The organism is Streptomyces sp. NPDC006711 (assembly GCF_042869775.1).
Lineage (GTDB): Bacteria > Actinomycetota > Actinomycetes > Streptomycetales > Streptomycetaceae > Streptomyces.
In genome coordinates this window covers 1-55,714 of the sequence record NZ_JBIAGO010000022.1, presented here as the reverse complement: position 1 = coordinate 55,714, position 55,714 = coordinate 1, and the positions used below count along the sequence as shown (strand labels likewise).

Here is a 55,714-nt window from a genome sequence, read left to right as displayed (position 1 = left end):
CCCCTGAGCCTGTGTACCGACGGTAATCCTACGATCACGCGTCCTGCCACGGTGATTCCACAAACGCCACCATTCGCCACCCCTTCGAATGAACTCCCCTGCGGGCGGGCGGTATTCACTTGACACGTGGCGATCAGCGTCGGATGGAGCGGAGTGAGCCGGGGCGCACGGCGCACAGCGCACCACCCCTTTCACGACCGTGTCCGACCTGGCGGAAACGGAAAGTGACGGGAAGACTCCGGATCGTCACGACGGCGTCACTGGCGTCGTAACCACGGACACGGCACACCCGTTGGAGGGGGCATGGGCTTCACGATCGGCGGCAGCCGGGGCATCAGGGAGACCGGGCCCGGCTCCTGGCGCCGCGGCCGCTCCGCGCGCACGACCCGCACGAGCGAGGTCACCGCCGTGGCCGAGTACACCGGCCTGTGGGGCTGGGACGTCGCCTTCGGCGCCCGGGCCCTGAACGGCGAGTGCTCCTGCGGCAGTTCCTCCTGTACGGCGCCGGGCGCGCACCCGCTCGACTTCGCGCCCGAGCTCCCGGCGGGCGCCACCCTGGACGAGGTGAGTGAGGCATGGGCGGGCTGTCCTGGCGCGGCGGTGCTGCTGCCGGTCGGCCGGACCTTCGACGTCCTGGACGTGGCGGCGCCGGCGGGGCGGCGGGCCCTGGTGCGCCTGGAGCGGATGGGGCTGCCGCTGGGCCCGGTCTCCACGACGCCGCAGGGCCGCACCCACTTCTACGTCGCGCCGGGCGCGTCGGTGGAACTGCCCCGTCTGCTCTACCGGATGGGCTGGGACGACGCGGTGCTCGACCTGCGCTGCCCGCCGCGCGGCGGCTTCGTGGCGGCGCCGCCGTCGGGCGAGGTCCGCTGGCTGCGCCCGCCGTCCCTGGACACGGCGACCCGGCCGCCCGAGGCCCGGCTGCTGCTCGGCACGCTGGCATACATCTGCCACCGCTCGGCCGCCTAGGGGGTGTCTGGTGGGCCATGGCCCAGGGCGCGGCGTCTGGCACGGCACCTCGCGGCGTTGCCGAATCGCCCCGATAGCTCCGCTATCGAGACGCTCCGGCGCCTTGCGATGCACCGCACCAGACGCCGCGCCCTGACCGACCCTGATCCACCAGACACCCCCTAGACCGCGCGCCCGCGGCCCTGCCGGCACGCGCGAACGCCCCGCCGCGTCCTTCCGGTGCGGCGGGGCGTCTCGGGCGTACAGGGTGGCGCTACTCGCCGATCAGCGCGTCGACGAACGCCTCCGGCTCGAACGGGGCCAGGTCGTCCGCGCCCTCGCCGAGTCCCACGAGCTTGACGGGGACGCCCAGTTCGCGCTGGACGGCGATGACGATGCCGCCCTTGGCGGTGCCGTCGAGCTTGGTCAAAACGATGCCGGTGATGTCGACGACCTCGGCGAACACCCGGGCCTGGACCAGGCCGTTCTGTCCGGTCGTGGCGTCGAGCACGAGCAGCACCTCGTCCAGCGGGCCGTGCTTCTCCACGACGCGCTTGACCTTGCCGAGCTCGTCCATGAGGCCGGTCTTGGTGTGCAGCCGCCCGGCGGTGTCGATGAGGACGACATCGGCGCCCTCGGCGATGCCTTCCTTGACGGCGTCGAACGCGATCGACGCGGGGTCGCCGCCCTCGGGGCCGCGCACGGTGCGGGCGCCCACGCGCTCGCCCCAGGTCTGGAGCTGGTCGGCGGCGGCGGCGCGGAAGGTGTCGGCGGCGCCGAGCACGACGGACTTGCCGTCGGCGACCAGGACGCGGGCGAGCTTGCCGGTGGTGGTGGTCTTGCCGGTGCCGTTGACGCCGACGACCATCACGACGCCGGGGACGCTCTCGTCGCCCTCGGTTTTGACCTCGCGGTCGAAGTCGGTGCCGAGCAGGCTCAGCAGTTCCTCGCGCAGCAGGGTGCGCAGCTCGTCGGGGGTGCGGGTGCCGAGCACCTTGACGCGCTCGCGGAGCCGGTCCACCAGTTCCTGGGTGGGCGCGACGCCGACGTCGGCGGTCAGCAGGGTGTCCTCGATCTCCTCCCAGGTGTCGTCGTCGAGGTGCTCGCGGGAGAGCAGGGTGAGCAGCCCCTTGCCGAGGGAGTTCTGCGAGCGGGCCAGGCGGGCCCGCAGGCGGACGAGCCGGCCGGCGGTCGGCTCGGGCACATCGAGCGCGGGCGCCTCGGCGACCGGCTCCTCGACGGCCACCGGGGTGGCGGGCGCCTCGGGAAGGCCGACCTCCTCGATGGTGCGGCGCGGTTCCTCCGCCGTCTCCGCGGCGTCCTCACCGACCTGTGGTTCGGCGGGCGGGGCTGTGATGGTCGGCGTGCTCGGCGGCGCGGTGGGCGGCAGCTGCTTCTTCTTGCGGCTGCTGACCACGAGCCCGCTGATCGCGCCGACCGCGACCAGGGCGATGACTACAGCAAGGATGACGAATTCCATAACCGTCCCAGTATCGGGTATGGGCGGGGCCGGGACCCAGTTTGTGGGTTCGTCCGAGCACGGAAGGGAATTATGGGGCAGGTGTCGGATTAAAGTACGATAGAGGTGGGCGCATCAACGCGCGTAGAGTCCCCTTCGACCACCCCCACCGGCTCAGCGTCGAGCCGAGCGAGAGGCACGGAACTCCTCCCCCATGAACACTGGCACCACCGACGAACCGCAGAGCGCCCTGGAAACACGCGGCCTTGAGCCCGTGCCGGACGCGGAGCGCACGGCGAAAACCCGCGAACTGTTTCCCACCTGGGTCGCGGCGAACATCAGTGTGCTGCTGCTCACCATGGGCGCCAGCCTGGTCGTCGCGTACAAGCTCAACTTCTGGCAGGCGATCGTGGTCGCCGTGGCCGCGCCCATTGTCTCCTACGGCCTGGTCGGGCTCATCGGGATCGCGGGCAAGCGCGGCGGCGCCCCCGGCATGGCGCTGTCGCGCGCGGTGTTCGGCCAGCGCGGCAATCTGCTGCCCGGATCGCTGATCTGGGTGGCGCGCTGGGGCTGGGAGACCATCAACGCGGTGACCGGCGCCTACGCGGTGCTGACCGTGCTGGACATCCTCTTCGGGATCAAGAGCAACACGTTCCTGATCATCGTCACGCTCGCCGTCTTCGTGGTCATCACGTTCGCGATCTCGGGCCTTGGCATCCACGTCGTGCAGAAGTGCAACAAGTACGCGACGTTCCTGTTCGGCGCGTTCTCGGTCCTGGTGCTCGTCTACCTGATCCTCAACACCCACTGGTCCGCCGTCTTCCACCAGCCGGCCGGCAAGACCTCGCTGATGGTCGCGGGCACCGGCATGATCGCAGCCGGCGGCGTCAGCTGGATCCCCTCCGCGCCCGACTTCGCCCGCTACCTGCCGCGTACCGCCTCCGCCAAGGCGATCGTCGGCAACTCGATCGGCGGCGCCGGCATCGTGGTGCTCCCGATGGTCCTGATGGGCGCGGTCATGGCCGTCTCCACCCCGGACCTCGCCTCGGCCGCCGACCCGGTGTCCTTCCTCGGCGAGATCCTGCCGATGTGGATCGCGGTGCCCTATCTGCTCATCGCCCTGGTCGGCATGCTGCTGATCAACTCGATGTCGATGTACTCGGCGGGCTTCACCGCGCAGACCCTCGGCTTCAAGATCCCCCGGCACTGGGCGGTCTCCGTCAACGCGGTCATCTCGCTGGTCTTCGGCGGCATCCTGATGCTGGTCGCCACCAGCTTCATGGGCTCCTTCATCGCCTTCCTCTCGCTGCTGGCCGTCGCCTTCTCCGCCTGGGTCGGCGTGTTCGGCGCGGACATGCTGCGGCGCACGGAGTACGACGCGAAGGCGCTCCTGGACACCACCCGTACCAGCGCCTACTGGTACAAGGCAGGCTTCTCCCCCGCCGCCGTCGCCGCCTGGGCGCTGGGTCTGCTCGGCGGCCTGATGTTCACCAAGTCCGACTGGTTCACCGGCCCGCTCTCGGCGAACAACCCCATCGGTGAGTACGGCCTCGGCTGGGTCGCCACGATCGTGATCTCGGGGCTGCTCTACCTCGCGCTGCCCAAGCCGGCCGTGGTGCCCGCGGGTCCGGCCGAGGAAACCAAGTCCGCCGAAACCCTGGCTGTCTGACGCCTCGTCAGTTACCGTCCCCCTTCGCCCGGGGTTCCTCGGAACCCGCCCGGTGGAGGGGGACTTTCCATGCCGTTCACGGTCGTACGCATGAACCTGGTGGACCCGGACGCCACCGCCGCCTCGCTCTCCGCGCGCTACCGGGCCGCCCTGGAGATGGCCGTCTACGCCGACGAGCAGGGCGTGGACACCATCCAGACCGAGGAGCACCACGGCACGGACAACAACTGGCTGCCCTCCCCGTTCGCCTTCGCCGCCGCCGTCTTCGGCGCCACCCAGGCGAACGCGGTGGCGCGCGGCGCCTCGGCGCAGGAGCGGGGCGACGGGCGGGCGACGGCGGGGCGCATCGCGGTCACGGTCTCGGCGATCATCGGTCCGCTGTACGACCCGCTGCGGCTGGCCGAGGACATCGCGGTGCTGGACCTGATGAGCGGCGGGCGCCTGGTGACGGTCGCGGGGATCGGCTACCGGCCCCTGGAGTACGAGCGGCAGGGGGTGGAGTGGGGGCGGCGCGGCCGGCTCCAGGACGAGCTCCTGGACACCCTGCTCGCGGCGTGGAGCGGCGAGGAGTTCACCTACCGGGGGCGCCGGGTGCGGGTCACGCCCCGCCCGTTCACCCAGCCGCACCCGATGCTGCTGGTCGGCGGCTCCTCCCGGGCGGCCGCGGCCCGCGCGGCCCGGCTCGGGCTGCCGTTCTTCCCGAGCGCGCATCTGCCGGAACTCGAGGCGTACTACCACCGGAAGCTGGCCGAGTACGGGAGGGAGGGGTTCTGCATGATGCCGGCGGCCGTGACGCCGCTGCTGCACATCAGCGAGGATCCGGACCGGACGTGGGCGCTGTACGGCGAGCACTTCCTGCACGAGGCGCGAATGTACGCGTCCTGGCAGTCCAAGGACATCCGCTCGGCGGTGAAGTCCGGGGCGAACTCGGTGGAGGAGCTGCGCGCGGAGGGGGTGTACCGCGTGGTGACCCCGCAGGAGTGCGCCTCACTGGAGGCCGACAGCCTGGTCCTGCACCCGCTGTGCGGGGGGATGCCGGTGGAGGAGGGGTGGCGCAGCCTGCGGTTGTTCTGCGAGCGGGTGGTGGGGAGGGAGGGCTGACGACTTCGGCTGCGGCCCGCGCGGGGCCGCCCGGCGCTTTCGGGTGCGGGGGATTCAGGCGGGCTCCCCGGATTCCTCGCGGGGCTTGAGCACCAGGAGCGCCAGGGTCACCGTCCGGACGATGACGCCGCCCAGCAGCGCCGCGCCGAACCCGTCGACCTCGAAGCCGTCCATCAGGCCGCCCACCCACTCCGCGAGCAGCCACAGCAGGGTGTCCTGGAGGATGCCGGCGGCGCCGAGGACCAGGAGCTTGACCGGCGGGCAGCTTCTGATGTCGTGCGGGTAGCACGAGATCAGCTGGTTGAGGACGACGAACACGATGCCGGTGAGGACGAACCCGAGGACCGGTGAGGACTGTTCACGCAGCGATATCCCGGGGAGCAGCGTGGCCGCTCCGACACCCAGAAAGATGAAGATGGCCAGCGGGTTGGTCTTCTTTTCCATGATCCGGATGGTGGCACGGACCGCCCGGAAGCTGGAATTCCGTACCAAACCGCCCCGGCTCGACGGGCGGGCCGGGGCGGTTTGGTGAGAGGAGCGGGGCAGCGGGGGTTAGCCCATCTCCTCCAACGCCTTGCCCTTGGTCTCCTTGACGTACCGGAGCACGAAGGGGATCGAGAGCGCGGCGAAGATCGCGTAGATGATGTACGTGCCGGACAGGTTCCAGTCCGACAGGCTCGGGAAGCTCGCGGTGATGGCCCAGTTGGCGATCCACTGCGCGGCGGCGGCCACACCGAGGGCGGCGGCGCGGATCCGGTTGGGGAACATCTCGCCGAGGAAGACCCAGACCACCACGCCCCACGACAGGGCGAAGAAGAGCACGAAGACGTGGGCGGCGATCAGGGCCACCACACCCTGGGTGTTGGGCAGCTTGCCGTCGACCAGGTGGGCGGAGAAGGCCCAGGCCTCGACGGCCAGCGCGACCGCCATGCCGATGGAGCCGATGAGCGCGAGCGGCTTGCGGCCGACCCGGTCGACGAGCACCATCGCGATCACCGTGCCGATGATGTTGATGATCGACGTGGTGAACGAGTAGAAGAACGAGCTCGACGGGTCGATGCCGACGGACTGCCACAGCGTCGAGGAGTAGTAGAACGCGACGTTGATGCCGACGAGTTGCTGGAAGACCGAGAGGCCGATGCCGACCCAGACGATGGGCAAGAAGCCCATCCTGGAGCCCAGCAGGTCCTTGAAGCTCGACTTGTGCTCGGACTTCATCGCGTGCTCGATCTCGGCGACGCGGTCGTCGAGATCGACGTCCTTGCCCTCGACGTCGGCGAGGACCTTCTTGGCGTCGGCGTGCCGGCCCACCGAGATGAGGAAGCGCGGGGACTCGGGGATGGCGAAGGAGAGCAGCCCGTACAGGACGGCCGGGACGACCATCACGCCGAGCATGACCTGCCAGGCCTCAAGCCCGATGATCTTGCCGCGCTGGTCGCCGCCCGCGGCGTTGAGGATCCCCCAGTTGACGAGCTGGGAGATCGCGATGCCGATGACGATGGCGGCCTGCTGGAAGGAGCCGAGCCGGCCGCGGTAGGCGGGCGGGGCGACTTCGGCGATGTAGGCCGGGCCGATGACCGAGGCCATGCCGATGGCGAAGCCGCCGATGATGCGCCACAGGGCGAGGTCCCACAGCGCGAAGGGCAGCGCGGAACCGATGGCGCTGATGGTGAAGAGGGCCGCCGCGATCTGCATGCAGCGGATGCGGCCGATGCGGTCGGCGATGCGGCCCGCGGTCGCGGCGCCGATCGCACAGCCGATCAGGGCGATGGCGATGACCTGGGCGAGCGTCCCGGAGCCGATGGAGTACCGGTCGCGGATCGCCTCTACGGCGCCGTTGATCACGGAACTGTCGTAGCCGAAGAGGAAGCCGCCCATCGCGGCCGCCGCCGTGATGAAGATGACATGGCCGAGGTGGTCCGGGGCGGTGTGGCCGCCTCCGGACGCCTTCGCCTGCGCGGTACTGGTCACGTGTACTCCTGGGGCCGCCCGGCAGCGTCGCCGGGGGTGAGGGGACTCTTCCAAGTGGCGCACAACTTTCCGTCACCCACCACTTGAAGGTAAAAGCAACGTTGCAGAGACTATGCCTTCAAGTTTCGAAGTCAATACCTGTTCGGTTGAGAATCTTCCGGTAGGACTCGCCGGGTGATCTTCAAGACTTGAACACGCGGTAGGCGACCGGGCAGGAGTCGGCCCGGCGCGGGTCAGCGCAGCCGCTGGCTGATGACCTTCGAGACGCCGTCGCCCTGCATCGAGACGCCGTACAGCGCGTCGGCGACCTCCATCGTCCGCTTCTGGTGGGTGATCACGATCAGCTGCGAGGACTCCTGGAGCTCCTGCATGATCCGGATCAGCCGTTGCAGATTGGTGTCGTCGAGCGCGGCCTCGACCTCGTCCATCACGTAGAACGGGCTGGGCCTGGCCTTGAAGATGGAGACGAGCAGGGCCACCGCCGTCAGCGAGCGCTCGCCGCCCGAGAGCAGCGAGAGCCGCTTGACCTTCTTGCCCGGCGGCCGCGCCTCGACGTCGATCCCCGTGGTGAGCATGTTGCCGGGGTCGGTCAGAATCAGCCGGCCCTCGCCGCCGGGGAAGAGCCGCGAGAAGACGCCCTCGAACTCCCTGGCCGTGTCCCGGTAGGCCTCCGTGAAGACCTGCTCCACCCGCTCGTCGACCTCCTTCACGACTTGAAGGAGGTCGGCCCGGGTCTTCTTGAGGTCTTCCAGCTGCTCGGAAAGGAACTGGTGGCGCTCCTCCAGGGCCGCGAACTCCTCAAGGGCGAGCGGATTGACCTTTCCGAGCTGCTGGTACGCCCGTTCGGCTGCCTTGAGCCGCTGCTCCTGCTCGGTCCGCACATAGGGAACCGGCTGGTTGCGCGGGTGGGCGGGGTCATCGGGCAGCTCCTCTCCCTCGGCGGGCGGTGAGGGGGCCACCGGTTGGTCGGGCCCGTACTCGGCCACGAGCCCGGCCGGCTCGACCCCCAGCTCCTCCAGCGCCTTGGTCTCCAGCTGCTCGATCCGCAGCCGCTTCTCTGCTCCTAGTACCTCGCCCCGGTGAACTGAATCAGTGAGTTTGTCGAGCTCCGCCTTGAGATCGCGGCCGGCCGCCCGCGCGGCGGTCAGCTCCTGCTCGCGGGCCGCCTTGGCGGATTCGGCCCCGGTACGCTCCCGCTCGGCTCGCACCAGCGACACCTCGACGTGGGCGAGCAGGGTGCGGGCGCCGGACGCGACGGCCTCGGCGACGGCCGCCTCGTGCCGCAGCCGGGCGCGCCGCTGCTCGGCTCTGGCCCGCGCCTCCCGTTCGGCGCGCGCTCCCCGGTCGAGCGCTTCGGCCCGCCCGGCGAGCGCCTTGACCCGCTCCTCGTGGGTACGGGCCTGGAGGCGGGCCTCCATCTCGGTCTGGCGGGCGTTGGCGCCGTCGGCCGCGAGCCGGTCACGTACCGAGGTGTCGGGCTCCTCCTCGACGGGCGACTCCTCGGCGACCAGGAGCCGTTCGGTCAGCTCCTCGGCCTCCTCGGTCGCTTTTTCCAGCGCTTCCTGGGCCCGGGCGGCCGCGGTGGCGGTCCGCTCGGCCTCGCCGGCCGCGCCCCTCGCCTGCCCGGCAAGCCGCCCGAGCCGCTGGGCGACCAAGGACCGGTCCTTCTCGCCGGCCCGCCTGCGCTCCCCCAACTCCTCCACGTGTTCGGCCAGTTGACGACGGCGCTCCTGCGCCTCCCGCTGGGCCCCGGCCAGCTCCTCGCACCGTACGGCCAGGGTGGCGAGCTCGGCGGCGGCCTCCTCCACGGAGGCCTGGACCTCTAGGAGGCTGGGTGCGCCGGGCGAGCCGCCGTGCGCGAAGTGGGCGCCGAGCACATCGCCCTCGGCGGTGACGGCGATCAGCTCGGGCCGCGCGTGCAGGAGGTCTTCGGCGTCCTCCAGGGTGGCCACCACCACGACGTCGCGCAGCAGGCGCCGCACGGCGGGCATCAGCTCGGCGGGGCCGCGCACCAGATCGGCGGCGCGGGGCGGGCCTTCACCGCGGGCCGGCCGCTCCTCGTGGCCCTCGGGGGCGCGGCCGACCAGCAGGGCCGCGCGGCCCGCGTCCTGCTTGCGCAGCATCCGGATGGCCTCGGCGGCCGATGCGGGCCCGCTGACCGCGACGGCGTCGGCCGCGACCCCCAGCGCCGCGGCGACGGGCACCTCGTAGCCCGGGGCCACGGTGAGCAGTTCGGCTGCGGGGCCGAGCAGCCCGCTCAGCGTCTCGCGTGCGCCGAGCAGCGCGCCCGTGCCGTCCTTGCGGCGCAGGCCCAGCGCGAGGGTGTCGTGCCGGGCCGCGACGGCGGCGCGGGTGCGCTCGGCGGCGGTGGCCTCCTCGCGCGCGGCGCCGAGCGCGGCCTCGGCCGCGGCGAGCTCCCGCTTGGCGGCGTCGTGGGCCTCGGCGAGCTCGGTGTCTCCGGCGTCCAGGCCGTCCACCTCGGCCTTGAGCTGTTCGTACTCCTCCTGCGCGAGGGCCGCCCGCTCGCCCGCCTCGTCGCGCGCGGCGGCCAGACGGTCGATCTCGGCCTGCGCGGAACTCACCCGGCCGCGCGCGGCGTTGACCTGGCCGTGCAGCCGCGCAAGACCTTCGCGCCGGTCGGCGATGGCGCGGGCCACATCCTTCAAACGCCGTTCCTCGGCGGCGAGTTCCCGCTCCAGGTCGGCCCGGTGGGCGGTGGTGTCCTCCAGGGCGTGCTCGGCCGCTTCGAGCGCTGCTTCGAGTTCGGCCTCCTGCTCGCGGATGCGGGCGGCCTCGCGCTCCATGTCCTCGGGCTCGCGCCCGCGCCGCTCCTCGGGGGGCTGGGCGCTCGCGCTCTTGATCCGGGCGTCGGCGAGCGAGATGGTGCCGCGCACCCGCTCCGCCAGCCGGGACAGTTCGTACCAGGTCTGCTGGGCGCGCTGGAGGCGGGGCGACAACTGCCGTACGTGCTCTTCCAGTTGGGCCTCGTGCGCGAGCGCCGCCTTGAGTTCGGCCGCCGCGCTCTCCTTGCGGCGCAGCAGCTCGGCCTCGTCGGCGATCTCGGCGCTGAGCGCCTGGCGCATCCTCACGAGGTCGTCGGCGAGCAGGCGAAGGCGCGCGTCGCGCAGGTCGGCCTGGATGACGGCGGCGCGGCGGGCCACGGCGGCCTGCCGGCCGAGCGGTTTGAGCTGGCGGCGCAGTTCGTCGGTGAGGTCCTGGACGCGGGCGAGGTTCGCCTTCATCGCGTCCAGCTTGCGCAGCGCCTTCTCCTTGCGCTTGCGGTGCTTGAGGACGCCCGCTGCCTCCTCGATGAAGGCGCGGCGGCCCATCGGGTCGGCGTGCAGGACGGAGTCGAGCTGGCCCTGGCCGACGATGACGTGCATTTCGCGGCCGATACCGGAGTCGGAGAGCAGTTCCTGGATGTCCAGGAGCCGGCAGGTGTCGCCATTGATCTGGTATTCGCTGCCGCCGTTGCGGAACATGATCCGCGTGATGGTGACTTCGGCGTATTCGATGGGCAGCGCGCCGTCGGAATTGTCGATGGTGAGGGAGACTTCGGCGCGCCCGAGCGGCGGTCGGCCGGTCGTCCCGGCGAAGATGACGTCCTCCATCTTTCCGCCGCGCAGCGTCTTGGCGCCCTGCTCGCCCATCACCCAGCTCAGCGCGTCCACGACATTGGACTTGCCCGATCCGTTGGGCCCCACCACGCAGGTGATGCCCGGCTCGAACTTCAGCGTGGTCGCGGAGGCGAAGGATTTGAATCCGCGCAGGGTGAGGGCCTTGAGGTGCACGCCGCCGGACTCTACCTTTCACCGGCGGTTTCGCGCAGGAAGGTCCCGGGCAGATCGGAGCGGACGAGAATGGCCGCCGGTCCGCCGGGGGCAGCCGGAAAGAAAGAAGGGACGCCGAAGCGTCCCTTGCAATACATTGCAGGTGTTGCGGATCTCTCGATCTCGACGAGAGGGACGGAATCCTCTCTCACCCCAGGATCAGGTGAGTGCGGGCTCCGCCTGCGGGACGTCGATGTCGATGCCTTCGAGCAGCGAATCTCCGCGGTGCGAAGCGGCGGCAGCCGACAGCGCGTCGTTCTCGGACTGAATCCGGTTCAGCTCGGACTCTAGGTCCTGGACGCGCTGCTGGAGCCGTCGCATCTCGGCGAGGAGTCGCGGGTCGGAACCGCCGACGTAACCGAGAAGCGCCTTTGCCATGATGGATGGTCCTCCACACTGAGTGACCGACCGATGCGGTGTGGGTCGTGAGGGAATCGCACCCGCGGTGCTTGGACTTGACTGCGGTTCTTCATGCCAAACAGCTAAGGTGCGCGGGGCTTCCAGAGTCTCACCAAAAAGTTTGACGGTCAACACGATCACGCCCCGTATCCACGGGCAATCCGGGGGCACGCGGCCGCTCAGCACGCGGCGCTGCCTCTTCTCGGAGCTCGTCGGGGACCTGGGGGCACTGAGATCTTCCTTGACTCCGCAGCTTTCCACGCCGGGCTCCCGTTGGCAACAGGCAGATCGTTCGAGGTCAGCGCGGGGTTGCGAGCCGAATGCGGGCGGTCACCACGAGCGGGGCCGCGCGGGACGGCCCACGGCGCTCAGCGGATGGCGAAGCCGTCGTAGCCGCCGCGCACTGTGTCCCAGATCTCGGTCACACCGTCGACCCGGCCCGGTGTGTCGTCGGACCGCAGCCACTCCAGGAGACGGTGGCAATTCTCACGCGGCCCCTCGGCGACGACCTGGACGCGCCCGTCCTCCAGATTGAGGGCGAACCCGTTGAGCTCCCCGATCTCCAGCGCGTTCGCCCTGGTGAACCAGCGGAAACCGACTTGCTGTACTCGCCCGCGCACCCAGGCCGTAAGTCGAACTTCGTCGTGCGCATCTTCGTTCATACGTGCACGCTAACGGGCCAATTGCGCACGCGGCACTTCGCCCCCATGCGTCATGGCGTACAGTCGCGACGCAATGAGGCTCACCCGTATGGGTTAGTGCCCATTTGATCATTTCGGGCCGGTCGCGGCTCCTGTGCCCTGCGGCCAGGTATTGCGCACGGCACACGGAAACGGCATTGAGGAAGGCACAGCAGATGGGACGCCATCGTCGCTCCGCCGCCGCTCCCGCGCCCGCCGACGGCGCGGCGGGCACGGACGGCAGGCCCACGGGCGGATCGCGCCGGAAGAAGCGGATGATCACGCCCGTGCGCACCGGGCTGCTCGGCGTCTCCGCCGCGGTGGCCGTGGGCGCCGTGGCCGTCAGCTCGGGGCTGCTGCCCGGCGGCGGTACGTACCGGGTGAGCGGCGACATCGCCTCCGGCGGCCAGGTCAGCGTGAGCGCCACACCCAATGTGCGCCCTCAGGGCGGTGAGTCGGACAAGCCCACCGGCGCCGCCCCCACGCCGACGGGGCCGGCCACGCCCGCGCCGTCGTCCTCTGCCGCCACTCCCTCTGCCCCCGCACCCCCTTCCGCCCCCTCCCCCAGTTCTTCCAGCGCCTCGGCCGCGCCGTCGACTCCGGCGTCGAAGCCCGCCTCGGCGCCCGCCTCCGCGCCCGCGCCGCGCGAGAAGGCCCCGGCGCCCGCCGCCCCGAAGCCGGCCGCCCCCTCGGCCCCCGAGCGGGGCGCCGTCCCCTCGGGGCGTGCCCAGACGCCGAGTGTCCAGGTGCCCAGCGCCGAAGTGTCGGCCGCGGCGTCCGTGATGTCGCTGGTCAATCAGCAGCGCACGATGGCGGGTTGCGGCCCCGTGTCGGCGGATCCCGCCCTTGGCGCGCTGGCCACCGCCTTCAGCGCCGACATGGCCGCGCGCGGTTTCTTCGACCACACCGACCCGGACGGCAGGTCGCCCTGGGACCGCGCCGCCAAGGCCGGCGTCCGGAGTCTGGGCGGCGAGAACATAGCCCGTGGCCAGGCGGACGCCAGGGCCGTCATGGACGCCTGGATGAACAGCCCGGACCACCGCGCGAACATTCTCAACTGCTCGTACAAGTCCCTCGGCGTCGGAGTGCACTTCGGCCCCGGCGGCCCTTGGTGGACCCAGGACTTCGGTTTTTGATCGAGTGCCGGGACATGTGCGGGACAGCCGTCCGCGCGTTCTGTTCTTCGCATGGCGCATTCGTGAGCGTGTGAACAGAATTCGTTCGTAAACGCACGAAAGGGCTCTCTCCGTTTCGAACGGAGAGAGCCCTTTCGTATGTGCCGATGCGCGACATTCGATCTCGCGCCGGGGCGCGTCAGGCGCCGACGGCCGCCTTGCCCGCCAGGAAGACGCGAGCGGTCTCGGTGACGCGGCGGCCCAGGTGCTCGGCGGTCGCCACATCGGCCTTGTGCACGGCTTCGGGGCCCTGGTCGGAGTTGGTCTGGGCGCCGGCCCCGGCGAAGAAGCCGAGCCGGTTGAGGTCGTACTCGGAGCCGGCGGAGGAGTTCCAGCCGGGCTTGAGGCCCAGGTTCACCCAGTGCATGCCGTGCTGGCCTGCGAGGGTCTGGAAGAACTGAAGGGTGTGGCCCTTGTCGCCGCTCTTGGAGCCGGAGTTGGTGAAGCCCGCGGCGAGCTTGTCCTGCCAGGCGTCGGTGAACCAGCGCTTGGAGGTGGCCTCGGCGAACTGGTGGAACGCGCCGGACGCGGTGCCCATGTAGGTGGGCGAGCCGAAGATGATCGCGTCGGAGGCGTCGAGCAGGGCCCACTCGGCATCGGTGAGCGTGTCGACCTTGATGACGTGGACGGTGGCGCCCGCCTCGGCGGCGGCGCTGCCGACGGCTTCGGCGAGGACGGCGGTGTGGCCGTATCCGGAGTGGTAGGCGATCGAGACGACAGGAGTGATCACGACGAAATCCCCTCAAGGGCGTGGAAAGGCGGCGGGACGGGCGCGACGGCCGGGGCCGGTTCCGCTGCGGCTGCCCGCTGCGGCGCTGCACTCAGGTAAGCACTAACTTTCAGTTAGCGCAACCTGGGCGCAGGCGCTGTGGGGGCGTATCGTGGGGGTATGGATGAGACTTCCGCGGGCGTCCTGGACGCCGCAGGGCCGTGCGCAGAGGCCGGGGCCGACGCCGATCTGCCCTTCAACGTGTTCGCCAAGTCCTGCCCGTCCCGGCGCACCCTGGAGAACGTCACGGGGCGCTGGGGCAGCCTCACTCTGGGCGCGCTGTACGAGGGCGGCGCCCGCTTCAACGAGCTGCGCCGCAGGATCGACGGGGTGAGCGAGAAGATGCTCTCGCAGACGCTGCACTCCCTGGAGCGCGACGGGCTCGTCCTGCGCGAGGCGCAGCCCACCAATCCGCCCCGGGTCGACTACGAGCTGAGCGAGCTGGGCCGTGAGGTGGCCGAGCGGCTGCTCTCCCTCATCCACTTCGTGGAGGACCGGATGCCGGCGGTGCTCAAGGCGCAGGAGAGTTACGACGCGGCGCGCGGGGCGCGCTGACACTTGGGGCAGTAGTAGCTCGACCGGTTCATCCAGGCCCGCCTGCGCATCGCCGTTCCGCAGCGCCTGCACGGCTCGCCCTCACGTCCGTAGGCGTCAAGGGAGCGGTCGAAGTAGCCCGACTCGCCGTTGACGTTGACGTAGAGGCTGTCGAAGCTGGTGCCGCCCACGGCGAGCGCCGCGTTCATCACCTCACGTGCGTGGCCCAGGAGTTCGGCCGCCTTGGGCCTGTTGAGGGTCGCGGTCGGACGGTCGTAGTGCAGCCTGGTGCGCCAGAGCGCTTCGTCGGCGTAGATGTTGCCGACGCCGCTGATGAGCGTCTGATCGAGCAGTGCGCGTTTGACCGTGGTGCGCTTCAGGCGCAGGGCCACGAAGAACGCCTCGTCGTCGAACTCGGGGTCCAGCGGGTCGCGGGCGATGTGCGCGATGACGTCGGGAAGCCCGTCCGAGCTGTTGGCGGCGGTGTCGTGCAGCGAGAGCCCGCCGAAGGTGCGCTGGTCGACGAAGCGCAGTTCGGTGCCCAGCTCGTCCTGGAACCTGATCCGGATCCGCAGGTGCTTCTCGTCGGGGGCGCCCTGCGGCTGCACGAGCAGTTGCCCGCTCATCCCGAGGTGTCCGAGCACGGACGCGTCGGTGTCCGCGAGCGGCAGCCACAGGTACTTGCCGCGTCGGCGCGCGACGCCGATCCGGTAGCCCTTCAGGCGCGCCGCGAAGTCGTCGCCCCCGGCGGGGTGGCGGCGTACGGCGCGCGGGTGCAGCACCTCGACGTCCGCCACGGTGCGCCCCGCCACCCACCGCTCGAGTCCGCGCCGGACCACTTCGACTTCAGGCAGCTCAGGCATGCGCGCAGATTACCCCCGGGGGCGCGCGCCAAGTCGCGGGGGCCCCGGTCGGCCTGGCCTGGCCCGGCCCAGTCCGGCTCGGTCGGGGGCGGACACACGAAACCCCCGCCGCGCACCGAGGTACGCAGGACGGGGGCCTGGAAGGAAGGGGCTCAGAGGGCCGGACCCTTGGCGGCGGGAGCCGTCGCCCCGCCGTCGGCCGCGGCGACGGGGGCCTCGGCCACCGCCTTGGCCCGCTCGTCGGCGTCGGCCCTGATGGACCGCCAGGCCGACTCGGCGGCCTGCTGCTCCGCTTCCTTCTTGCTGCGGCCGGTGCCGGTGCCGTACGAGACACCACCGACGCGGGCGGCAGCAGTGAAGGTCTTCTCGTGGTCAGGACCGGTTTCGGAGACCAGGTACTCGGGAACGCCGAGCCCTTCGGCCGCCGTCAGCTCCTGGAGACTGGTCTTCCAGTCCAGGCCGGCCCCGAGGTTCGAGGACTTCTCGATCAGGGGGTCGAACAGCTTGTGGACGAGCGCGGACGCCGCCTCAAGACCCTGGTCGAGATAGACCGCGCCGATCACCGCTTCCAGGGTGTCGGCGAGGATGGATGCCTTGTCCCGGCCCCCCGTGCCCTCTTCGCCCCGGCCGAGCCGGATGAAGGAGCCCAGTTCGAGCCCTCGGCCCACCTCCGCGAGCGCACGAGAGTTGACCACCGCGGCCCGGAGTTTGGCCAGCTGGCCTTCCGGAAGGTCGGGGTGGGTGCGGTACAGCGTGTCGGTGACGACCAGACCGAGCACCGAGTCCCCAAGGAACTCGAGCCGCTCGTTGGTCGGCAGACCGCCGTTCTCGTACGCGTACGAACGGTGGGTGAGCGCACGCACCAGAAGGGCGGACTCGAGCTGATACCCGAGCCGCCCTTCCAGAAGCGTGTGGGACGAGGCCGTGTTGTTGTCCGCCTTTTTGGCGTTGGACTCAGACATCGGGCCTCTCACCAGCCGCTCAGACCTCGAGGACCTGGCGCTTGTTGTAGGTGCCGCAGCTCGGGCACGCGATGTGCTGGAGCTTCGGCTCATGGCAGCGCTCGCACGCAACCAGGGTGGGGACCGCAGCCTTCCACTGCGACCGGCGGTGGCGCGTGTTGCTGCGCGACATCTTCCGCTTCGGAACAGCCACGGCTACTTCTCCTGCTTCTCGGCGGCATCCTGCACGTCAGACGCAGTGCCGCTCATGTTGTCCTTCTCGCCGTCCTGGATGGTCCCGGCGAGTCCCTGCAATGCCGCCCAACGAATGTCGACGGCGTCATGGTGGTGGTCCGGGTCGTCCGCCAGGCTCGCTCCGCAAGTGGAACAGAGCCCCGGGCAGTCCTCCCGGCACACCGGCTGCATCGGCAGTGCGAGCACCACCGCGTCACGCAGCAAGGGCTCGAGGTCGAACATGCCGTCCTCGAGCGGAATCATGTCCTCGTCGTCCTCGGCATCGTCGTCCGCGGCTGCCTTGCGGCGGCCCCGGTCGTCGGTGTCGGGGTACGAGAACATTTCCTGGAAGTCCACTTCAACGTCCTGCTGAAGCGGCTCCAGACACCTTACGCACTCCCCCTCGGCCGACGCACGGGCGGTGCCTGTGACAAGCACCCCTTCCATGACCGACTCGAGACGGAGCTCGATGTCCACGGGCCGGCCCTGCGGCACGTGGATGACCTCGGGGATGCCGAGGTCCTGGGGGGCCTCCACGGTGCGGGAGAGCCGCTGGAGCGCACCGGGACGCCGTCCCAGCTCGTGTGTGTCGAACACGAGGGGATTGCGGTGGTCGAGGCGCGTGCTCAGGGCTCTTCCTGCTTTCGAGATCGTGGAGTGGCTGCCACCGGCTTCGCTGGGCGAATCGGGCAGCTTGGATCGCGGACGTACGCGCGACCGAACAGCCAGGATACTGGACCGGCCGCCATAGACCCAATCCGGCCCTCTTCGCCCCCTGGCCCGGCGGGATACGGACGCGCGACCCTAGGGGCGGTGCTGCCCGTGGCCCTGTTCGTAGGCCCGCAGCTGGTCCAGATCGATCATGCCGGTGTCGAAGAGACTGGTCTCGTCGAGCGCGGCCTGCTGGGGCTGGTGGTGCGGCTGATGCTGGGGCTGGGGCGGCGCGTAGTGCTGCTGGCCCTGGTCGTAGGCGTACGGGTCCTGCTGGACGTATCCGTACTGCGCGTACTGATCCTGCTGGCCCTGGTGCTGATAGCCGTAGGGGTCCTGCTGGGGCTGCTGGTAACCGTAGGGGTCGTACACCGGCTGCTGCTGCGCGGGGATGTGCGCGTGCGTCTCGGCGGCGTGCGCCTCGGCCAGGTGTGGTTCGGCCGGGTGCGGTTCGGGCCGGTGGGCCGTCGCGGCCGGCTCGGGCTCGGCCAGTTCGGCCAGGCCCGCCAGATAGTCGGCGTCGCTGGTGTGCAGGCGCGGGTCCCCTGCCGCGTCCTGGGCGGCCATGTGGTCGGCGAGGTCGTCGGACGCCGTCCTGCCGTGCAGCTTGAGACGGCCCCGGCCGACCGCTTCGAGGGTCTTGGCGAGCACCGCCTCGAAGGCGCCGAGCTTGGCGTCGACATACGCGTCGGCCCGGTGGATGAGCGTCTGGGGGTCGGCGCTGTACTCGGGGGCGTCCTCGTCGGGGTGGCCCTGGTCGTCGAGGCCGGGGCCCCGGCCGAGCAGCTTCTCGCGGCCCCGGTCGACCGAGCCGATGGTCTTGGTGAGGACGACCTCGAAGTTGGCGAGCTTGGAGTCCACGTAGTCGTCGGCCTCGGCGCGGATCTCCTCGGCCTCCCTGCGGGCCTCGTTCAGGATCCGGTCCGCCTCGTCCTGGGACTGGCGGGCCACGGCGGTGTCGGAGATCAGGGTGCCGCGCTGGGCGTGCGCGGACTCGATGATCCGCTCGGCCTCCTGGCGCGCCTGCTCGACCATCTGCTCGCGGCCGCCGATCAGCTCCTGGGCCTGGGCGAGCGAGCCGGGCAGGGCCTGGCGCACCTCCTCCAGCATCGCAAGGAGCTCGGCACGGTTGACCACGCACGAGGCCGACATGGGCATGGAACGGGCGCTGCCGACCACCCCGACGATCTCGTCGAGCTTCTTCTGCACGTCCACCGGTGATCGCCACTCTTCTAACGGTTTGGAGACGGACGGGACGACTGTAAGGCCAGTCGGCGCCCGTCCGACACCGGGTGACGCACTGTCAGCGGAGCGGCGCCCGGCTCACTTTTCGCCGAGCCGCGCCACCAGGGCCGCGTGGACGGTGGCCGGCAGCAGGTGGGAGACGTCTCCGCCCCAGGTGGCGACCTCCTTGACCAAGGAGGACGACAGGAAGCTGTAGGTCGGGTTGGTCGGCACGAACAGCGTCTCGACGCCGGAGAGCCCGTTGTTCATCTGGGCCATCTGCAACTCGTAGTCGAAGTCGCTGACGGCGCGCAGACCCTTCACGATCGCGGGGATGTCCCGCTGCTTGCAGAAGTCGACGAGCAGGCCGTGGAAGGACTCGACCTGCACGTTGCCGAGGTCGGACGTCACCTCGCGGATCATCTCGATCCGCTCCTCCACGGTGAACAGGCCCTGCTTCGACTGATTGATCATCACCGCGACATGTACGACGTCGTACAGGCGGGAGGCGCGGGCGATGATGTCGAGGTGTCCGTTGGTGATGGGGTCAAAGGACCCGGGACAGACGGCGCGGCGCATCTGGTGTCCCTCGCTCTCCGGTCCGGTCATGGGGTGTGCCTCGGTGCGTTTTCGCACGTGGAGGCGGCGCGACCGTACCAAAGCGTGCCTTCGCCGTAACGACGGGCCCGCAGCGCTTCGAATCCTTCGGGCCAGCCGAATTCCCCGCCTCTGGTGCTGCGCTCCACGGTGACGAGACAGTCCTCCGCGAGCCAGCCCCCTCGGCGGAGTGTGAGCAGGATCTCCCGAAGATCGTCATCGGTGACCGCGTACGGAGGGTCGAGGAAGACCACGTCGTAGGGGTCGACGGGCGCCGGGCCTGTGATGATCTGTTCCGCTTTGCCGGTACGCACCTCGGCGCCGGGGAGGCCCAGGGCGGCCACATTGTCACGGACGGTGCGCGCGGCGCGGCCGTCGGCCTCGACCAGCAGGGCGTGGGCGGCGCCCCGCGAAAGCGCCTCCAGGCCCACGGCGCCCGAGCCCGCGTACAGATCGGCGATCCGGATGCCGTCGAGCGTGCCGAGCAGCGCCTCCCAGGTGGAGAAGAGGCCTTCGCGCGCCCGGTCGGATGTGGGGCGGGTGCCGGTGCCCGGCGGTACGGCCAGGCGGCGGCCTCCGGCCTGGCCGGCGATCACGCGGGTCATCTCAGTCCTTGTCGGTGTGCGGGGGGGTGCAGGGCGTGCAGGGGCATGCATGGCATTCGGAGCGTTCATGACTGTTCATGACTGTTCATGCGCCGGATGTGCGCCCTCAGTCTCTCAGCCCTTGTCGAGATACTGCTCGCGGTCCTTGTCCAGGAGCGCGTCCAGGGCCGTGCGCAGCGCCGGGAGCCCGGCAAGCGCGGGGTCGGCGGCGACCACCGTGACGGCCTCTTCGCGGGCGGCGGCGATGATCTCCTCGTCCTCGATGACGGTGAGCATCCGCAGCGAGGAGCGCACACCGGACTGGGCCTGGCCGAGCACATCGCCCTCGCGGCGCTGTTCGAGGTCGATGCGGGACAGCTCGAAGCCGTCGAGTGTGGAGGCCACGGCGCCCAGCCTGGCCCGGGCCGGGCTCGCCTCCGGCATGTCGGTGACCAGCAGGCACAGGCCCGGCGCTGAGCCACGGCCCACACGGCCGCGCAGCTGGTGCAGCTGGGAGACGCCGAAGCGGTCGGCGTCCATGATCACCATCGCGGTGGCGTTCGGCACGTTCACCCCGACCTCGATGACGGTGGTGGCGACCAGGACGTCCACCTCGCCCGCGCTGAAGCGGCGCATCACGTCGTCCTTGTCGTCCGGCTGCATCCGGCCGTGCAGGATCTCCGTCCGCAGCCCCTTGAGCGGGCCGTTGGCCAACTGCTCGGCGATCTCGATCACGGCCAGCGGCGGCCGCTTGTCGGCGGTCTCGGCCTCCTCCGCGTTCTTCTTGCCCTTGGCGGACTTGGCGTCCTCCTCGTCGGCCACGTCACCGATGCGCGGGCACACCACGTACGCCTGGTGGCCCTTGTCGACCTCCTCGCGCACCCGCTCCCAGGCGCGGGCCAGGAAGTGCGGCTTGTCCTGGGCGGGGACGACATGGCTCGCGATGGGCGAGCGGCCCGCGGGCAGCTGGTCGAGGACGGAGGTCTCCAGGTCGCCGAAGACCGTCATGGCGACCGTGCGCGGGATGGGAGTGGCGGTCATGACGAGCAGGTGCGGGGGCTGCTTGCCCTTGGTGCGCAGGGCGTCGCGCTGCTCGACGCCGAAGCGGTGCTGCTCGTCGACGACGACCAGGCCCAGATCGTGGAACTGCACCTTGTCCTCGATCAGGGCGTGGGTGCCGATCACCAGGCCGGCCTCGCCGGTGACCAGGTCGAGCAGGGCCTGGCGCCGCGCGGGCATCCCCATGGATCCGGTGAGCAGCACCACCTTGGTGCCGCGTTCGGCGCCGCCGAGCATTCCGCCCTCGGCGAGCTCGCCCATCATCTCGGTGATGGAGCGGTGATGCTGCTGGGCCAGGACCTCGGTGGGCGCCAGCATCGCGGCCTGCCCGCCCGCGTCGACGACGGCCAGCATGGCGCGCAGCGCGACCATCGTCTTTCCGCTGCCGACCTCTCCCTGGAGCAGCCGGTGCATGGGGTGCTCGGTCGCCAGGTCGTCGAAGATCTCCCGGGAGACCTTCTCCTGGCCCTCGGTGAGGGTGAAGGGCAGCTTGGCGTCGAAGGCGTCGAGCAGGCCGCCGGGGACCGGCCGCCGCGCCGCCGCGGGGAGCTGCCCCTCCGCGTGGCGGCGGCGGGCGAGCGCCACTTGGAGGACGAAGGCCTCGTCCCACTTCAGGCGCTCACGCGCGTCCTCGATGTCGGCCTTGGTGTGCGGGCGGTGGACCTTGAGCAGGGCCTCCGGGAGCGACACGAAGCCGCGCCCTTCGCGCAGGGACTCGGGCAGCGGGTCCACGGCCTCCTGGGCGCTGGGCAGGACCGCGTCGACGGCCTTGGCGATCTTCCAGGACTCCAGACCCTTGCAGGCCGGGTAGATCGGGATGAGGGCGCCGGCCCAGGAGGCGATGTCCACCCCGTCGTCCGCCCCATCGGCCGCGTCCGCGGCCAGCTTCGCGTAGGTGGGGTGGGCGAGCTGCATGCGCCGGTTGAACATCGACACCTTGCCGGCGAACATCGCCCGGCTGCCGGGCAGCAGTTCCTTGTGGGGTTTGTGGATGCCGCGCCCGAAGAACACCAGTTGGAGGCGGCCGCTGCCGTCGGTGATGGTGATCTCCAGGCGCTGGCCGCGCCCGTGGTTGAAGGTGTGCACCCGGGCGTCGGCGACCTGGGCCACGACCGTGACGTCCTCGTCGAGGGGCAGCTCGGCCAGCTTGGTGAGCTGTCCCCGCTCCTCGTACCGCCGCGGGTAGTGGTGCAGCAGATCGCCGACCGTGTGCAGGTCGAGGTGCTCGGCCATCACCTTCGCGGTGGGTCCGCCGAGCAGCTTCTTCAGGGGTTCTTCGAGCGCGGGCACGCGTTCCATTGCACACCACGGCACTGACAGCCGGTACCTACTCCACGCCGATCAGCAGCGGCACCCCTTGGCGGCCGCCCTCGTAGACGACGGTGTCGACCGCCAAGTGGGCCTTGCCGACGTGGGTTTCGAGCTGGTCGGCGAGGCCGGCCGGCGCGTCGGCGGACACGACCAGGGTGACCAGTTCGCCGCCCGCCGCCAGCATCCGGTCGAGGACGGTGCGGGCGGTGGCGCACAGGTCCTGGCCGATGACCACCACGTCCCCGTCGATGAGGCCGAGCACGTCGCCGGCCTGGCAGACGCCGGCCATCGTCCACGACTGCCGTTCGGCGACGGCCAGTTCGGCGTGGCGGGTGGCGCCTGCGGCGGACGTCATCGCGACCACGTCCTCGTCGAAGCGCCGCTCGGGCGCGTGCACGGCGAGCGCCGCGATGCCCTGGACGGCGGCCCGGGTCGGGATGAGCGCGACCCGGATGCCCTCGGCCCTGGCCTGTTCGACGGCGGCCGCCGCGGTGTGGCGCAGTTCGGCGTCGTTGGGCAGCAGTACGACCTCGCGGGCGTGCGCGCGGCGGATCGCCTCGACGAGTTCCCCGCTGGCCGGTGGCTCACCTGGCCGGGCGAGCACGGCCGTGGCGCCCGCCTGCGCGCAGAGCCCGGCAAGGCCCTCGCCGGGCACGACCGCGACCACGGCCCGCTGGACCTGTTCCCTGGGCGGTTCGGGAAGCGCCCGCTGCTCGAAGTGCGTGATCCGGATCCGGTGCGGCCGACCGGCCTCGACCCCGGCCTCCACGGCGGCGCCCGCGTCGTCGACGTGCACATGGACGTTCCACAGTCCGTCGCCGCCGACCACGACCAGGGATTCCCCGAGCCGGTCGAGCCGGGCGCGCAGCCGGTCGACGGCCGCGTCGTCGGCCTCCAGGAGATAGATCACCTCGAAGGCGGGGCCCGCCGCCTGCGCCTGGGCGGGACAGTCGTCCATCGGCACCGGCACGGGCGCCTCCCGGCGGGCCGCGGGCACCTCGCCGGACAGCGCCTGGACGAGGGCCCCGAGCACCGTGACCAGACCGCGCCCGCCCGCGTCCACGACACCCGCGCGCCCGAGGGCGGCGAGCTGGGAGGGCGTGGCGTCCAGGGCGTCGCGGGCGCCCGCGTAGGCGGCCTGGGCCACCTCTTCCGGGGCGGTGCCCGCGCTCCTCGCCGCCTCGGCTGCGGCTGCTGCGACCGTCAGGACGGTCCCCTCGACGGGGTGGGCGACCGCCAGATAGGCGGCGGAGGCCGCCCTGGCGAGCGCCGAGGCCAGGTCCCCGCCGTTCTGGAGCACGTCGGCCATGCCGCGCAGGAGCTGGGCGAGGATGGTTCCGGAGTTGCCCCGGGCGCCGATCAGCGCGCCGTGCGCCATGGCCCGTACGACATCGGCGAGGTCCGGGACCCCGGCGTACACGGGCGGCTCGGGGTAGGCGGCGAAGACGGCCTCGACGGCCTGCGCCGCGGACTCCATCGTCAGATAGAGGTTGGTGCCGGTGTCCCCGTCCGCGACCGGATACACGTTGATCGCGTCGATCGCCTCGCGGTCCCGGCCCAGCGCGTCCAGGCAGAGCGCGCACCAGCCGCGTACCGCGACGGCATCGAGGGTCTGCGGCACCTGGTGGTCCTCCTTGGCGGGCGGCGGCGGAACGCGACCGGGGCGCCCGGATGTGCGGGACTCGGCCGAACCCGCAGGGTAGACCCGGTGCGGGCCGGGGGCCGGGCCGGGGGCGGCCGCGATCGTGGTAGTTTCGTATCTCGGGAGCAGGCGTTGTATGCTGCTTCGGTTGCCCGGCGAGAGTCGGGCCGATTCCCCCCGGCAAGCCACTTCAGATCTCTGATTCCGGTGCGCCGGTTTTCACTGTAAGTGCATTTAGATGCATCTGAAGCTTTTGGAGTGACCCGTGGCTGCCAACTGCGACGTCTGCGGCAAGGGGCCGAGCTTCGGCAACAACATTTCGCACTCGCACCGCCGTACGTCTCGTCGCTGGAACCCGAACATCCAGCGCGTGCGTGCCGTGGTCGGTCGGACGCCGAAGCGGCTCAACGTCTGCACCTCGTGCATCAAGGCCGGCAAGGTCTCGCGCTAATTGCGACGTCTGTCGTAGCGCAGCCCTGCGGTTGCCTTGAAAAGCCGGTCCACCTCGGTGGGCCGGCTTTTTGCCGTGCCCGTTCGCGGGCGGCGGACCGCGCCCCGGGCCCGGGGCGCGGCGCGCGCGTCACTTGAGGCGCCACCCGTGGTCGACCGGGCCGATCCCGGCGCCGAGCGCGAAGCCCGCGCGGATCGCGCCCGTCACGTACTCCTTGGCCGCGTTCACCGCCTCCGGGACCGCGAGCCCTTGGGCGAGGCCGCAGGCGATGGCGGAGGCGAGCGTGCAACCCGTGCCGTGCGTGTGCCGGTTGTCCAGGCGCGGTGCGCGCAGCCAGTGTTCCTCGTGGCCGTCGCTCAGCAGGTCGAGCGCGTCACCGGGGAAGTGCCCGCCCTTGATCAGCGCCCAGCGCGGCCCGAACTCCAGGACCGCCCCGGCCGCCCGCCGCATCCCGTCCTCGTCCTCGACGCGTACGCCTGTGAGCTGCGCCACCTCGTCCAGGTTGGGCGTGGCGACCGTCGCCGCCGGCAGGAGGCGGGTGCGTACGGAGTCGAGGGCTTCGGCGGCGAGCAGCGGATCGCCGTGTTTGGAGACGCCCACCGGGTCCACGACGACCGGCGCCTCGGTGGTGGCGAGCAGGTCGGCGACGGTCTCGACGAGCGCGGCCGAGGAGAGCATGCCGGTCTTCACGGCCTGGACGCCGATGTCGTCGACGACGGCCCGGTACTGTGCCCGCACCGCCTGGACCGGAAGCTCCCAGGTACCCTTGACGCCCAGCGAGTTCTGCGCGGTGACGGCGGTGATCACGCTCATGCCGTGGGCGCCGAGCGCCAGCATCGTCTTGAGGTCGGCCTGGATGCCGGCGCCGCCGCCGGAGTCGGATCCGGCGACGGTCAGCACACGGGGGATCACGCGGGATCGTCCCCGAAGTGGTCCCAGCCGCCCTTGCTGGTCCAGGGCGCGCCGTCCACGGTGACGGTGGGCAGCGCGGACGGGTTCAGGACCTCGCCGATCACCTTCCAGCGGGCCGGCAGCTTCACGTCCGGCGGGAAGGTCGCCACGATCGCGTGGTCCTCGCCGCCGGTCAGCACCCACTGGAGCGGGTCGACGCCGACGGCCTGGCCGATGTCGCTCATCTGTGTCGGGATGTCGATGAGGCCGGAGCGCAGGTCGATGCGGACCTTGCTGGACTCGGCGATGTGGCCGAGGTCGGCGACCAGGCCGTCGCTGACGTCGGTCATGGCGGTGGCGCCGAGACCGGCCGCCGCGGGGCCCGCGTGGTAGGGGGGCTCGGGGCGGCGATGGGCCTCGACGAAGGCGCGCGGCGAGCGGAAGCCGCGCGAGAGCACGGCGTAGCCGGCGGCCGACCAGCCGAGCCAGCCCGTCACGGCGACGACGTCGCCGGGCTGCGCGCCGGCCCGGGTCACCGGTTCGTGGTTGCGCAGGTCACCGAGCGCGGTGATGGCGACGGTGATGGTGTCCCCGCGCACCACGTCACCGCCGACCACGGCCGCCCCCGCGACCTGGCACTCGTCGCGGATGCCGTCCATCAGCTCGGTGGGCCAGGTGACCGGCAGTTCGGCCGGCACGACGAGCCCGAGCAGCACCGCCGTGGGCACCGCGCCCATCGCGGCGATGTCGGCCAGGTTCTGCGCGGCGGCCTTGCGCCCGACGTCGTACGCCGTCGACCAGTCGCGCCGGAAGTGGCGTCCCTCGAGCAGGATGTCCGTGCTGGCGACCACTCTGCGGTCCGGCGCGGTCACGACCGCGGCGTCGTCGCCGGGCCCCAGCCTGACCGCGGGGGTGGAGGTGAGCCGGGAGGTCAGCTCCCTGATGAGCCCGAACTCCCCCAACTCGCCCACAGTGCCTTTCACCGTGTCCCACCTCTCATCGTCGTACCCCGTCGGCCCCGTGCGCGCGCGGTCGCGAGCGGTCTCGGGGGTGGGTACCGTCAACACATACGTCAACTTCATGGCCGCCCTCGCCTCTCGGCGCGAGCAGCCGGTCGCGCGGGTCTCCCCGTCGCGCGGGGCGACGCGGTACCGTGGCGTCTCTTTCTCTCCCCCACATGATCCTCGTGGCCGCCCTGGAGGTTCCGTGGTACAGGCGTACATCCTCATTCAGACCGAAGTGGGCAAGGCGTCGACAGTCGCCGAGGCCATCGCACAGCTCGCGGGAGTGATCCAGGCCGAAGACGTGACCGGTCCCTACGACGTGATCGTGCGGGCGCAGGCCGATACGGTCGACGAACTCGGCCGCATGGTGGTCGCCAAGGTCCAGCAGGTGGACGGCATCACCCGAACCCTGACCTGCCCGGTCGTCCATCTGTAGCCCCCGCTTACCCTGGGCCGGTGACTTCCTCTCGCCGCCGGCCGCTGCTCGTCCTGCCCGTGGCCGCCGTCCTGGCGGTCGCGGGCTGTTCTTCGTCCGACGCCACCGCGAGGGTGGCGCTTCCCTCCCCTTCGGCGAAGGAGGCGGCCGCCTGCGCGGCCCTCGACAAGCTCCTGCCCGACACCGTGGCCGGGCAGAAGCGGCACGATCCCACCCCGGACTCGCCGCTGACGGCCCGGTGGGGGAACGGGGACGCCGCGATCGTACTGCGCTGCGGGATCCCCCGGCCCGATGAGGTGGCGGATCCGAAGTATCCGGGGGTCGAGGTGGAGGGGGTCTCGTGGACCGTGCAGTCCCGCTCCCAGGGGCCGCGCTTCATCACGCAGTACCGCGAGCCCTATGTCGAGCTGCTGGCCGGGACGCGCTACGAGCACGACGCCTCGGTCCTCCAGCCGTTCGGCGCCCCGGTCACCAAGGCGATCCCCAGGACGCTCGTCGTCCCCTAGGCCGTGTCTTCCGCGCGGCGGCTAACGCAGGCCGGTGGAGCGGCGCAGCGCGGCCTGGATGAGCATGTCGACCAGGTCGGCGTACTCCACACCGCTCTCCTGCCACATCCGCGGGTACATCGAGATCGGGGTGAAGCCCGGCATCGTGTTGATCTCGTTGATGACGAACTCGCCGTTGTCCTGGAGGAAGAAGTCCGCGCGGACCAGGCCCTCGCAGGACGCGGCCTCGAACGCCTCGACGGCCAGGCGCCGCACCTCGGCGGTGGCCTCCTCGCCGATCGGCGCGGGCACGATGCCGGCCGCCGAGTCGATGTACTTGGCCTCGAAGTCGTAGAAGTCGTGGGCGGTCACCGGCGGGATCTCGGCCGGCACGCTCGCCCGGGGCCCGTCCTCGAACTCAAGGACGCCGCACTCGATCTCGCGGCCGCGCAGCAGCGACTCCACGAGGAACTTGGGGTCGTGGCGGCGGGCTTCGGCGATGGCTTCGTCCAGGCCCTCGAAGGAGTCCACCTTGGTGATGCCGAACGAGGACCCGGCCCGCGCCGGCTTGATGAACAGCGGCCAGCCGTGCTCGCCGGCGAAGTCGGCGATGCGCTTGCGGGCGCCCTTCTCGTCCTGCTCCCACTCGCGCGGCCGCACCACCAGATAGGGCCCCACGGGCAGCCCGAAGGAGGTGAAGACACGCTTCATGTACTCCTTGTCCTGGCCGACGGCAGAGGCGAGCACGCCCGCGCCGACATAGGGGATGCCGGAGAGCTCCAGGAGGCCCTGGAGGGTGCCGTCCTCGCCGTAGGGGCCGTGCAGCATCGGGAAGACGACGTCGACGTCGCCCAGGGCCTTGGGCACCATGCCGGGCTCGGTGTAGACGACTTCGCGGCTGGAGGGGTCCACGGGGAGCACCACGGCGCCCTCGGGCGACTCGGCGAGCTCCTCGACGCTGGGGGTGCGCCGGTCGCTGATCGCCATCCGCTCCGGTTCGTCGGCGGTCAGCGCCCAGCGGCCGTCCGTGGTGATGCCGATGGGCAGCACGTCGTACTTCGTACGGTCGATGGCACGCAGCACCGCGCCGGCGGTGACGACCGAGATGCCGTGTTCCGAACTGCGGCCGCCGAACACCACGGCCACCCGCGGCTTGCGGAGCTGCTTGTCAGGGCTCTGGGGGAGGTTCTCGCTGCTCATATCGCGTTGAGGGTACCCGTTCGACGGCCCGCGGCCACTGCCGCGGGCCCGGCGCGCTCAGCGCCGTTCGGCCTTGGCGCTGCGTGACATGAGCTCCTTGAGGGCGACGACCGGCGGCTTGCCCTCGTGGACGATGCCGACGACGGTCTCCGTGATGGGCATGTCCACCGCGTGCCTGCGGGCCAGATCCAGCACGGATTCACAGGACTTGACGCCTTCGGCGGTCTGCCGGGTGACCGCGATGGTCTCCTGGAGCGTCATGCCCTTGCCGAGGTTGGTGCCGAAGGTGTGGTTGCGCGAGAGCGGTGAGGAGCAGGTCGCCACCAGGTCGCCGAGGCCCGCGAGCCCGGAGAACGTCAGCGGGTCGGCGCCCATCGCCAGGCCCAGGCGCGTGGTCTCGGCGAGACCGCGCGTGATGAGCGAGCCCTTGGCGTTGTCGCCGAGCCCCATGCCGTCGGCGATGCCGACCGCGAGACCGATGACGTTCTTGACGGCGCCGCCCAGTTCGCAGCCGACGACGTCGGTGTTGGTGTACGGACGGAAGTACGGGGTGTGGCAGGCGGCCTGGAGGCGCTGGGCGACGGCCTCCTCGCGGCAGGCCACGACGGCCGCGGCCGGCATCCGTCCCGCGATCTCCTTGGCCAGGTTGGGTCCTGTGACCACCGCGACGCGGTCGTCGGCGACCTTGGCGACCTCGGCGATGACCTCGCTCATGCGCTTGGCGGTGCCGAGTTCGACGCCCTTCATCAGGGAGACGAGGACGGTGTCGGGCGCCAGCAGGGGCGCCCACGCGGCGAGGTTGTCGCGCAGCGTCTGCGAGGGGATGGCCAGGACCGTGAAGTCGGCGCCGGCCGCGGCCTCGGCGGGGTCGGTGGTGGCCCGCACCGACGCGGGAAGTTCGATGCCGGGCAGGTAGTCGGGGTTGACGCGGGTGGAGTTGACCGCTTCGACGATGTCGGGGCGGCGGGCCCACAGCGTCACGTCGCAGCCCGCGTCGGCCAGGACCATGGCGAACGCCGTGCCCCACGAACCCGTTCCGTACACCGCTGCCTTGGGGGTGCCGTGCCTCACTTGGTGTCCTCCCGGGCGGCCTCGCGGCGCTGGCGCGCGCGGACTTCGCGCAGATCGTAGGGCTTGTCCGGGGCCTTCTCGCCCCGCAGTTCCTCCAGGATCGAGGTGATCGCGGCCATGATGGTCTCGGTCATCTCTCTCAGGACCTCCGGCGTCGGCTCCTTGTCGTAGAACCGGTCGAGGTCGACCGGCGGACCGGCCTTCACCTGGAGCGTCTTGCGCGGGAAGAAGCGGACCTTCTTCTCCTTGGCGTACGGCGGCATCGCCAAGTTGGCGCCCCACTGGGCGACGGGGATGACGGGTGCCCGCGTCATCAGGGCGGCGCGCGCCACCCCGGTCTTCGCGGTCATCGGCCACTGGCCCGGGTCGCGGGTGAGGGTGCCTTCGGGGTAGAAGGCCACGCATTCACCGCGCTCCACCGCGTCCACGGCGGCGCGGAAGGCTCCGACGGCGGTGGTGGACTCGCGGTAGACGGGAATCTGGCCCGTGCCGCGCAGCAGGATCCCGACGCCGGGGGCCTTGAAAAGCGCGGCCTTCGCCAGGAATCGGGGCACACGGCCCGTGTTGTATTGGAAATGCCCGTAGGAGAACATGTCCAGATACGAGTTGTGATTGATGGCGGTGATGAATCCGCCGTCGGAAGGAATGTTCTCCATTCCCCGCCAGTCCCGCTTGAACAGAACGACCAGCGGCGGTTTTGCGATGACCGCCGCCAGGCGGTACCAGAAGCCGATTCTGCGGCGGGACACTCGGACACCTTCCTCTGTGGGCCCTGCCAGGCCTTTGTGAGCCCTGGGGGAACGGACCCTGCTTGGCTGCCGGGGCAAGTGTCGCCCCAGGCCCCTGGTCTGTCGAGAACACCGTACGCCCCGGTACGGACAGCGACCCGCCGGGCGGGTGACAATGAGGCCCGCCGCCGTCCGGACGGGCCGGGACGGGGCCCGCAGGGAGGGGACGCCACGAACACCGCCTCAGCCGCGCGCTGGTCCCTCGTCGTTCCGCTGAAGCCCTTGGCGCTGGCCAAGAGCAGGCTGACGGCGGCCGTCGGCGACGAGCTGCGGCCGCGGTTCGCCCTGGCGTTCGCCCTGGACACCGTGGCCGCCGCCCTGGACTGCCCGGCCGTACGCGATGTGGCGGTCGTCACGGATGATCCGCTGGCCGGCGCGGAGCTGGCCGCGCTCGGCGCCCGCGTCGTGCCCGACTCCCCCGCCGCCGGCCTCAACGCGGCGCTCGCGCACGGGGCGTGCCGGGTGCGCTCGTGCCAGGCGCTCGCGGTAGCCGCCCTCAACGCGGACCTGCCCGCGCTGCGCCCCGCCGAACTGGGCCGGGTGCTGGCCGCTGCGGCCGCGTTTCCGCGCGCTTTTCTCGCCGACGCGGCAGGGATCGGGACGACTTTCCTTTCCGCTCTTCCGGGCACCGATTTGAATCCGGTATTCGGCGGCCGCTCACGGGCCGCGCACGCCGCCTCGGGAGCCGTGGAAATCCTGCTCGACGGCGTGGATTCGGTGCGCAGGGACGTGGATACGGGAGCGGATCTGCGCGCCGCGCTGTCCCTGGGGGCCGGCCCGGCCACCGCCGCGCTGCGGGGCGCCCTCGATGTCGTACCGGGGCATTAGGCTGCGGGTATGCAGGCGACCGCGTACACATACGACCCCGAGACCCGCAGCGGCAGCGTGCTGCTCGACGACGGCACTCCGGTGGAATTCGGGGCCCCGGCCTTCGACGCGGGGGGTCTGCGGCTGCTGCGGCCCGGCCAGCGGGTCCGGATCGAGACCGAGGTGCCGGAGGGGGCGGGCGCGGCGCCGCGCGTCACCTTGGTGACGTTGCAGACGTTCTGAGGCCGCCTTTCGCGGCCCGAAACGGCCGCGGGCCGGGTCTCCCCGAGGGGAGCCCGGCCCGGCGCTTGAGCCTTGCCGCTGGTGACTACTTCTTGCGAGCGGTCGTCTTCTTGGCGGTGGTCTTGCGCGCCGTGGTCTTCTTCGCGGGCGCCTTCTTGGCGACGGCCTTCTTGGCCGGCGCGGTCTTCTTCGCCGTGGCCTTCTTGGCGGTGGTGGCCTTCTTGGTGGGGGCCGCCTTCTTGGCCGTGGCCGTCGCCGTCTTGGCGGTGGCCTTCTTCGCGGTGGTCTTCTTGGCCGCCGTGGTCTTGGCCGCGGTGGTCTTGGCGGGCGTGGCCTTCTTCGCCGTGGCCTTCTTGGCGGTGGTGGCCTTCTTGGCCGCGGCCTTCTTGACCGTGCTGCGGGTGGAAGTACCACCCGAGAGGCTGCCCTTGGGCGCCTTCTTGACGGCCACGTCGTTCTTCGGGAGCTTCTTGGAGCCCGCGACGAGGTCCTTGAAGCCCTGGCCCGCGCGGAAGCGCGGCACCGAGGTCTTCTTGACCCGTACGCGCTCACCCGTCTGCGGGTTGCGGGCGTACCGGGCCGGGCGGTCGACCTTCTCGAATGAGCCGAAACCGGTGACCGAGACGCGGTCGCCGGCGACGACCGCACGGACGATCGCGTCCAGCACCGCGTCCACCGCGTCCGCGGCCTGCTGACGGCCGCCGACCTTGTCGGCAATCGCTTCTACGAGCTGCGCCTTGTTCACGTCTTCCCCTTCGGAGACATTGCCTGAGCGAAAGCGTCCAGGCCTTTTCGCACGTTAGGCAGATATATACCGCAAATCAAACACGAAACGGGCTAATCACCCTAGTGCCGCAACGAAGTCGGCTCTCGCCGAGTTCCTTACGGCTCAGTCGCCTTCGGGGAATCGGCCCTCGTCGAGGTCCTTCATCAACCGGTCCAGACGTCTTGCCGCATCGGCGAGATCGTGTTTGGCAGCCGCTGTTATGACCAGCAGCTTCCGGGACAGCGCCATCCGTACGCCCTCCGGGACTTGCAGTTCACGCACCCTTGTGTGCGCTTCTTTGAGTTGGTCCGCCACCAGCCTGTAGAGCTCGAGTTGGCTGTCGCGTTCCATGCGTCGATTGTGCCATCTGAGGCGAGTTGTCACCTCCGGCGGGGGCAACTGAGCGAATCCAGCGACTTCTGCGCTTCCGTACGATCCCTCGGTCGCGCAAGTGGGTATCCGGCCATCTGCCCTGGCCGCAAGGCTAGTTGACGTCACCCCTGTTACCCAAAACGCGACGCGCCCCCTGCCCGGAAACCGGTCCGGAAATCAGGGGGCGCGATGCAGCCGAAGGGGGGTCAATAGGCGGATCAGGCCTGGATCGTGCTCGGCTTGAAGGCGGGCCGGCGGGCCTCGTAGGCGGCGATGTCGGGCTCGTTCTGGAGCGTGATCGAGATGTCGTCCAGGCCGTTCAGGAGCCGCCAGCGGGCGTTCTCGTCGAGTTCGAACCCGGCCGTGACGCCTTCCGCGCGAACCTGGCGATCCCGCAGGTCAACGGTGATTTCGGCGCTCGGGTCACGTTCGGTCAGAGCCAACAGGGCGTCGACCGTCGGCTGGTCCAGAACAACGGTGAGCAGTCCGTTCTTCAGCGAGTTGCCGCGGAAGATGTCGGCGAAGCGGGACGAGATGACTGTTTTGAAGCCGTAGTTCTGGAGCGCCCACACGGCGTGCTCGCGCGAGGAGCCGGTGCCGAAGTCGGGGCCCGCCACCAAAACCGTGGCGCCCGCGCGCTCGGGCTTGTTCAGGATGAACTCCGCGTCCTTGCGCCAGGCCTCGAAGAGCCCGTCCTCGAAGCCGTCGCGGGTGACCTTCTTCAGCCAGTGGGCCGGGATGATCTGGTCGGTGTCGACGTTGGAGCGGCGCAGTGGCACGGCCCGGCCGGTGTGCGTGGTGAAAGCTTCCATGGTTCTCAGGCCTCCACGGGGATGCGGACGTCGGACAGGTCGGCGGGCGAGCCCAGATGGCCCAGGACCGCGGTGGCGGCGGCGACCTGGGGCGAAACCAGGTGGGTGCGGCCGCCCTTGCCCTGCCGGCCCTCGAAGTTGCGGTTGGAGGTGGAGGCGGAGCGCTCGCCGGGGGCCAGCTGGTCGGGGTTCATGCCCAGGCACATCGAACAGCCCGCGTGCCGCCATTCGGCGCCTGCGGCCGTGAACACCTTGTCCAGACCCTCGTCCATGGCCTGGAGCGCGACGCGCACGGAGCCCGGGACGACCAGCATCCGTACGCCGTCGGCGACTTTGCGGCCCTCGATGACGGCCGCCGCGTTGCGCAGGTCCTCGATGCGGCCGTTGGTGCACGAACCTACGAAGACGGTGTCGACACCGATCTCGCGCAGCGGCTGCCCGGCGGTCAACCCCATGTATTCCAGGGCCTTTTCGGCCGCCAGGCGCTCCGAAGCGTCCTCGTACGAAGCCGGGTCGGGGACGTTGGCGGACAGCGGCGCGCCCTGACCGGGATTGGTGCCCCAGGTGACGAACGGGGCGAGTTCGTCGGCCTTGATGACGACCTCGGCGTCGAAGACCGCGCCCTCGTCCGTCTTCAGGGTCTTCCAGTACGCGACCGCCGCGTCCCACTCCTCGCCCTCGGGGGCGTGCGGCCGCCCCTTCAGGTAGTCGAAGGTGGTCTCGTCGGGGGCGATCATGCCCGCGCGGGCGCCGGCCTCGATCGACATGTTGCAGATGGTCATGCGGGCTTCCATCGACAGCTTCTCGATGGCGGAGCCGCGGTATTCCAGGACGTAGCCCTGGCCGCCGCCGGTGCCGATCCTCGCGATGATGGCGAGGATGAGGTCCTTGGCGGTGACGCCGTCGGGCAGTTCGCCGTCGACCGTGATGGCCATCGTCTTGAACGGGGCCAGCGGCAGCGTCTGGGTGGCCAGCACGTGCTCGACCTGGCTGGTGCCGATGCCGAACGCCAGCGCGCCGAAGGCACCGTGGGTGGAGGTGTGCGAGTCGCCGCAGACCACGGTGGTGCCGGGCTGGGTCAGTCCCAGCTGCGGTCCCACCACGTGGACAACGCCCTGCTCGACATCGCCGAGCGGGTGCAGACGCACCCCGAACTCGGCGCAGTTCTTGCGCAGCGTCTCCAGCTGGACCCGGGAGACCGGGTCCGCGATCGGCTTGTCGATGTCGAGGGTGGGGGTGTTGTGGTCCTCGGTGGCGATGGTGAGATCGAGGCGCCGCACCCGGCGGCCGTTCTTGCGCAGCCCGTCGAAGGCCTGCGGGCTGGTCACCTCGTGCAGCAGGTGCAGATCGATGAAGAGCAGGTCCGGCTCGCCCTCGGCGCGCCTGACGACATGGTCGTCCCAGACCTTCTCCGCGAGTGTCCTGGCCATCGCCTTCCCTCCGCCCGGCGTCGTCGCCGGCACTAATAGAGATCGGTTGCCCCGTCCGTACCGCGCACCTCGGACAAAGGCCGCGATCCGTTGTACGGATCACCAGTACAGCTTGACGACTTCCGGAGAAAATTGAACTTGCGTTTCACAGAGTGAGACGGGAATATCGTTGCATGGACAACTCTAGCGGCGTCGGCGTTCTGGACAAGGCTGCCCTTGTCTTGAGCGCTCTGGAGTCCGGTCCGGCCACCCTCGCAGGTCTGGTCGCGGCCACAGGGCTCGCACGACCCACGGCACACCGCCTCGCCGTGGCACTGGAACACCACCGGATAGTGGCTCGGGACATGCAGGGCCGTTTCATCCTCGGCCCGCGCCTCGCCGAGCTCGCCGCGGCGGCCGGCGAGGACCGCCTGCTGGCCACGGCCGGGCCGGTCCTGACGCATCTGCGCGATGTGACGGGCGAGAGCGCCCAGCTCTACCGGCGCCAGGGCGACATGCGCATCTGCGTGGCGGCCGCCGAGCGGCTTTCGGGTCTGCGCGACACCGTGCCGGTCGGCTCCACGCTGACCATGAAGGCCGGCTCGTCCGCCCAGATCCTGATGGCCTGGGAGGAGCCGGAGCGCCTGCACCGGGGCCTCCAGGGCGCCCGCTTCACGGCGACGGCGCTCTCCGGGGTACGGCGCAGGGGCTGGGCGCAGTCGATCGGCGAGCGCGAGCCGGGCGTGGCCTCGGTGTCGGCGCCGGTGCGCGGCCCATCGAACCGGGTGGTGGCCGCCGTGTCGGTCTCAGGACCCATCGAGCGCCTGACCCGGCACCCGGGCCGGATGCACGCCCAGGCGATCATCGACGCGGCCGCCCGCCTGTCGGAGGCGCTGCGCCGCAACGGCTGAGTCCCTACTGCCACTTACCGGCTCACCGCTTCAACGCCGCAGCGGTGGGCCGGAGGTGTGTCCGGGGGCGCTCAACCCGGCCTGGAGGAAGGGGGGTTGCGAGGGCGCAGGGGGCTGCGAAGGCCGAGGGGGGTGCGAGGACTGAGGGGATGCGAGGGCAGACGAAAAGGCCCTCCGCAAGATGCGAAGGGCCTTTTCTCTGTGCGTACCCCCGACCGGATTCGAACCGGCGCTACCGCCTTGAGAGGGCGGCGTGCTAGGCCGCTACACAACGGGGGCCTACCTGCGTTTTCGGACCTTCGAAGAAGATCCAGGATCTTGACATGACCCGCTGGGCTACCAGGACTCGAACCTAGAATGACGGTACCAGAAACCGTAGTGTTGCCAATTACACCATAGCCCATGGTGGTTTAGACCAGTACCCCCGACCGGATTCGAACCGGCGCTACCGCCTTGAGAGGGCGGCGTGCTAGGCCGCTACACAACGGGGGCCCTAGCGATCCTGCGTCGAGTTCACCGGGTGCGACCCTGATGATCCCACGGGAAGGATCTGTACCCCCGACCGGATTCGAACCGGCGCTACCGCCTTGAGAGGGCGGCGTGCTAGGCCGCTACACAACGGGGGCCTTGCAGATAAAGCTCTGCGAGCTGGGCTACCAGGACTCGAACCTAGACTAACGGAACCAGAAACCGTCGTGCTGCCAATTACACCATAGCCCACCAAAACGCAACTCCCACCGGGAGTTCTGTTTGGCTTGCGCTTTCGGTTCGGGGCTTTTCTCCCGCTCCCCTCGGCGCAGGAAGAACATTACCCGAAGGTGTCCGGCGCTCCAAAACGGGTATCGCGCCGCAGGAGGTCGGGGAGCTGGCCGAGTCCCGTGATGCGGACGAGCTCGGGGCGTCCGCCCGCGCCGGCCCGATCCAGCCAGACCGCCTTGAGCCCCGCCTCGACCGCGCCGCGCGCGTCGATGTCCGGCTGATCGCCCACGTAGACGACCTCCTCGGGCGGCAGCCCCAGCACCGCGCATCCGGCGAGGAAGGCGTCGGGGTGCGGCTTGGCGACGCCGAGTTCGGCGGCGCACAGCAGCGCCTCGAACCGGTCCCGCACACCCAGGATCCGCAGTTTGCGCTCCTGGTTGCGCAGGGAGGAGTTGGACAGGACGGCGTGCCGGTAGTCCACGGCGAGCACGTCGAGCACGGGCAGGGTGTCGGGGAAGAGGCTCCACGCGGCCTCGTAATGCGCGATGTGGCGGTCGAACCAGGCGTCGGCGCTCTCGTCGCTCACCTCGTCGTCCAGGAACGACCGCACCCGGTCGCGCCGCTGCCCGTGCCAGTCGGTCTCCCCCGCGGCGAACCGCGCCCAGTGCCGGGCGGTGAGCTCGTCCCAGGCATCCAGCGCCGCGTCCAGGGTCGCGTAGGCGCGGGGCAGCCCCTCGATGTCCAGGTGGGCCCGCATCCCGGAGCGGGAGGCAGCGGCGTAATCGAAGATCGTGTCGTCGATGTCCCAGAGGACGGCGCGGATGGCCATGCCTTGAGCTTAGGTCCGGCGTCCGGCCGGCGGACACCCTTGTGGCATATGCGGGTACGAGCGCGGGGCGCGCCGGGTCAGGGGGTGAGCGGGGGCAGGGCCTCGGCGGGGACGACGAAGAAGTCGGTGACGAAGCAGGTGACCGCGCCCGCTTCGTCGCGCCCTATCCAGGTGGGGTAGACGCCGTCACCCCAGCCGGAGGTGAAGGCGATCAGGTTGTGGCCGGTGGCCGGGTCGGTCACGGTGTGGGGGCCGGGCGTGGGCGGAACGGTGTCGAAGGCGTCCCACAGCGGGCCCTCGTCGCCCACGCAGTCGGGGAATGATCCGTCGGATGCCGCGTCGTAGAAACATCCGGTGCCGGCGTCGACCCCGTAGCCGAAGAACTCGTCCTCATCCAGCTCGGCGAGGTCCTGCCCGGCCTGGAGCGCGAGCTCCCACGTCACGGCGGGGGCGTCCTTGATGACGAGCCGCGCGGCGGCGACCCGCAGATGCGGGCCCTCCGCCTCGGGCTCCCCCTCCCGCACGAGCGTCGCCACGGCCGCCTCCACCCGGTAGCGCCCCGGCGCCACCTCCGCCGTGAACGGCTCGGCCTCCCCCGCCCCGAGCGCGACGAACGGATCACAGGCGATGACCCGCCCGGTGTGCAGCCACAACTCCCCACCGGGGACAACCGCGAGCGTGCCGGTGGTCCCCGACTCCTCGGTGAACGTGTTGCCCGGAGTGAAGTGCCAGGAGAAGTCGGGGGCGGGCATGGGCATGAGGTCTCCCGGGAGGCGGCGTGACGGGGCGGCGCACAGCGGGTTGTCCGCCCTGCCCGAAGAACATAACTCGGGCCACTGACAACGAAGCCGGATGTGACGACGACTGGGGCGCCTGGTGTCCGGGACGCAACTTCCTTGGCCCGGCGGCGCGTTGCTAGGGTCGCCGGGCAGGGACAAGCGCGCGGGGTCAAGCGCGCAGGGGGAAGCGCGCGGGGTCGGGAGCCACGGGGGGCGGGGCGGCATGCAGGGCACACCGGATCTCAGGACGCCGGACGACGACGGCCTGACGGAACTGGCCCGCGACCTCGAGGACATGCGGCGGCACCTGGACGACCAGGTCCGTCGGATGGACGGCATCGTCGACCGGATCCAGGCCGGCTGGCGGGGCGCGACGGGCTCCGCCTACCGCGATCTGCACCGGGGCGCCGCCAAGGACGCCGTGCGCATCCGCGAGACCTTGCGGGTGGTCCAGGAAGCGGTCCTGATGAGTCGCGACGGGTTCACCCAGCGAGAACTCGAGGTTCTGGCGTCCCTGCGCAAAGTCCAGTCGCACGTCGACGTCGAGCACGAGGCCGACGCTCTGCGAGCGCCGCCGGGCACTCCGCGCAGCAGTCTGGACAACCTGTAAATCCGTACCCGGGGGGGGCCGTACCACCATGTCCGACGACCACATATCCGTCGACTTCGCGGCGCTGCGCCATCTCGCGGGCGAGCTGGAAGACGTTTACAAGCGGCTCAACGAGAACCTGGGCACCCTGTACGACCGCACGGAGAAGACCGTCCTCACCTGGCACGGGGAGGCCCGGGAGGCGTTCATCGACGAACTCGACCGCTGGGACCGGGACATGCGGGACCTCCAGGCCCGCCAGGCCTGGCTCCACGAGGTCGTCACCACGGGCCACGCGAACTACGCGGCCGCCCACCGGGCCGTGTTGAGGGGCTGGGGCGCGCTCTGATGACCCCGCCGTCCCCGTCCCCGTCGCCTTCCCCCTCCACCACGCCCTCACCATCGACCACCCCGCTGCCTCCCACGGGGGCGGGCCCGACGCCGCCGAGCAGCGCGCGCCCCACTCCTTCGCCTTCGCCCGGTTCCCTCAAGGACCCGCAGGGCAACGACATCTCCCGCGAGGACACGGGGTCGGCACGTCGACGGCGGGCCGGGGAGGTGGCGGCACTCAAGCCCGCCGCGCCGCCGGACCCCGGCAACGGATTCGACGTCAGCCCGCCGCACCTCTACTACACGTCGTACCTTCTGCGAAATCAGCAGTACGACTTCTCCGAGGGCCCCGTCCGTCTGCTGTCCTTGCTCGACGAGCACGCTCACGCCGGTGGGCGCGGCAGCGGGCCCGAGGCTTTCGCGGCGGTCTATGCGACGGTCTCGAAGCGCTTCACAGAGGTGTGGGCCAGAGCGGTCGTCGGAGTCGGCGGCGCCGCGGTCGGTCTGACGGTCACGGCCAACAACTACGTGCGGGCCGAGTACCACTCCGACCCCAAGCTGGCTCCGGCTCTCCGTCTCACGCCCGAACCGGATGTGATCCAGACCTCGTCCCCGTACTGGCCGGTCGCCGAGCTGGGCTGGGGCCATGGCTCGCGGGACGCTTTCGGTGACCGGATCATCAGCGATGTGCTGGCGGTGGCCGGCTCGTTCGCACAGGATGTCCTGTTGCCGGTCCTGCGGGACGCGCTGCGGCACGGCAAGGTCGCGGACATCACGCCGGGCGGTGACGATCTCGCTCTGCCAAAGATCGCGGCCGCCTGGACCGCCGCCGCCAAGGACGCCGTAGCGGCCGGCGACGCCTTCGACGGGGCCATCGCCTACATCACCAACCCGGCGTCCGGGCACAGCGAGTGGCAGGACGCGATGAAGCAGTTCTGCGGCAGCATCTGGGGGACGACGGCGTGGGGCAAGGACCGCGAAGGCCAGAGGTGGAACCATTCCGCCGGCCAGAAACCGGTCCTGGGCGTCCTGGAGGAAACCGCTCGCGCGCTGGCGGACGCGTGTACCCGGTTCGGCGCCGCGGTGGCCACGGCGCGCTCGGTCCTCACGGACGTGTACCGGGAGTCCGCGTACAAGACGATCAAGGTCAACGATTTCGGTGACATCCTGGAAACCGTGCTCGGAGGAGGGGTGTTCGAGCTCGCCGTCGAATTCATCAACAACTTGGACACGGGCCGTTTGGACCGGGCTGTGGATACGTACAACGTGACCATCTCCGAGCTGGCCCATTCCCTTAACGCTCTCCTGGGTCCGCTCGATGAGGCTTTCTTGAGCGTCCCTCTTTTCGCCGCCGAGGAGGCAAGGGCGGAGAGTGTCGGCAGCCGGGCCCTCGAGGAATTCAGAGAAGACCACGGCTGGACAGAGCCGGGTTCCATGGCACGCCATACGTTCCCCCTAAACCTCGCATCCGAGGAGTTCTTGCATGGAGGCCACACTCTCGACAAACATGTAGGCAAGAGCGACAGCCAGCTTGCCCAGAGGCTTCGAGATCAAGGAGGGCCAGCCACCGATACCTGGCGATTCGGAAGGCCGAGCATCGGGGGCGCCTCCTCCTTCAAGAACGCCGCGGAGGCTCAGGAGTTCACCCAGAACAATCTGGACCAAAAGTCAGCCGAAATCCAGGCGTGGCTTTCGAGGCCACCCGCTGACGGCGACAAGGAAGCCTTCGAAAGTATCGCCCCGGACAACCGGGTCACCGGACGCTCCGTCACCAAACAGCCTGTACCCGGCGAGCAGCAGACGGGGTTCAGGGACCACGGGCTGTCCGCGAGGGCCTTGGAGACACGGAAAACCAGAACGGTCCTCCGTTATGATCCGAACCTGAATCCGCCCTTCACCGTGCTCACATCCATGCCCTCCGTATGACCATCGAAACGGCCGGCACTCACGCTCGGGAATTGCCTCATGCACTCAGTGAACGAACAATCGTGGGCCGATGCCCTTCGAGCCCTGTACGAGGACGAATACGTATTCATCGCAGTGGGACCACGCCTCGGAACGGCTTGGACTGTAGATACGTCGATGATCATGCGAAGGGCGGTCCGGGATCCGCGAGGCTGGACGAATCAGGACTGGGATCGGGACCACGAGGCTCCGGCGCAGCCATCCGGCGCAGCATTCCCTTTCACACCCGTGACCAATGAAGAGATCGCCGCTCGCCTCCATGAGGTCGACATCGCTACCGCGACGCGTCTCCTTGTCGCCTTCACGGACGACTGGTGTCGGGTCACCGTTGCTCTGGGAAGACAAGGGGGGCCAGACAGAGCACTCGCAGCGGCAGAAACCATCTTGTCCCGATTCGCCCCGGAATTCGTATGCTACACAAACATCACTCCGGCTCGAGGGACTAAGTCCCCAGATCTTTCGGCGAGTGCCGCCGGTCCTGGATGGGTTCCTTTTACCGCATTTACGGCGGATTACGGGCTGGTCGCCGTTTCTCCCACCGAGGTCGGTGTCTTCTGGAGATTCAACCCCATCTAATGTCCTGCACATGAATGGATGGTCTCCGTCGCAACGGACGCGGACGCATCCAAGGAGAAGACGTTCGGAGCGTGTAATGCCTACCTCGAACCGCGCCGCCACCTACCCCGACCGGGAGACCGCCCAGTGGGCGACCCAGCAGGTGGTCACGTGTAATGAGCAGGTCATCCACCGGTGGCTTGCGCGGTCGACGCGTGCGCGGCTCACCGTCGAGGCGGCCTGGCCCTCGCGGGAGGAGGCCGTCGGGAGGGTGCTGATTCAGGGGATGATGCTGGCCGGGCGCGGGGCCGTGGACGTCCGCGCGGCCCGGGTCGTGCTGCGGCGCAGCGAGTCCAGCCCGCACGGTTTCGCTGTGCACGCCACCTTCCCGATCCACCTCTGAGGCCGCCCGATGTCCCTGAAGCCCCTGCGACACGACCGCGACTACGGCGAGTTGGACCAGGTCATGCGCGCCTGTCTCGGGCAGCCCGCCGACGACACCCCCGAGCGGCGCAGCGCCGCGCTGGACGCGTACATCCGCCACACCTGGCACACCCGCCCCTGGGCACTGGCCACCGCCGAGAGCCAGCTGCGGGAGTACGCCCAGCACCCGCCGGGCCGCCTGAGGCAGCGGCTCGGGGAGTTCTACCCCGTACCGGACGTGGGGCTCGACGACGCGGAGATCCAGGGCTGGCTCACCGTCCTCGCCGACCACCTCAGGCGCAGCATCGAACAGGGGGAGGCGCCGCGCCCCGCCCCTCCCGGCACGCACTGGGAGTGGCACGCCCGCTTCCCCGAGCTCGGTCAGTTGCTCGGCGGCTGGTTCTCCCAGGACATGCCGGACGAGTTCGACGATCACGATGCCGCGATCCGGGACTACCGGGACAGCACGGATCCCTCACTCGTCGCCGGCGTCATCGGGGAGCTGCACGAGCTGGCCGCCCTGGACCTGGACGAATCCCAATACGCCCTGGCCGTCGCGGAGTTGGGCATGGAGGTGGACCCACCGGCGCCCTACTCCCCCGGCGCGTGGCTCATCCTCCTCGCCGACCGGCTGGCCGGGCGCCGCGCCGTCTGAATCCGCGCAGAACCGAGGGGCGGCAGCCAGCCGGCTGCCGCCCCTCGTTCGCGTACTGCCGCTGCGGTTACGCCGTCAGCTTCGTCAGGGCCGTGTCGATCCGCGCCAGGGTCTTCTCCTTGCCCAGGATCTCCAGGGACTCGAAGAGCGGGAGGCCGACCGTGCGGCCGGTGACCGCCACGCGGACCGGGGCCTGGGCCTTGCCGAGCTTCAGGCCGTGCTGCTCGCCGGCGGCGAGGACCGCGTTCTTCAGGGACTCCGGCGACGTCCAGTCCGCCGACTCCAGCTTCTCGCGGGCCGTGCGCAGCAGCGCGTCCGAGCCCTCCTTCATCGCCTTGGCCCAGGACGCCTCGTCCTCGACCGGCTCGTCACGGAAGAGGAAGTCGACATTGGCCGTGATGTCGGAGAGGACCGTCACCCGGGTCTGGGCGTGCGGCGCGATCGCCTGCCAGGCCCGCTCGTCGAAGGACTCCGGGGCCCAGTTGGCGTGCGGGGCGCGCAGCCACGGCTCGCAGGCCGCCGCGAACGCCTTCTCGTCCAGCATGCGGATGTGGTCCGCGTTGATGGACTCGGCCTTCTTCAGGTCGAAGCGGGCCGGGTTGGCGTTCACGTCGGCGATGTCGAACTTCGCGACCATGTCCTGGATCGAGAAGACGTCCTGGTCCGCGGAGAACGACCAGCCCAGGAGGGAGAGGTAGTTGAGCAGGCCCTCGGGGAGGAAGCCACGGTCGCGGTAGACGTTCAGGGACGCCTGCGGGTCGCGCTTGGAGAGCTTCTTGTTGCCCTCACCCATCACGTACGGCAGGTGGCCGAAAGCGGGGATCTCCTTGGCGATGCCCAGCTCGATCAGCGCCTTGTAGAGCGCGATCTGACGCGGGGTCGAGGAGAGCAGGTCCTCGCCGCGCAGGACGTGGGTGATCTCCATCAGGGCGTCGTCGACCGGGTTGACCAGCGTGTACAGCGGGGCGCCGTTCGCGCGGACGATGCCGTAGTCGGTGACGTTCTCCGCCTGGACGGTGATCTCGCCGCGGACCAGGTCCGTGAAGGTGGTGGCCTCGTCGGGCATCCGGAAGCGCACGACGTGGCTGCGGCCCTCGGCCTCGTACGCCTGCTTCTGCTCGGCGCTCAAATCGCGGCAGTGGCCGTCGTAGCCGGAGGGCCTGCCGGCGGCGCGGGCGGCCTCGCGGCGGGCGTCCAGCTCCTCGGTGGTGCAGTAGCAGTTGTACGCGTAGCCCCCGGCGAGCAGCTTCTCGGCGACGTCCCGGTAGATGTCCATGCGCTGCGACTGGCGGTAGGGCGCGTGCGGGCCGCCGATCTCGGGGCCCTCGTCCCAGTCGAAGCCGAGCCAGCGCATGGAGTCGAGGAGCTGGTTGTACGACTCCTCGCTGTCGCGCGCCGCGTCGGTGTCCTCGATGCGGAAGACGAGCGTGCCGCCGTGGTGCCGGGCGAAGGCCCAGTTGAACAGGGCGGTGCGGACCAGGCCCACGTGCGGGTTGCCGGTCGGGGAGGGACAGAAACGAACGCGGACGTCCGCGTCCAGGGGGTTAGCCACGCTTGATCACCCTGTTGGTGAGAGTGCCGATGCCTTCGATGGTGACGGCGACCTCGTCGCCGACGTTGAGGGGGCCGACCCCGGCCGGGGTGCCGGTGAGGATGACGTCGCCGGGAAGCAGCGTCATGGCCTCGGTGATGTGGACGACCAGGTCCTCGATGGAGCGGACCATGTCGGCCGTACGCCCGAGCTGGCGCTGTTCGCCGTTGACGGTGGCCTGGATGGCGAGGTCGCTCGGGTCCAGGTCGGTCTCCACCCATGGGCCGAGCGGGCAGGAGGTGTCGAAGCCCTTGGCCCGGGCCCACTGCTTCTCGCGCTGCTGCACGTCGCGGGCGGTGACGTCGTTGGCGCAGGTGTAGCCGAAGATGACGTCCTTGACGCGCTCGCGCGGGACCTCGCGGCACATGCGGCCGATGACGACGGCGAGCTCGGCCTCGTGGTGCAGCTCGTTGGAGAAGGAGGGGTACTCGATGGAGTCGCCGGAGCCGATGACCGAGGTGGTCGGCTTGAAGAAGGCGACCGGCACGTCCGGGACCTCGTTGCCGAGCTCCTTGGCGTGTTCCGCGTAGTTGCGGCCGATGGCCACGACCTTGTTGGGGAGCACGGGCGGCAGGAGACGGACCTTGCTCAGCGGGACTTTCGTGCCCGAGAGTTCGAAGTCCGCGTACGGGATGCCCTTGATGATGTCGAGCACGAGGCTGTCGGGGCTGTCGCCCTCGACAGCCCCGAAGGCGACATTGCCGTCGATGGAGAACCTGGCGATGCGCACGAGTGCTGTCGCCCCTCACTTCGCTGTGTCTGGTACTGGCCGGTGTCTGACGCTCCAGGCTAACGCGGACGGGGACACCGGCTGTGCGGGTGCGGGCGGCGGCGCGACCGGCGAGGGCCGAGGGGCGCGCGCCACGGGCGCCCGGCCGCTGGACACGCGATGTGCGGGCCCGGCCCACTGCCAGGGACGCGTCAGGCGGGGCCCTGGGTTCGCTACTGGACGAGCGTCAAGCGGAGGAGGCCGGAGCCCGCTGCGGGGCGCGCATCGGGCGGGGACGCCGGAGCCCGCTACGGGCGCGGACCGCGCAGGGTCAGCCCGCTACGGGCGTGGGCTCGGCGGGGGTGGGCGTGACGGGGGCCGTCATCAAGATGGTGCGGCGCGGGTTGGCCGTCTGGGCCGGCAGGTCGACGGTGTGCTCCGGCTGGGCCGCCCGCTGAAGCTCCTCGGCGTCCGCGAGGTGGGCGAGAGTGGTGCGGCGCGGGTTGGCTATGTTCCGGATGATCATCGTCGTCTTCATCTCTGCTGCGAACCCTGTCGTTTCGGGCACCCCGGGGCGCCGGTGGTCGGTGTGGCTATCCCTGTAAAGCGTCAGGCTAAACATTCGAATTCCCGGCAAAGGGCCGTAGAGACGGCGATCAACATGTGAGTTTGCTCACGAATGAAGCCACAAAAGGGATATAAAGGTCCGTCAATTACCCTTCCCGGAACGGACATTACGGTATTGAAGCGCTCATTCCGCTCCTGATCATCGCGACTGGGACACCCCCCACCCGTAAGCGACTCGTAAGCAAAAGTCCGTTTCCTCCGCGATCACTTTCTACGTGTTGTGACGCGATACTCACAATGTGTCACTCACGTCACGGTGCGGGGCGCGGGCCTTGTTGGAGATCCGGCACTGTGCTGGAATTCCACGCACCGCCGCGGGTCACTGACCGGCGCGCAGGGGCGCAACGCAGCGCCGGGTGAGCGGCGGGAGGGGGAGCAGGACAAGCGCCGGTCACTCAGACCACCCAGGGGGCGCGCAGTGCCCCCATGACGCCGACACCGTCCCATCCGCCTGTGCGGAGGGACGCCTGGTCCAGAGGTTGCGACGCTAGTGCAGGGACGTTTCAAGAGGGATGGCAGCGCTGCGGCGGAGCAGGAGCCGCAGGGTGGGACTGGTTCCAAGACAGCCAGTTCCTCGCCCCAGCACGCCCAGAACCCCCGGGGCCCCGAGAATCCATCCGCCTCACCGGCCGGCGAGGCGAACGGTCGGACGGCGCGCACCAGCGGGCCTTCCGGCGCGTCCGGCTCCCCCGGCGCCTCCGGTCCCTCCGGCGCGTCCGGTGACGACCAGCAGGGCGGCGAACGCAAGGCGACGGGACCGGTCGACACCGGCTCCCGAATAGCCCTGCGCAACTGGCGCATCTCGACGCGTCTGGTCGCCCTGCTCGCCCTGCCCGTGGTCGCCGCGACCACCCTGGGCGGTCTGCGCATCAACCAGTCGATGAACGACATGCAGCAGCTCGACCACATGCAGCTGCTCACCGACATGACCAAGCAGGCCACCGAGCTGGCCGCCGCGCTCCAGACCGAGCGCGACGACTCCGCGGGCCCGCTCTCCACCGGGACCTCCGACGCCCGCGTCCAGACCGACCGTTCGGCCACCGACCTGGTCAAGAAGTCGTTCATCAACACGACCCAGGACATCAGCGGCACGGAGAACGACGACGCCCTGGAGTCGATCCGGCGCAACGTCACCAACATCGCCATCCAGCTCCAGGACCTGGAGAGCATCCGCAAGACCGCCTACAAGGACGGCTCCACCGACTCCCAGACGGTCGAGTCCTACAGCCGTCTCATCCGCGGTCTGCTCAGCCTCTCCCAGGACATGGCACAGGCCACCTCCAACCCGGAGATGATCAAGCGGACCCGTGCGCTCGCGGCGTTCTCCTCCGCCAAGGAGTACGCCTCCGTGCAGCGCGCGATCATCGCCGCCGCGCTGCCCGCCACCAAGGACAAGGCCGGCAACCTCCTGGAGCCCGACCGCCTCTACGCCAAGGCCGCCCAGGACGGCGAGCGCCAGGCCCTCGCCTCGTTCCAGAACGTGTACGAGGCCAACGGCGGCAACGCCACCGTGCTGATGGCCCCGCTGGACAAGGGCAACGCGGAGATCACCGCGGCCAACGCCTACTCCCAGCACGTGCTCAAGAACACCGGCGCGATGGCCCAGGAGCAGCGGCGCTCCTACCTGGACTGGTACGACCAGGACTCCAACAAGATCAACCAGATGAAGACCATCGAGCAGACGCTGCTCGGTGAGATGGAGCAGAAGGCGCGCGAGCTGCGCGACTCCTCGCAGCGCGACGCGATCCTCAACGGTGTGCTGATCCTCGTCGTCCTCGGCGTCTCGCTGGTCGGCGCGTTCATCGTGGCCCGCTCCATGATCCGCTCGCTGCGCCGCCTCCAGGACACCGCGACGCGGGTCGCCCAGGACCGTCTGCCCGAGCTCGTCAAGCAGCTCTCCGAGTCCGACCCGCAGGACGTCGACACGTCCGTGGAGTCGGTCGGCGTGCACTCGCGCGACGAGATCGGCAAGGTGGCCGCGGCCTTCGACGACGTGCACCGCGAGGCGGTCCGCCTCGCCGCCGAGCAGGCCCTGCTGCGAGGCAACGTCAACGCGATGTTCACCAACCTCTCGCGCCGCTCGCAGGGTCTCATCCAACGTCAGCTCTCGCTCATCTCCGAGCTGGAGTCCCGCGAGGCCGACCCCGACCAGCTGTCCTCGCTGTTCAAGCTGGACCACCTCGCGACCCGTATGCGCCGTAACGGCGAAAACCTCCTCGTCCTCGCCGGTGAGGAGCCGGGCCGGCGCTGGACGCGCCCGGTCCCGCTGGTCGACGTGCTGCGCGCCGCCGCGTCCGAGGTGGAGCAGTACGAGCGCATCGAGCTGGCCGCCGTGCCCGCGACCGAGGTCGCCGGACGCGTGGTCAACGACCTCGTGCACCTGCTCGCCGAGCTCCTTGAGAACGCGACCTCGTTCTCCTCGCCGCAGACCAAGGTGCGCGTCACCGGTCACGCGCTGCCCGACGGCCGCGTGCTGGTCGAGATCCACGACACCGGCATCGGCCTCTCCCCCGAGGACCTTGCCGCGATCAACGAGCGGCTTGCGTCGCCGCCCACCGTGGACGTCTCGGTCTCGCGCCGCATGGGTCTGTTCGTGGTCGGCCGCCTGTCCCTGCGACACGGCATCCGCATCCAGCTGCGCCCCTCCGACTCCGGTGGCACCACCGCGCTCGTCATGCTGCCCGTCGATGTCGCCCAGGGCGGCAAGAAGATGCCCGGCAAGCCGGGTGCCGGCCAGCCGCAGGCACCGGCGGGCCAGGGCGGCCGTCCCGGTCTCGCGGGCGGTCCGCCCTCGCGTGCCGGTCTCGCCGCGGGCCCGCTCGGCAGCGCCAACGGCGGCTCCGGCAGCCGGCTCGGCGCGGGCGCCCCGCGCGGCCAGGTCGCGGGCGCCCCGGGTCCGCGCGCCGCGCTGCCGCCCCGCGACGGCGGCCCGCAGCAGGGCCGGCCCGGGCAGGGCCAGGCCCCCCAGCAGAACCAGCAGTCCGCTTTCGGCGCCGGCCCGGCCACTCCCCCGGCCGCCCCGCGCCGGGGCGACCGTCCCATCACCCCGCCGCCCGGCGCCCCGCGCGCCGAGCTGCCCGGTGGCAACCCGCAGGGCCCGCAGCCGGTCCGGCCGCAGGCCGCGAGCTGGGGCAGCGACCCGTCCTCGGCCCTCGACACCCCGCGTGGCCACGAGGAGCCGGAGCAGCACACGGGCCAGTACCCCCGCCCCGCGCTCGACGACCACCAGGGTCCCGGCGCCACCGCCGAGTTCGCCAGGCCCGACTTCGACGGCCCCCCGCCGGGCTCGCAGCAGGACCAGTCATCGGGCACCGGCCAGTTCGTCCGGCCCGACGTGTTCGGCGCGCCCGCCCCGCAGGGTCCCGCCGCGACCGGCCAGTTCGAGCGCCCCGGCTCCTACAACGGCTTCGGCGACCCCTCGGACACCGGCCAGTACGCCCGGCCCGGCCAGGACCCGTCCGACACCGGCCAGTACACGCGTCCCGGCCAGGGTGGTGACGCCGGTCAGTACGGGCGTCCCGGCGCCGACGACCTCCAGGGCCCGTCGAACACCGGTCAGTACGCCCGGCCCGGCTTCAACGCGCCGCGCCCGCCCGCGCCGCAGCCCGCGCAGCCGCAGCAGTACCAGCAGCAGACGCCGCAGCAAGAGGCGCAGCAAGAGGCGCAGCAGGGACAAGCCTTCGGTCAGGGCGCCCCGCGCCGGCGCGACGACGGCAACGACTTCGGCGCCCCGCACCAGCCGGTGGGAAGCCTGCCCGCGCAGCCGGGACCCGAGGCGCTGCCGCCGGCCGGCGCCGGTGACGGGCGCACCCCGCTGTACGACACGCTGGAGACCAACTGGTTCCAGCAGCAGGCCCAGCAGGGCGGCCGGCCGCAGGAGAGCGCCGCGCCGTCGCAGCAGGCGCCGCAGCAGCCCCTGCCCGAGCGCCGTCCGGTCCGTGAGAGCGGCGCCGACGGCACGAACGGCTCGGGCGCCACGGCCAACGGCACCGGCGCCTGGCGCAGTTCGCCCAACGACGACCTGGTGCGCCAGGCGGAGCGGGCCCGCAAGCCCGCCGCCGGCGGCATCACCACGTCCGGTCTTCCCAAGCGGGTCCCGCGCGCCAACCTGGTGCCGGGCACCGCACAACAGCAGAACCACCAGGCAGGACCCCAGGTCTCCCGGGCGCCCGACGACGTGCGCGGCCGGCTGACCAATCTCCGCCGGGGCATCCAGCAGGGCCGGCAGGCCAACAACGGCTCGACCGGCAGCTTCCACGTGGACCCCACTCACCAGCAGGAGCGTTAGTTGAGTCCGATGAGCCAGGCGGCACAGAACCTGAACTGGTTGATCACCAACTTCGTGGACAACACCCCAGGGGTGTCCCACACAGTGGTGGTCTCCGCCGACGGCCTGCTCCTCGCCATGTCCGAAGGTTTCCCGCGCGACCGCGCCGACCAGCTGGCCGCCGTGGCGTCCGGTCTGACCTCGCTGACCGCCGGGGCCTCCCGGATCTTCGAGGGTGGCAGCGTCGCCCAGACCGTGGTGGAGATGGAGCGTGGCTTCCTCTTCCTGATGTCCGTGTCCGACGGTTCCTCCCTGGCCGTACTGGCGCACCCGGAGTGCGACATCGGCCTGGTGGGCTACGAGATGGCTCTCCTGGTCGACCGCGCGGGCAGTGTCCTCACTCCGGACCTGCGCGCCGAGCTCCAGGGCAGCCTGCTCCACTGACCGCAAATCCCCCGGCCGAGCCGCTCGCGAGGCCGGGGGTCGGGAGCCGAGGCGCCGCCCCCTCCGGCGCGTACGGCTCCCGCACGACGCAGAACATCCGTCCAGGCCGCACCACTTCCCCCCACCGGCCCTGCCAGACGGCTTGCAGATGCCTTGCTGTCCCCGCCCGGAGGAACCAATGACCCCGCCATCCGCCTCACACGATTCGTACGGCGCGCTGCACGACGCGGCGTACGACAGTGAAGGCGACCAGCCGCTGGTCCGTCCGTACGCCATGACCGGTGGCCGGACCAGGCCGCGCTACCAGCTCGCCATCGAGGCGCTGGTCAGCACCACAGCCGACCCGGCGCACCTCGCCACGCTTCTTCCCGAGCACCAGCGGATCTGCCACCTGTGCCGTGAGGTCAAGTCGGTGGCGGAGGTCTCGGCGCTGTTGCAGATGCCGCTGGGTGTCGCCCGGATCCTGGTGGCCGACCTCGCGGAGGCCGGCATGGTGGCGATCCACCAGCCCGGCAATGGAGAGACCGGCGGCACGCCGGACGTAACGCTGCTCGAAAGGGTGCTCAGTGGACTTCGCAAGCTCTAGCGGCGGTGCCGCCCGTTCCACCACGTCGGCGAAGATCGTGGTGGCGGGCGGCTTCGGCGTGGGCAAGACCACGTTCGTCGGCGCGGTCTCGGAGATCAACCCCCTGCGCACCGAAGCCGTGATGACGTCCGCCAGCGCGGGCATCGACGACCTCACCCACACCGGCGACAAGACCACCACCACCGTCGCCATGGACTTCGGCCGCATCACCCTGGACCAGGACCTGATCCTGTACCTCTTCGGCACCCCCGGCCAGGACCGCTTCTGGTTCATGTGGGACGACCTCGTCCGCGGCGCCATCGGCGCCGTCGTCCTCGTCGACACCCGCCGCCTCGCCGACTGCTTCCCCGCCGTGGACTACTTCGAGAACTCAGGACTCCCCTTCGTCATCGCCCTCAACGGCTTCGACGGACACCAGCCCTACACCCCCGACGAAGTACGCGAAGCACTCCAGATCGGCCCCGACACCCCCATCATCGTCACCGACGCCCGCCACCGCGCCGACGCCAAGAGCGCCCTCATCACCCTCGTCGAACACGCCCTCATGGCACGCCTCAAGTAGGTAGTGCCCTACGGCAGTTGTCGTAGACGAAACGGGGGCGGACTGTGTCCTTTGACACGATCCGCCCCCGCGTTCATAACGTTTCGACAGAGAATTCTCGTGTCACCGCAACCCGCCGCGTTCATCCGGTGTCACTGCGCACACGCCAGCCCCGCCATTTGGCGGGGCTCGTTCTTTATGCCCGTTTTATCTGAGGCCTTGGCCACTCGGAACCTGAGATTCCAGACGTTTGGATGGCAGCCGTCGCACGTGCTGGAATTCGACGAACTCCCGAGTAGTACGGCTGGTACGGCCCCGAGAAGTACGGCTCTGAAACACAAAGCGGCACGCCACCCTGGTGCCGGCTCCGAGAGGTTGTTGGTCGAGTGAAGCGAAGCAGGACGAGCTCCGCGACGCAGCAGGCGCGGGGCAACTTCACCCCGCCCGAGCGCGCGGCGGCGGCACCGGCGCCCGGGACCTCCACCCAGGATTCCGGCAAGGACACGAAGACCCCGGGCAGCAGCAGCCGCTTCTCGCCGCGCAACTGGCGCGTCGCCACCCGGCTGAACGCGATCCTGCTCATCCCCGTGCTCGTCGGCCTCGTCATGGGCGGCTTCGAGGTGAACGGGTCCATAGCCACCTGGCGCGACGCCCGCAACGCCGAGAAGGTCGCCACCATCGTGCGCGCGGCGTCCGACTACGGCCAGGCCCTGCTCAACGAGCGTGACCTCACCGCCCAGCCGCTGCTTGAGAACCAGCGCGACAGCGACGTGGTCAGCAAGGCGTACGCCGCCTCCGACGCGGCCCGCGCCAAGTTCGACCAGGCCGTCCAGGGCATGCCGAGCACCCCGAGCCTCAAGCGCCGTCTGGCCAAGGTCCGCGAGGCCGAGAAGACCCTCGACGACCTGCGCAAGACCGCCTACGCCAAGGGCGTCGAGGCGAAGAACCCGGTGCTGACCGAAGAGGGCTACACCGCGGTCCCGCACTACCTGAGCACGTTCTCCAACGAGCTCGGTCTGGGCACCGGCAACATCACCAGCTACGGCCGCATGGTGTACGCGGTCGACCTCGCCAAGTCCGCCGAGTCGCTCCAGCGTTCCATCGGCATGCACCTGCTGCTGCGGCCCAGTGACGACCCGAAGGCCTTCCAGCTCCAGGTCAAGGCGTTCAACTCGTACAACTACCTGGAGTTCATCGCGCTCGGCGAGTTCGACGCGGGTGGCACGGACGCCGACAGCCAGAAGCTGAAGGACGTCATGACGCAGCAGGCGGCCAAGGTCGCCGGCGAGTTCCCGGGCGCCAAGCAGGAGGCCGACAACGGCCCGCACATCGGTGCGGCGCCGGCGGCCGACGGCTCGATCTACAACGGCATGGCCGCCGCCATCGGCGGGGCGCAGAACGCGGCGAGCCTCAAGACGCTCAAGGCGCAGGGCATCACCCCCGAGTCCTGGATGGCCGCCGCCACCTCGAAGTTCGACGGCTACACCACGGTCGAGGACGACCTGGTCACCCGGGCCGTGACCGAGGCCGGCCAGATCGCGGACGACGCCAAGACCACCGCCTACATCAACGGCGCGATCGTCGTGGTCTCGCTGCTCGCCGCCTTCATCCTGGCCGGCATGGTGGCCCGCCAGATGAGCCGGTCGATGCGCAGGCTGCGCACCGCCGCCTTCGACGTGGCCGAGCAGCGCCTGCCGATGCTCGTCGACCAGCTCTCGCGCACCGAACCCGGCCGGGTCGACACCCGGGTCGAGCCGATACCGATCGACTCCACGGACGAGATCGGCGAGGTGGCCCGCGCCTTCGACCAGGTGCACCGTGAGGCCGTCCGGCTCGCCGCCGAGCAGGCCCTGCTGCGGGGCAACGTCAACGCGATCTTCACCAACCTCTCGCGCCGCAACCAGTCCCTGATCGAGGGCCAGCTGACCCTCATCACCGACCTGGAGAACAACGAGGCCGACCCGGACCAGCTGGAGAGCCTGTTCCGGCTCGACCACCTGGCGACCCGTATGCGCCGCAACGGCGAGAACCTGCTGGTTCTGGCAGGCGAGGAGCCGGGCCGGCGCTGGGACCAGCCGGTCCCGCTGGTCGACGTGCTGCGCGCGGCCTCATCCGAGGTGGAGTCCTACGAGCGCATCGAACTGTCCGGGGTGCCGGAGGCGGAGATCCACGGCCGCGCCGTGACCGACCTCGTGCACCTGCTGGCCGAGCTCCTGGAGAACGCCACCACGTTCTCCTCCCCGCAGACCAAGGTCCGCGTCACCGCGACCCGGCTGCCCGACGGCCGCGTCATGGTCGAGATCCACGACAAGGGCATCGGCCTGACCGCCGAGGACTTCGCGGACATCAACCACCGGCTCGCCAACCCGCCGGCCGTGGACGCCGAAGTCTCCCAGCGCATGGGCCTGTTCGTGGTCGGCCGCCTCGCCGACCGGCACGGCATCCGTGTCCAGCTGCGCCCCTCGGGCGAGCAGGCCGGCACCACCTCGCTCGTCATGCTCCCCGACCCGATCACCCATGGTGGCGGCGGCGAGAGCGCGCCGGCGGGGGACGACTTCACGGTGTCCTCGATCATCCCCGAGCAGCAACAGCAGCAGCCGTACGAGTCCTCGCCCGCCCCGATGCGCACGGCCGCCGAGCTCGGCTTCGACGATTCGCGGTACGAGTCCGGCGAGGCCGAGCCCCGCGAACTCGACCCGGTCAACCGCTCGTTGATGCGCGAGGAGCGCCGCGCGGCCCTTGAGGCCCAGGCGCAGGGCGGCGAGCGCCCGCTGTACCGGGACGAGGTCGAGCCCCAGCAGGGCCAGGCCTACGACGGCTCCTACGACAGCCAGCAGGGCTACGCCGGGCAGGAGCAGCCCTACGAGGGCTCCTACGACAGCCAGGCGGCGCCCGGCTACGACGGCTCGTACCAGGGCTCGTACCAGAACCAGCACACCCCCGAACACACCGGCGCCTACGCCCCGGACTCCTACGCGCCCCAGGGCGACTACCGGGAGTCCGGCTATGCGGAAGGCTCCTACCGGGACCAGACGGCCGGCCAGGGCTCCTACGAGGATCCCTACGCCGCCCAGGCCCCGCAGGACGACTGGCCGCAGGCGAACGCCTACCAGGAGCCCTACGCGGCCCCCTTCTCACCGGAAGCGGAATCCGCCGGGGAGAGCCGGGGCGTTCCCGAGGGCGCCGCGGACCGCGTAGGCTTCGACCGTCCGGGCGCCACCCCGACCACCGCCCACGAGCTGACCGACGCCGGTCTGCCCCGGCGCGGCAGCCAGCAGGACTGGCCGGCCGAGCCCCGGCAGGAACAGAGCGAGACGCCGGACGGGCCGGCCGACGACTGGCGTTCGACCAACGACGAGCGCTGGACGCGGGCCGAGAAGCTGCGTGAGCCCAAGGCCGGCGGGGTCACTCCTTCCGGTCTCCCCCGGCGGGTGCCCAAGGCCAATCTGGTCGAGGGCGCGGCCGAGCAGACCCCGCAGGGCGGCCCTCAGGTCTCCCGCGCTCCGGAGGACGTGCGCGGCAGGTTGAGCAACCTGCGCCGCGGCGTCCAGCAGGGCCGTAACGCGGGGTCGGACACAAGTAACACCTACAACCAGGAGCGTTAGTGTGAGCCCGATGAGCCAGGCGGCGCAGAATCTGAACTGGTTGATCACCAACTTCGTGGACAACACCCCCGGGGTGTCCCACACGGTGGTGGTCTCCGCCGACGGACTCCTGCTCGCCATGTCCGAAGGCTTCCCCCGGGACCGGGCCGATCAGCTGGCGGCCGTGGCCTCCGGTCTGACCTCCCTCACCGCGGGTGCCTCCCGGATCTTCGAGGGCGGCGCCGTCAACCAGACGGTGGTGGAGATGGAGCGCGGCTTCCTCTTCATCATGTCGGTCTCCGACGGTTCCTCCCTCGCCGTCCTCGCCCACCCCGAGGCCGACATCGGCCTGGTGGGATACGAGATGGCGCTGCTCGTGGACCGGGCCGGAACCGTGCTGACCCCCGACCTCCGCGCGGAGCTTCAGGGAAGCCTTCTTAACTAGTTACCGATCAGTTCTCAATCAGCAGACAGGCCGTGCGTTTCTCGCCACCGCACCATAAAGTGCGGTGGCGCGGCCCCCATGGGACGGGCACCGGTAGTCGGAGGAGGAAACGTGACAACACCCCCAGGCGGGCACCCCTACAGCGGTGGACAGCAGTCTCCGGGTGAGCACGGCCAGAACCGCTTCAACTACCCGCCCGCGCCGGGCAGACACGGTCAGGGCCAGGGCCAGTACCAGCAGCCCTACCAGCAGCCGAACCGCCGCCCCGGCCCCTATGACCAGCCGCCGCAGCCCCGGATCGACACGGTGCAGCCGAGGCCGACTCCCCAGCCTTCCCCGGCGGGCGGCGCGCACAACCCTCTGGTGCGCCCGTACGCCATGACCGGCGGCCGCACCCGGCCGCGCTACCAGCTCGCCATCGAGGCGCTGGTGCACACCACGGCGGAACCGGCCAGGCTGCAAGGGCAGTTGCCCGAGCACCAGCGGATCTGCCACCTGTGCCGCGAGATCAAGTCGGTCGCCGAGATCTCCGCACTCCTCACCATTCCCCTCGGCGTTGCCCGGATCCTCGTCGCCGACCTGGCGGAGGCCGGACTTGTCGCCATCCATCAGCCCGGCGGCGACGAGTCCGCGGGCGGACAGCCAGACGTGACACTGCTCGAAAGGGTGCTCAGTGGACTTCGCAAGCTCTAGCGGCGGTGCCGCCCGTTCCACCACGTCGGCGAAGATCGTGGTGGCGGGCGGCTTCG

General features: G+C 70.5%; 53 protein-coding genes, 5 tRNA genes and 1 pseudogene. 24 read left to right on the top strand and 35 right to left on the bottom strand.

All coding sequences use genetic code 11. The features are described from left to right. The first annotated feature begins 303 nt into the window (after positions 1-303). A complete protein-coding gene (locus ACFYM2_RS30910) occupies positions 304-969 on the top strand; it encodes a bifunctional DNA primase/polymerase (RefSeq protein WP_388840800.1) in 666 nt (221 codons plus the stop codon). Positions 970-1,222: 253 nt separating this feature from the next. On the opposite strand, the gene ftsY is transcribed toward ACFYM2_RS30910, so the two are convergent. Beyond that, on the bottom strand, positions 1,223-2,428 hold the full coding sequence (gene ftsY / locus ACFYM2_RS30905; protein WP_359000325.1) for a signal recognition particle-docking protein FtsY: 1,206 nt from the start codon (positions 2,426-2,428) through the stop codon (positions 1,223-1,225). A 193-nt stretch (positions 2,429-2,621) separates the two neighbouring features. Between ftsY and ACFYM2_RS30900 the strand changes: the two genes are divergently transcribed. Together ACFYM2_RS30900 and ACFYM2_RS30895 are read left to right on the top strand one after the other, a co-directional pair. Then, positions 2,622-4,076, top strand: coding sequence for a cytosine permease (locus ACFYM2_RS30900; protein WP_359000328.1), 1,455 nt, complete (start codon positions 2,622-2,624; stop codon positions 4,074-4,076). 69 nt (positions 4,077-4,145) lie between these two features. Next, positions 4,146-5,177, top strand: coding sequence for an LLM class flavin-dependent oxidoreductase (locus ACFYM2_RS30895; RefSeq protein ID WP_388459441.1), 1,032 nt, complete (start codon positions 4,146-4,148; stop codon positions 5,175-5,177). A 54-nt stretch (positions 5,178-5,231) separates the two neighbouring features. Here the strand turns inward: ACFYM2_RS30895 and ACFYM2_RS30890 are convergent, their stop codons facing one another. From ACFYM2_RS30890 to ACFYM2_RS30870, 5 genes are all read right to left on the bottom strand, one after another. Continuing rightward, on the bottom strand, positions 5,232-5,621 hold the full coding sequence (locus ACFYM2_RS30890) for a phage holin family protein (protein WP_350232909.1): 390 nt from the start codon (positions 5,619-5,621) through the stop codon (positions 5,232-5,234). Positions 5,622-5,729: 108 nt separating this feature from the next. Further along, on the bottom strand, positions 5,730-7,148 hold the full coding sequence (locus ACFYM2_RS30885) for a sugar porter family MFS transporter (protein WP_350232908.1): 1,419 nt from the start codon (positions 7,146-7,148) through the stop codon (positions 5,730-5,732). A 233-nt stretch (positions 7,149-7,381) separates the two neighbouring features. Next, a complete protein-coding gene (gene smc, locus ACFYM2_RS30880; protein WP_388840797.1) occupies positions 7,382-10,939 on the bottom strand; it encodes a chromosome segregation protein SMC in 3,558 nt (1,185 codons plus the stop codon). Between the two features lie 198 nt (positions 10,940-11,137). Then, positions 11,138-11,356 carry a hypothetical protein gene (locus ACFYM2_RS30875; RefSeq protein WP_350232906.1) on the bottom strand — a complete coding sequence of 73 codons (219 nt, stop codon included), beginning with the start codon at positions 11,354-11,356 and terminating at the stop codon, positions 11,138-11,140. A 389-nt stretch (positions 11,357-11,745) separates the two neighbouring features. Then, the gene (locus ACFYM2_RS30870; RefSeq protein WP_388459438.1) at positions 11,746-12,039 is read right to left on the bottom strand and encodes an acylphosphatase; all 294 of its coding nucleotides are present in this window, start codon (positions 12,037-12,039) and stop codon (positions 11,746-11,748) included. 194 nt (positions 12,040-12,233) lie between these two features. Between ACFYM2_RS30870 and ACFYM2_RS30865 the strand changes: the two genes are divergently transcribed. Next, entirely contained in the window at positions 12,234-13,193 is a 960-nt protein-coding gene (locus ACFYM2_RS30865) for a CAP domain-containing protein (RefSeq protein ID WP_388840796.1), read from the top strand. Positions 13,194-13,371: 178 nt separating this feature from the next. Here the strand turns inward: ACFYM2_RS30865 and ACFYM2_RS30860 are convergent, their stop codons facing one another. Beyond that, a complete protein-coding gene (locus ACFYM2_RS30860; protein WP_359000343.1) occupies positions 13,372-13,962 on the bottom strand; it encodes a flavodoxin family protein in 591 nt (196 codons plus the stop codon). A 159-nt stretch (positions 13,963-14,121) separates the two neighbouring features. On the opposite strand from ACFYM2_RS30860, the gene ACFYM2_RS30855 reads away from it, so the two are divergent. Further along, the gene (locus ACFYM2_RS30855; RefSeq protein WP_388459435.1) at positions 14,122-14,556 is read left to right on the top strand and encodes a winged helix-turn-helix transcriptional regulator; all 435 of its coding nucleotides are present in this window, start codon (positions 14,122-14,124) and stop codon (positions 14,554-14,556) included. Here the strand turns inward: ACFYM2_RS30855 and mutM are convergent. The 9 genes from mutM to ACFYM2_RS30810 all read right to left on the bottom strand — a co-directional run bounded on the left by mutM (position 14,529) and on the right by ACFYM2_RS30810 (position 23,680). Further along, positions 14,529-15,398 carry a bifunctional DNA-formamidopyrimidine glycosylase/DNA-(apurinic or apyrimidinic site) lyase gene (gene mutM, locus ACFYM2_RS30850; protein ID WP_388840793.1) on the bottom strand — a complete coding sequence of 290 codons (870 nt, stop codon included), beginning with the start codon at positions 15,396-15,398 and terminating at the stop codon, positions 14,529-14,531. The genes ACFYM2_RS30855 and mutM overlap by 28 nt on opposite strands. A 152-nt stretch (positions 15,399-15,550) precedes the next feature. Continuing rightward, on the bottom strand, positions 15,551-16,360 hold the full coding sequence (rnc, locus tag ACFYM2_RS30845) for a ribonuclease III (RefSeq protein ID WP_359000352.1): 810 nt from the start codon (positions 16,358-16,360) through the stop codon (positions 15,551-15,553). Between the two features lie 19 nt (positions 16,361-16,379). Further along, a complete protein-coding gene (gene rpmF / locus ACFYM2_RS30840; RefSeq protein ID WP_007493396.1) occupies positions 16,380-16,553 on the bottom strand; it encodes a 50S ribosomal protein L32 in 174 nt (57 codons plus the stop codon). 2 nt (positions 16,554-16,555) lie between these two features. Continuing rightward, positions 16,556-17,224, bottom strand: coding sequence for a DUF177 domain-containing protein (locus ACFYM2_RS30835; protein ID WP_359000567.1), 669 nt, complete (start codon positions 17,222-17,224; stop codon positions 16,556-16,558). A gap of 153 nt (positions 17,225-17,377) precedes the next feature. Then, a complete protein-coding gene (locus ACFYM2_RS30830; RefSeq protein ID WP_388840790.1) occupies positions 17,378-18,499 on the bottom strand; it encodes a cell division initiation protein in 1,122 nt (373 codons plus the stop codon). Positions 18,500-18,607: 108 nt separating this feature from the next. Then, positions 18,608-19,087 (bottom strand): pantetheine-phosphate adenylyltransferase, encoded by a 480-nt coding sequence (coaD, locus tag ACFYM2_RS30825; protein WP_350234788.1) that lies wholly within the window; start codon positions 19,085-19,087, stop codon positions 18,608-18,610. A 26-nt stretch (positions 19,088-19,113) separates the two neighbouring features. After that, on the bottom strand, positions 19,114-19,710 hold the full coding sequence (gene rsmD / locus ACFYM2_RS30820; RefSeq protein WP_388840787.1) for a 16S rRNA (guanine(966)-N(2))-methyltransferase RsmD: 597 nt from the start codon (positions 19,708-19,710) through the stop codon (positions 19,114-19,116). 114 nt (positions 19,711-19,824) lie between these two features. Continuing rightward, positions 19,825-22,047 carry an ATP-dependent DNA helicase RecG gene (gene recG, locus ACFYM2_RS30815; RefSeq protein ID WP_388840784.1) on the bottom strand — a complete coding sequence of 741 codons (2,223 nt, stop codon included), beginning with the start codon at positions 22,045-22,047 and terminating at the stop codon, positions 19,825-19,827. Positions 22,048-22,075: 28 nt separating this feature from the next. Next, on the bottom strand, positions 22,076-23,680 hold the full coding sequence (locus ACFYM2_RS30810; RefSeq protein ID WP_359000361.1) for a DAK2 domain-containing protein: 1,605 nt from the start codon (positions 23,678-23,680) through the stop codon (positions 22,076-22,078). A gap of 286 nt (positions 23,681-23,966) precedes the next feature. On the opposite strand from ACFYM2_RS30810, the gene rpmB reads away from it, so the two are divergent. Then, positions 23,967-24,152, top strand: coding sequence for a 50S ribosomal protein L28 (rpmB, locus tag ACFYM2_RS30805; protein WP_003951095.1), 186 nt, complete (start codon positions 23,967-23,969; stop codon positions 24,150-24,152). A 129-nt stretch (positions 24,153-24,281) separates the two neighbouring features. On the opposite strand, the gene thiD is transcribed toward rpmB, so the two are convergent. Next, complete coding sequence (thiD, locus tag ACFYM2_RS30800) at positions 24,282-25,064, bottom strand: bifunctional hydroxymethylpyrimidine kinase/phosphomethylpyrimidine kinase (protein ID WP_388840781.1); 783 nt, start codon at positions 25,062-25,064, stop codon at positions 24,282-24,284. Further along, a complete protein-coding gene (locus tag ACFYM2_RS30795) occupies positions 25,061-26,026 on the bottom strand; it encodes a thiamine-phosphate kinase (protein ID WP_356616981.1) in 966 nt (321 codons plus the stop codon). Before ACFYM2_RS30795 ends, thiD begins: the two co-directional genes overlap by 4 nt. 223 nt (positions 26,027-26,249) lie before the next feature. Here ACFYM2_RS30795 and ACFYM2_RS30790 point away from each other — a divergent pair, with 223 nt between their 5' ends. Continuing rightward, entirely contained in the window at positions 26,250-26,483 is a 234-nt protein-coding gene (locus ACFYM2_RS30790; RefSeq protein WP_350232893.1) for an Lrp/AsnC ligand binding domain-containing protein, read from the top strand. A gap of 20 nt (positions 26,484-26,503) precedes the next feature. Then, positions 26,504-26,989 (top strand): DUF3515 family protein, encoded by a 486-nt coding sequence (locus ACFYM2_RS30785; RefSeq protein ID WP_388840778.1) that lies wholly within the window; start codon positions 26,504-26,506, stop codon positions 26,987-26,989. A gap of 21 nt (positions 26,990-27,010) precedes the next feature. On the opposite strand, the gene ACFYM2_RS30780 is transcribed toward ACFYM2_RS30785, so the two are convergent. Genes ACFYM2_RS30780 through ACFYM2_RS30770 form a run of 3 tightly spaced genes read right to left on the bottom strand, consistent with a single transcriptional unit; the run spans position 27,011 to position 29,988 of the window. Next, on the bottom strand, positions 27,011-28,168 hold the full coding sequence (locus ACFYM2_RS30780) for a D-alanine--D-alanine ligase family protein (RefSeq protein ID WP_359000374.1): 1,158 nt from the start codon (positions 28,166-28,168) through the stop codon (positions 27,011-27,013). 57 nt (positions 28,169-28,225) lie between these two features. Beyond that, complete coding sequence (locus ACFYM2_RS30775; protein WP_359000376.1) at positions 28,226-29,239, bottom strand: NAD(P)H-dependent glycerol-3-phosphate dehydrogenase; 1,014 nt, start codon at positions 29,237-29,239, stop codon at positions 28,226-28,228. Next, positions 29,236-29,988 (bottom strand): lysophospholipid acyltransferase family protein, encoded by a 753-nt coding sequence (locus tag ACFYM2_RS30770; RefSeq protein WP_359000379.1) that lies wholly within the window; start codon positions 29,986-29,988, stop codon positions 29,236-29,238. The genes ACFYM2_RS30775 and ACFYM2_RS30770 overlap by 4 nt, the downstream gene beginning before the upstream one ends. A gap of 252 nt (positions 29,989-30,240) precedes the next feature. Here ACFYM2_RS30770 and cofC point away from each other — a divergent pair, with 252 nt between their 5' ends. Together cofC and ACFYM2_RS30760 are read left to right on the top strand one after the other, a co-directional pair. Next, positions 30,241-30,855 carry a 2-phospho-L-lactate guanylyltransferase gene (gene cofC, locus ACFYM2_RS30765; RefSeq protein WP_388840840.1) on the top strand — a complete coding sequence of 205 codons (615 nt, stop codon included), beginning with the start codon at positions 30,241-30,243 and terminating at the stop codon, positions 30,853-30,855. 9 nt (positions 30,856-30,864) lie between these two features. Continuing rightward, entirely contained in the window at positions 30,865-31,077 is a 213-nt protein-coding gene (locus ACFYM2_RS30760) for a hypothetical protein (protein ID WP_359000382.1), read from the top strand. Between the two features lie 85 nt (positions 31,078-31,162). On the opposite strand, the gene ACFYM2_RS30755 is transcribed toward ACFYM2_RS30760, so the two are convergent. From ACFYM2_RS30755 to leuC, 4 genes are all read right to left on the bottom strand, one after another. Continuing rightward, entirely contained in the window at positions 31,163-31,822 is a 660-nt protein-coding gene (locus tag ACFYM2_RS30755; protein ID WP_359000385.1) for an HU family DNA-binding protein, read from the bottom strand. A gap of 144 nt (positions 31,823-31,966) precedes the next feature. After that, positions 31,967-32,194, bottom strand: a complete 228-nt coding sequence (locus ACFYM2_RS30750; protein ID WP_359000387.1) for a hypothetical protein — start codon at positions 32,192-32,194, stop codon at positions 31,967-31,969. 239 nt (positions 32,195-32,433) lie between these two features. Beyond that, entirely contained in the window at positions 32,434-33,027 is a 594-nt protein-coding gene (gene leuD, locus ACFYM2_RS30745; RefSeq protein WP_350232885.1) for a 3-isopropylmalate dehydratase small subunit, read from the bottom strand. A gap of 5 nt (positions 33,028-33,032) precedes the next feature. Continuing rightward, positions 33,033-34,457 (bottom strand): 3-isopropylmalate dehydratase large subunit, encoded by a 1,425-nt coding sequence (gene leuC, locus ACFYM2_RS30740; RefSeq protein WP_388459429.1) that lies wholly within the window; start codon positions 34,455-34,457, stop codon positions 33,033-33,035. A gap of 173 nt (positions 34,458-34,630) precedes the next feature. Between leuC and ndgR the strand changes: the two genes are divergently transcribed. After that, positions 34,631-35,347 (top strand): IclR family transcriptional regulator NdgR, encoded by a 717-nt coding sequence (gene ndgR, locus ACFYM2_RS30735; RefSeq protein ID WP_350232883.1) that lies wholly within the window; start codon positions 34,631-34,633, stop codon positions 35,345-35,347. Positions 35,348-35,553: 206 nt separating this feature from the next. Here ndgR and ACFYM2_RS30730 read toward each other — a convergent pair. The 7 genes from ACFYM2_RS30730 to ACFYM2_RS30700 all read right to left on the bottom strand — a co-directional run bounded on the left by ACFYM2_RS30730 (position 35,554) and on the right by ACFYM2_RS30700 (position 37,633). Further along, positions 35,554-35,626: transfer RNA gene (locus ACFYM2_RS30730), tRNA-Glu, on the bottom strand. A 52-nt stretch (positions 35,627-35,678) separates the two neighbouring features. After that, a tRNA-Gln gene (locus ACFYM2_RS30725) sits at positions 35,679-35,750 on the bottom strand. A gap of 16 nt (positions 35,751-35,766) precedes the next feature. Then, positions 35,767-35,839: transfer RNA gene (locus ACFYM2_RS30720), tRNA-Glu, on the bottom strand. Positions 35,840-35,900: 61 nt separating this feature from the next. Then, positions 35,901-35,973 (bottom strand) — tRNA-Glu (locus tag ACFYM2_RS30715). A 22-nt stretch (positions 35,974-35,995) separates the two neighbouring features. Continuing rightward, positions 35,996-36,067 (bottom strand) — tRNA-Gln (locus tag ACFYM2_RS30710). Between the two features lie 88 nt (positions 36,068-36,155). Then, a complete protein-coding gene (locus ACFYM2_RS30705; protein ID WP_388840774.1) occupies positions 36,156-36,875 on the bottom strand; it encodes an HAD family hydrolase in 720 nt (239 codons plus the stop codon). A gap of 77 nt (positions 36,876-36,952) precedes the next feature. Next, entirely contained in the window at positions 36,953-37,633 is a 681-nt protein-coding gene (locus ACFYM2_RS30700) for a DUF4241 domain-containing protein (RefSeq protein ID WP_359000399.1), read from the bottom strand. A 244-nt stretch (positions 37,634-37,877) separates the two neighbouring features. Here ACFYM2_RS30700 and ACFYM2_RS30695 point away from each other — a divergent pair, with 244 nt between their 5' ends. The 5 genes from ACFYM2_RS30695 to ACFYM2_RS30675 all read left to right on the top strand — a co-directional run bounded on the left by ACFYM2_RS30695 (position 37,878) and on the right by ACFYM2_RS30675 (position 42,171). Beyond that, a complete protein-coding gene (locus ACFYM2_RS30695) occupies positions 37,878-38,264 on the top strand; it encodes a WXG100 family type VII secretion target (protein WP_359000402.1) in 387 nt (128 codons plus the stop codon). Positions 38,265-38,292: 28 nt separating this feature from the next. Then, positions 38,293-38,592, top strand: a complete 300-nt coding sequence (locus tag ACFYM2_RS30690) for a WXG100 family type VII secretion target (protein ID WP_350232879.1) — start codon at positions 38,293-38,295, stop codon at positions 38,590-38,592. 209 nt (positions 38,593-38,801) lie between these two features. Further along, complete coding sequence (locus ACFYM2_RS30685; RefSeq protein WP_388840771.1) at positions 38,802-40,499, top strand: RNase A-like domain-containing protein; 1,698 nt, start codon at positions 38,802-38,804, stop codon at positions 40,497-40,499. A gap of 691 nt (positions 40,500-41,190) precedes the next feature. After that, positions 41,191-41,496 carry an RNase A-like domain-containing protein gene (locus ACFYM2_RS30680; RefSeq protein WP_388840768.1) on the top strand — a complete coding sequence of 102 codons (306 nt, stop codon included), beginning with the start codon at positions 41,191-41,193 and terminating at the stop codon, positions 41,494-41,496. 9 nt (positions 41,497-41,505) lie between these two features. Next, entirely contained in the window at positions 41,506-42,171 is a 666-nt protein-coding gene (locus tag ACFYM2_RS30675; protein ID WP_359000414.1) for a contact-dependent growth inhibition system immunity protein, read from the top strand. 67 nt (positions 42,172-42,238) lie between these two features. Here ACFYM2_RS30675 and gltX read toward each other — a convergent pair whose 3' ends face one another. The 3 genes from gltX to ACFYM2_RS30660 form a co-directional block, all read right to left on the bottom strand. Next, positions 42,239-43,723 (bottom strand): glutamate--tRNA ligase, encoded by a 1,485-nt coding sequence (gene gltX, locus ACFYM2_RS30670; RefSeq protein ID WP_388840764.1) that lies wholly within the window; start codon positions 43,721-43,723, stop codon positions 42,239-42,241. After that, positions 43,716-44,492, bottom strand: coding sequence for a fumarylacetoacetate hydrolase family protein (locus ACFYM2_RS30665; RefSeq protein WP_350232873.1), 777 nt, complete (start codon positions 44,490-44,492; stop codon positions 43,716-43,718). Before ACFYM2_RS30665 ends, gltX begins: the two co-directional genes overlap by 8 nt. 310 nt (positions 44,493-44,802) lie before the next feature. Then, entirely contained in the window at positions 44,803-45,009 is a 207-nt protein-coding gene (locus ACFYM2_RS30660) for a hypothetical protein (protein ID WP_359000420.1), read from the bottom strand. A 579-nt stretch (positions 45,010-45,588) separates the two neighbouring features. Between ACFYM2_RS30660 and ACFYM2_RS30655 the strand changes: the two genes are divergently transcribed. From ACFYM2_RS30655 to ACFYM2_RS30620, 8 genes and pseudogenes are all read left to right on the top strand, one after another. Then, a complete protein-coding gene (locus ACFYM2_RS30655; protein WP_388840761.1) occupies positions 45,589-49,386 on the top strand; it encodes a nitrate- and nitrite sensing domain-containing protein in 3,798 nt (1,265 codons plus the stop codon). Positions 49,387-49,395: 9 nt separating this feature from the next. After that, a complete protein-coding gene (locus tag ACFYM2_RS30650; protein WP_100577622.1) occupies positions 49,396-49,809 on the top strand; it encodes a roadblock/LC7 domain-containing protein in 414 nt (137 codons plus the stop codon). A gap of 178 nt (positions 49,810-49,987) precedes the next feature. After that, positions 49,988-50,395: a DUF742 domain-containing protein gene (locus ACFYM2_RS30645; protein WP_350232870.1), complete on the top strand. Its 408-nt coding sequence runs from the start codon at positions 49,988-49,990 to the stop codon at positions 50,393-50,395. Continuing rightward, complete coding sequence (locus tag ACFYM2_RS30640; protein ID WP_100577621.1) at positions 50,376-50,957, top strand: ATP/GTP-binding protein; 582 nt, start codon at positions 50,376-50,378, stop codon at positions 50,955-50,957. Before ACFYM2_RS30645 ends, ACFYM2_RS30640 begins: the two co-directional genes overlap by 20 nt. A 365-nt stretch (positions 50,958-51,322) precedes the next feature. Then, positions 51,323-54,541, top strand: a complete 3,219-nt coding sequence (locus ACFYM2_RS30635) for a nitrate- and nitrite sensing domain-containing protein (RefSeq protein WP_388840758.1) — start codon at positions 51,323-51,325, stop codon at positions 54,539-54,541. A 10-nt stretch (positions 54,542-54,551) separates the two neighbouring features. Next, complete coding sequence (locus tag ACFYM2_RS30630) at positions 54,552-54,965, top strand: roadblock/LC7 domain-containing protein (RefSeq protein WP_056644956.1); 414 nt, start codon at positions 54,552-54,554, stop codon at positions 54,963-54,965. A gap of 111 nt (positions 54,966-55,076) precedes the next feature. After that, on the top strand, positions 55,077-55,658 hold the full coding sequence (locus ACFYM2_RS30625; protein WP_359000433.1) for a DUF742 domain-containing protein: 582 nt from the start codon (positions 55,077-55,079) through the stop codon (positions 55,656-55,658). Then, a pseudogene (locus ACFYM2_RS30620) lies at positions 55,639-55,714 on the top strand (ATP-binding protein); the annotation flags it as partial. The gene ACFYM2_RS30625 and the pseudogene ACFYM2_RS30620, both read left to right, overlap by 20 nt.

Excerpts from the sequence above, each read along its gene's own strand:
- ACFYM2_RS30910 (WP_388840800.1), top strand. The coding sequence starts at position 304 with ATGGGCTTCACGATCGGCGGCAGCCGGGGCATCAGGGAGACCGGGCCC.
- ftsY (WP_359000325.1), bottom strand. The coding sequence starts at position 2,428 with ATGGAATTCGTCATCCTTGCTGTAGTCATCGCCCTGGTCGCGGTCGGC.
- ACFYM2_RS30900 (WP_359000328.1), top strand. The coding sequence starts at position 2,622 with ATGAACACTGGCACCACCGACGAACCGCAGAGCGCCCTGGAAACACGC.
- ACFYM2_RS30895 (WP_388459441.1), top strand. The coding sequence starts at position 4,146 with ATGCCGTTCACGGTCGTACGCATGAACCTGGTGGACCCGGACGCCACC.
- ACFYM2_RS30890 (WP_350232909.1), bottom strand. The coding sequence starts at position 5,621 with ATGGAAAAGAAGACCAACCCGCTGGCCATCTTCATCTTTCTGGGTGTC.
- ACFYM2_RS30875 (WP_350232906.1), bottom strand. The coding sequence starts at position 11,356 with ATGGCAAAGGCGCTTCTCGGTTACGTCGGCGGTTCCGACCCGCGACTC.
- ACFYM2_RS30870 (WP_388459438.1), bottom strand. The coding sequence starts at position 12,039 with ATGAACGAAGATGCGCACGACGAAGTTCGACTTACGGCCTGGGTGCGC.
- ACFYM2_RS30865 (WP_388840796.1), top strand. The coding sequence starts at position 12,234 with ATGGGACGCCATCGTCGCTCCGCCGCCGCTCCCGCGCCCGCCGACGGC.
- ACFYM2_RS30855 (WP_388459435.1), top strand. The coding sequence starts at position 14,122 with ATGGATGAGACTTCCGCGGGCGTCCTGGACGCCGCAGGGCCGTGCGCA.
- mutM (WP_388840793.1), bottom strand. The coding sequence starts at position 15,398 with ATGCCTGAGCTGCCTGAAGTCGAAGTGGTCCGGCGCGGACTCGAGCGG.
- rnc (WP_359000352.1), bottom strand. The coding sequence starts at position 16,360 with ATGTCTGAGTCCAACGCCAAAAAGGCGGACAACAACACGGCCTCGTCC.
- coaD (WP_350234788.1), bottom strand. The coding sequence starts at position 19,087 with ATGCGCCGCGCCGTCTGTCCCGGGTCCTTTGACCCCATCACCAACGGA.
- rsmD (WP_388840787.1), bottom strand. The coding sequence starts at position 19,710 with ATGACCCGCGTGATCGCCGGCCAGGCCGGAGGCCGCCGCCTGGCCGTA.
- recG (WP_388840784.1), bottom strand. The coding sequence starts at position 22,047 with ATGGAACGCGTGCCCGCGCTCGAAGAACCCCTGAAGAAGCTGCTCGGC.
- ACFYM2_RS30780 (WP_359000374.1), bottom strand. The coding sequence starts at position 28,168 with ATGAGCAGCGAGAACCTCCCCCAGAGCCCTGACAAGCAGCTCCGCAAG.
- ACFYM2_RS30760 (WP_359000382.1), top strand. The coding sequence starts at position 30,865 with ATGCAGGCGACCGCGTACACATACGACCCCGAGACCCGCAGCGGCAGC.
- ACFYM2_RS30750 (WP_359000387.1), bottom strand. The coding sequence starts at position 32,194 with ATGGAACGCGACAGCCAACTCGAGCTCTACAGGCTGGTGGCGGACCAA.
- leuD (WP_350232885.1), bottom strand. The coding sequence starts at position 33,027 with ATGGAAGCTTTCACCACGCACACCGGCCGGGCCGTGCCACTGCGCCGC.
- leuC (WP_388459429.1), bottom strand. The coding sequence starts at position 34,457 with ATGGCCAGGACACTCGCGGAGAAGGTCTGGGACGACCATGTCGTCAGG.
- ndgR (WP_350232883.1), top strand. The coding sequence starts at position 34,631 with ATGGACAACTCTAGCGGCGTCGGCGTTCTGGACAAGGCTGCCCTTGTC.
- ACFYM2_RS30705 (WP_388840774.1), bottom strand. The coding sequence starts at position 36,875 with ATGGCCATCCGCGCCGTCCTCTGGGACATCGACGACACGATCTTCGAT.
- ACFYM2_RS30700 (WP_359000399.1), bottom strand. The coding sequence starts at position 37,633 with ATGCCCATGCCCGCCCCCGACTTCTCCTGGCACTTCACTCCGGGCAAC.
- ACFYM2_RS30695 (WP_359000402.1), top strand. The coding sequence starts at position 37,878 with ATGCAGGGCACACCGGATCTCAGGACGCCGGACGACGACGGCCTGACG.
- ACFYM2_RS30690 (WP_350232879.1), top strand. The coding sequence starts at position 38,293 with ATGTCCGACGACCACATATCCGTCGACTTCGCGGCGCTGCGCCATCTC.
- ACFYM2_RS30680 (WP_388840768.1), top strand. The coding sequence starts at position 41,191 with ATGCCTACCTCGAACCGCGCCGCCACCTACCCCGACCGGGAGACCGCC.
- ACFYM2_RS30675 (WP_359000414.1), top strand. The coding sequence starts at position 41,506 with ATGTCCCTGAAGCCCCTGCGACACGACCGCGACTACGGCGAGTTGGAC.
- ACFYM2_RS30660 (WP_359000420.1), bottom strand. The coding sequence starts at position 45,009 with ATGAAGACGACGATGATCATCCGGAACATAGCCAACCCGCGCCGCACC.
- ACFYM2_RS30650 (WP_100577622.1), top strand. The coding sequence starts at position 49,396 with ATGAGCCAGGCGGCACAGAACCTGAACTGGTTGATCACCAACTTCGTG.
- ACFYM2_RS30645 (WP_350232870.1), top strand. The coding sequence starts at position 49,988 with ATGACCCCGCCATCCGCCTCACACGATTCGTACGGCGCGCTGCACGAC.
- ACFYM2_RS30630 (WP_056644956.1), top strand. The coding sequence starts at position 54,552 with ATGAGCCAGGCGGCGCAGAATCTGAACTGGTTGATCACCAACTTCGTG.